The organism is Pseudomonas sp. P97.38, assembly GCF_001269745.1.
Taxonomy (GTDB): Bacteria; Pseudomonadota; Gammaproteobacteria; order Pseudomonadales; family Pseudomonadaceae; genus Aquipseudomonas; species Aquipseudomonas chlororaphis_E.
Genome location: NZ_LHVJ01000030.1, coordinates 112,255 through 159,705, shown reverse-complemented (window position 1 = coordinate 159,705; position 47,451 = coordinate 112,255). Strand labels below are relative to the sequence as shown.

59 protein-coding genes, 1 tRNA gene and 1 pseudogene (1 of these 61 only partly in view) are annotated in these 47,451 nt (G+C 59.6%); 33 read left to right on the top strand and 28 right to left on the bottom strand.

The features are described 5' to 3' along the window. Positions 1–539 precede the first annotated feature (539 nt). From AD664_RS25770 to AD664_RS25755, 4 genes are all read left to right on the top strand, one after another. The gene (locus AD664_RS25770) at positions 540–1,013 is read left to right on the top strand and encodes a MarR family winged helix-turn-helix transcriptional regulator (RefSeq protein ID WP_053151236.1); all 474 of its coding nucleotides are present in this window, start codon (positions 540–542) and stop codon (positions 1,011–1,013) included. Further along, positions 1,010–2,476, top strand: coding sequence for an efflux transporter outer membrane subunit (locus AD664_RS25765; RefSeq protein WP_053151233.1), 1,467 nt, complete (start codon positions 1,010–1,012; stop codon positions 2,474–2,476). Before AD664_RS25770 ends, AD664_RS25765 begins: the two co-directional genes overlap by 4 nt. Before the next feature lie 15 nt (positions 2,477–2,491). Further along, entirely contained in the window at positions 2,492–3,694 is a 1,203-nt protein-coding gene (locus AD664_RS25760) for an efflux RND transporter periplasmic adaptor subunit (protein WP_053151230.1), read from the top strand. Positions 3,695–3,908: 214 nt separating this feature from the next. After that, positions 3,909–5,438 (top strand): DHA2 family efflux MFS transporter permease subunit, encoded by a 1,530-nt coding sequence (locus AD664_RS25755; protein WP_042731773.1) that lies wholly within the window; start codon positions 3,909–3,911, stop codon positions 5,436–5,438. A gap of 149 nt (positions 5,439–5,587) precedes the next feature. On the opposite strand, the gene lpxH is transcribed toward AD664_RS25755, so the two are convergent. Further along, positions 5,588–6,343: a UDP-2,3-diacylglucosamine diphosphatase gene (gene lpxH / locus AD664_RS25750; RefSeq protein ID WP_053151228.1), complete on the bottom strand. Its 756-nt coding sequence runs from the start codon at positions 6,341–6,343 to the stop codon at positions 5,588–5,590. Then, positions 6,340–6,843: a peptidylprolyl isomerase gene (locus AD664_RS25745; RefSeq protein WP_042732373.1), complete on the bottom strand. Its 504-nt coding sequence runs from the start codon at positions 6,841–6,843 to the stop codon at positions 6,340–6,342. Before AD664_RS25745 ends, lpxH begins: the two co-directional genes overlap by 4 nt. Before the next feature lie 249 nt (positions 6,844–7,092). Between AD664_RS25745 and AD664_RS25740 the strand changes: the two genes are divergently transcribed. From AD664_RS25740 to AD664_RS25730, 3 genes are all read left to right on the top strand, one after another. Continuing rightward, entirely contained in the window at positions 7,093–8,790 is a 1,698-nt protein-coding gene (locus AD664_RS25740; RefSeq protein WP_042732374.1) for a glutamine--tRNA ligase/YqeY domain fusion protein, read from the top strand. A 21-nt stretch (positions 8,791–8,811) separates the two neighbouring features. Beyond that, positions 8,812–10,194: a cysteine--tRNA ligase gene (gene cysS, locus AD664_RS25735; protein ID WP_042732375.1), complete on the top strand. Its 1,383-nt coding sequence runs from the start codon at positions 8,812–8,814 to the stop codon at positions 10,192–10,194. A 202-nt stretch (positions 10,195–10,396) separates the two neighbouring features. Beyond that, entirely contained in the window at positions 10,397–10,852 is a 456-nt protein-coding gene (locus AD664_RS25730) for a DUF2214 family protein (protein ID WP_053151225.1), read from the top strand. A 197-nt stretch (positions 10,853–11,049) separates the two neighbouring features. On the opposite strand, the gene csrA is transcribed toward AD664_RS25730, so the two are convergent. Beyond that, entirely contained in the window at positions 11,050–11,244 is a 195-nt protein-coding gene (gene csrA, locus AD664_RS25725) for a carbon storage regulator CsrA (RefSeq protein ID WP_003179932.1), read from the bottom strand. Positions 11,245–11,504: 260 nt separating this feature from the next. Here csrA and AD664_RS25720 point away from each other — a divergent pair, with 260 nt between their 5' ends. Further along, complete coding sequence (locus AD664_RS25720; RefSeq protein ID WP_053151223.1) at positions 11,505–11,870, top strand: SPOR domain-containing protein; 366 nt, start codon at positions 11,505–11,507, stop codon at positions 11,868–11,870. 136 nt (positions 11,871–12,006) lie between these two features. Here the strand turns inward: AD664_RS25720 and AD664_RS25715 are convergent, their stop codons facing one another. Together AD664_RS25715 and AD664_RS25710 are read right to left on the bottom strand one after the other, a co-directional pair. Continuing rightward, positions 12,007–12,696: an endonuclease gene (locus tag AD664_RS25715; RefSeq protein ID WP_053151220.1), complete on the bottom strand. Its 690-nt coding sequence runs from the start codon at positions 12,694–12,696 to the stop codon at positions 12,007–12,009. 5 nt (positions 12,697–12,701) lie between these two features. Next, a complete protein-coding gene (locus tag AD664_RS25710) occupies positions 12,702–12,980 on the bottom strand; it encodes a DUF1654 domain-containing protein (RefSeq protein WP_042730074.1) in 279 nt (92 codons plus the stop codon). Positions 12,981–13,263: 283 nt separating this feature from the next. Here AD664_RS25710 and AD664_RS25705 point away from each other — a divergent pair, with 283 nt between their 5' ends. The 7 genes from AD664_RS25705 to AD664_RS25675 are packed head-to-tail and all read left to right on the top strand — an operon-like array spanning position 13,264 to position 20,239. After that, positions 13,264–14,220: a sugar ABC transporter substrate-binding protein gene (locus AD664_RS25705; RefSeq protein ID WP_053151216.1), complete on the top strand. Its 957-nt coding sequence runs from the start codon at positions 13,264–13,266 to the stop codon at positions 14,218–14,220. Positions 14,221–14,276: 56 nt separating this feature from the next. Next, complete coding sequence (locus tag AD664_RS25700) at positions 14,277–15,830, top strand: sugar ABC transporter ATP-binding protein (protein ID WP_053151212.1); 1,554 nt, start codon at positions 14,277–14,279, stop codon at positions 15,828–15,830. Continuing rightward, a complete protein-coding gene (locus AD664_RS25695) occupies positions 15,827–16,804 on the top strand; it encodes an ABC transporter permease (RefSeq protein WP_042730062.1) in 978 nt (325 codons plus the stop codon). Before AD664_RS25700 ends, AD664_RS25695 begins: the two co-directional genes overlap by 4 nt. 3 nt (positions 16,805–16,807) lie before the next feature. Beyond that, positions 16,808–17,827: a LacI family DNA-binding transcriptional regulator gene (locus tag AD664_RS25690; protein ID WP_053151209.1), complete on the top strand. Its 1,020-nt coding sequence runs from the start codon at positions 16,808–16,810 to the stop codon at positions 17,825–17,827. Positions 17,828–17,850: 23 nt separating this feature from the next. After that, positions 17,851–18,765 carry a ribokinase gene (rbsK, locus tag AD664_RS25685; protein ID WP_053151206.1) on the top strand — a complete coding sequence of 305 codons (915 nt, stop codon included), beginning with the start codon at positions 17,851–17,853 and terminating at the stop codon, positions 18,763–18,765. Next, entirely contained in the window at positions 18,762–19,166 is a 405-nt protein-coding gene (gene rbsD, locus AD664_RS25680; RefSeq protein ID WP_053151203.1) for a D-ribose pyranase, read from the top strand. Before rbsK ends, rbsD begins: the two co-directional genes overlap by 4 nt. A 44-nt stretch (positions 19,167–19,210) precedes the next feature. After that, positions 19,211–20,239: a nucleoside hydrolase gene (locus AD664_RS25675; RefSeq protein ID WP_053151200.1), complete on the top strand. Its 1,029-nt coding sequence runs from the start codon at positions 19,211–19,213 to the stop codon at positions 20,237–20,239. Between the two features lie 60 nt (positions 20,240–20,299). Here AD664_RS25675 and AD664_RS25670 read toward each other — a convergent pair whose 3' ends face one another. Further along, positions 20,300–20,497 (bottom strand): hypothetical protein, encoded by a 198-nt coding sequence (locus AD664_RS25670; protein ID WP_042730067.1) that lies wholly within the window; start codon positions 20,495–20,497, stop codon positions 20,300–20,302. Positions 20,498–20,626: 129 nt separating this feature from the next. Between AD664_RS25670 and AD664_RS25665 the strand changes: the two genes are divergently transcribed. Together AD664_RS25665 and AD664_RS25660 are read left to right on the top strand one after the other, a co-directional pair. Continuing rightward, positions 20,627–20,932: a hypothetical protein gene (locus tag AD664_RS25665; protein ID WP_047737251.1), complete on the top strand. Its 306-nt coding sequence runs from the start codon at positions 20,627–20,629 to the stop codon at positions 20,930–20,932. Between the two features lie 162 nt (positions 20,933–21,094). Next, positions 21,095–21,409 (top strand): I78 family peptidase inhibitor, encoded by a 315-nt coding sequence (locus AD664_RS25660; RefSeq protein ID WP_053151197.1) that lies wholly within the window; start codon positions 21,095–21,097, stop codon positions 21,407–21,409. A gap of 68 nt (positions 21,410–21,477) precedes the next feature. Here AD664_RS25660 and AD664_RS25655 read toward each other — a convergent pair whose 3' ends face one another. Both AD664_RS25655 and AD664_RS25650 read right to left on the bottom strand, forming a co-directional pair. Beyond that, complete coding sequence (locus AD664_RS25655) at positions 21,478–21,690, bottom strand: cold-shock protein (RefSeq protein WP_003192493.1); 213 nt, start codon at positions 21,688–21,690, stop codon at positions 21,478–21,480. Positions 21,691–21,979: 289 nt separating this feature from the next. After that, positions 21,980–22,282 carry a hypothetical protein gene (locus AD664_RS25650; RefSeq protein WP_053151193.1) on the bottom strand — a complete coding sequence of 101 codons (303 nt, stop codon included), beginning with the start codon at positions 22,280–22,282 and terminating at the stop codon, positions 21,980–21,982. 375 nt (positions 22,283–22,657) lie between these two features. On the opposite strand from AD664_RS25650, the gene thrS reads away from it, so the two are divergent. The 9 genes from thrS (at position 22,658) to AD664_RS25605 (ending at position 30,125) form a co-directional block, all read left to right on the top strand. After that, entirely contained in the window at positions 22,658–24,580 is a 1,923-nt protein-coding gene (gene thrS, locus AD664_RS25645) for a threonine--tRNA ligase (protein ID WP_053151191.1), read from the top strand. Then, positions 24,580–25,131, top strand: coding sequence for a translation initiation factor IF-3 (infC, locus tag AD664_RS25640; protein WP_172679675.1), 552 nt, complete (start codon positions 24,580–24,582; stop codon positions 25,129–25,131). Before thrS ends, infC begins: the two co-directional genes overlap by 1 nt. A 60-nt stretch (positions 25,132–25,191) precedes the next feature. Continuing rightward, on the top strand, positions 25,192–25,386 hold the full coding sequence (gene rpmI, locus AD664_RS25635) for a 50S ribosomal protein L35 (protein ID WP_002553160.1): 195 nt from the start codon (positions 25,192–25,194) through the stop codon (positions 25,384–25,386). 30 nt (positions 25,387–25,416) lie between these two features. Then, entirely contained in the window at positions 25,417–25,773 is a 357-nt protein-coding gene (gene rplT / locus AD664_RS25630) for a 50S ribosomal protein L20 (protein WP_024779372.1), read from the top strand. A 109-nt stretch (positions 25,774–25,882) separates the two neighbouring features. Continuing rightward, entirely contained in the window at positions 25,883–26,899 is a 1,017-nt protein-coding gene (gene pheS, locus AD664_RS25625; protein ID WP_042730072.1) for a phenylalanine--tRNA ligase subunit alpha, read from the top strand. Between the two features lie 36 nt (positions 26,900–26,935). Continuing rightward, entirely contained in the window at positions 26,936–29,314 is a 2,379-nt protein-coding gene (gene pheT / locus AD664_RS25620) for a phenylalanine--tRNA ligase subunit beta (protein WP_053151189.1), read from the top strand. 3 nt (positions 29,315–29,317) lie between these two features. Further along, positions 29,318–29,620: an integration host factor subunit alpha gene (gene ihfA, locus AD664_RS25615; RefSeq protein ID WP_002553164.1), complete on the top strand. Its 303-nt coding sequence runs from the start codon at positions 29,318–29,320 to the stop codon at positions 29,618–29,620. Next, positions 29,601–29,957, top strand: a complete 357-nt coding sequence (locus AD664_RS25610; protein WP_003179985.1) for a MerR family transcriptional regulator — start codon at positions 29,601–29,603, stop codon at positions 29,955–29,957. Before ihfA ends, AD664_RS25610 begins: the two co-directional genes overlap by 20 nt. A gap of 91 nt (positions 29,958–30,048) precedes the next feature. Then, positions 30,049–30,125 (top strand) — tRNA-Pro (locus AD664_RS25605). Between the two features lie 89 nt (positions 30,126–30,214). Here the strand turns inward: AD664_RS25605 and AD664_RS25600 are convergent. The 4 genes and pseudogenes from AD664_RS25600 to AD664_RS27390 form a co-directional block, all read right to left on the bottom strand. Then, complete coding sequence (locus tag AD664_RS25600) at positions 30,215–31,327, bottom strand: phage integrase Arm DNA-binding domain-containing protein (protein WP_053151187.1); 1,113 nt, start codon at positions 31,325–31,327, stop codon at positions 30,215–30,217. Continuing rightward, positions 31,327–31,539, bottom strand: a complete 213-nt coding sequence (locus AD664_RS25595) for a hypothetical protein (RefSeq protein ID WP_053151185.1) — start codon at positions 31,537–31,539, stop codon at positions 31,327–31,329. The genes AD664_RS25600 and AD664_RS25595 overlap by 1 nt, the downstream gene beginning before the upstream one ends. 40 nt (positions 31,540–31,579) lie before the next feature. Further along, complete coding sequence (locus AD664_RS25590; RefSeq protein WP_053151182.1) at positions 31,580–31,945, bottom strand: hypothetical protein; 366 nt, start codon at positions 31,943–31,945, stop codon at positions 31,580–31,582. A 49-nt stretch (positions 31,946–31,994) separates the two neighbouring features. Next, positions 31,995–32,392 (bottom strand): annotated as a pseudogene (locus tag AD664_RS27390) (hypothetical protein). Positions 32,393–32,479: 87 nt separating this feature from the next. Here AD664_RS27390 and AD664_RS27595 point away from each other — a divergent pair. Further along, complete coding sequence (locus tag AD664_RS27595) at positions 32,480–33,091, top strand: hypothetical protein (protein WP_157061606.1); 612 nt, start codon at positions 32,480–32,482, stop codon at positions 33,089–33,091. On the opposite strand, the gene AD664_RS25575 is transcribed toward AD664_RS27595, so the two are convergent. Further along, positions 33,088–33,399 (bottom strand): DUF4406 domain-containing protein, encoded by a 312-nt coding sequence (locus AD664_RS25575; protein ID WP_053151173.1) that lies wholly within the window; start codon positions 33,397–33,399, stop codon positions 33,088–33,090. The two genes, AD664_RS27595 and AD664_RS25575, sit on opposite strands and share 4 nt — an antisense overlap. Positions 33,400–33,599: 200 nt before the next feature. Next, positions 33,600–34,991, bottom strand: coding sequence for a DNA cytosine methyltransferase (locus AD664_RS25570; protein ID WP_053151170.1), 1,392 nt, complete (start codon positions 34,989–34,991; stop codon positions 33,600–33,602). Between the two features lie 52 nt (positions 34,992–35,043). Here AD664_RS25570 and AD664_RS25565 point away from each other — a divergent pair, with 52 nt between their 5' ends. Beyond that, positions 35,044–35,688 (top strand): hypothetical protein, encoded by a 645-nt coding sequence (locus AD664_RS25565; protein ID WP_053151167.1) that lies wholly within the window; start codon positions 35,044–35,046, stop codon positions 35,686–35,688. 6 nt (positions 35,689–35,694) lie between these two features. Here AD664_RS25565 and AD664_RS25560 read toward each other — a convergent pair whose 3' ends face one another. Continuing rightward, positions 35,695–36,552 (bottom strand): phosphoadenosine phosphosulfate reductase family protein, encoded by an 858-nt coding sequence (locus AD664_RS25560; protein ID WP_053151164.1) that lies wholly within the window; start codon positions 36,550–36,552, stop codon positions 35,695–35,697. Positions 36,553–36,637: 85 nt separating this feature from the next. Between AD664_RS25560 and AD664_RS25555 the strand changes: the two genes are divergently transcribed. Beyond that, on the top strand, positions 36,638–36,886 hold the full coding sequence (locus AD664_RS25555) for a hypothetical protein (RefSeq protein ID WP_157061605.1): 249 nt from the start codon (positions 36,638–36,640) through the stop codon (positions 36,884–36,886). On the opposite strand, the gene AD664_RS25550 is transcribed toward AD664_RS25555, so the two are convergent. Next, a complete protein-coding gene (locus tag AD664_RS25550) occupies positions 36,883–37,983 on the bottom strand; it encodes a site-specific DNA-methyltransferase (protein ID WP_053151157.1) in 1,101 nt (366 codons plus the stop codon). The genes AD664_RS25555 and AD664_RS25550 overlap by 4 nt on opposite strands. A 99-nt stretch (positions 37,984–38,082) precedes the next feature. Here AD664_RS25550 and AD664_RS25545 point away from each other — a divergent pair, with 99 nt between their 5' ends. Both AD664_RS25545 and AD664_RS25540 read left to right on the top strand, forming a co-directional pair. Then, on the top strand, positions 38,083–38,484 hold the full coding sequence (locus AD664_RS25545; RefSeq protein WP_053151155.1) for a hypothetical protein: 402 nt from the start codon (positions 38,083–38,085) through the stop codon (positions 38,482–38,484). 102 nt (positions 38,485–38,586) lie between these two features. Beyond that, positions 38,587–38,799 carry a hypothetical protein gene (locus AD664_RS25540; protein ID WP_053151152.1) on the top strand — a complete coding sequence of 71 codons (213 nt, stop codon included), beginning with the start codon at positions 38,587–38,589 and terminating at the stop codon, positions 38,797–38,799. A gap of 26 nt (positions 38,800–38,825) precedes the next feature. On the opposite strand, the gene AD664_RS25535 is transcribed toward AD664_RS25540, so the two are convergent. The 9 genes from AD664_RS25535 to AD664_RS25500 all read right to left on the bottom strand — a co-directional run bounded on the left by AD664_RS25535 (position 38,826) and on the right by AD664_RS25500 (position 44,227). After that, entirely contained in the window at positions 38,826–39,140 is a 315-nt protein-coding gene (locus tag AD664_RS25535; RefSeq protein WP_053151149.1) for a hypothetical protein, read from the bottom strand. A 75-nt stretch (positions 39,141–39,215) separates the two neighbouring features. Next, positions 39,216–39,677, bottom strand: coding sequence for a hypothetical protein (locus AD664_RS25530; RefSeq protein ID WP_053151144.1), 462 nt, complete (start codon positions 39,675–39,677; stop codon positions 39,216–39,218). Next, positions 39,674–39,916, bottom strand: coding sequence for a hypothetical protein (locus AD664_RS25525; protein WP_053151141.1), 243 nt, complete (start codon positions 39,914–39,916; stop codon positions 39,674–39,676). Before AD664_RS25525 ends, AD664_RS25530 begins: the two co-directional genes overlap by 4 nt. Next, entirely contained in the window at positions 39,913–40,530 is a 618-nt protein-coding gene (locus AD664_RS25520) for a lambda exonuclease family protein (RefSeq protein WP_053151140.1), read from the bottom strand. The genes AD664_RS25525 and AD664_RS25520 overlap by 4 nt, the downstream gene beginning before the upstream one ends. Next, the gene (locus tag AD664_RS25515; RefSeq protein ID WP_053151137.1) at positions 40,514–41,275 is read right to left on the bottom strand and encodes an ERF family protein; all 762 of its coding nucleotides are present in this window, start codon (positions 41,273–41,275) and stop codon (positions 40,514–40,516) included. The genes AD664_RS25520 and AD664_RS25515 overlap by 17 nt, the downstream gene beginning before the upstream one ends. Positions 41,276–41,285: 10 nt before the next feature. Further along, positions 41,286–42,386: a hypothetical protein gene (locus tag AD664_RS25510; RefSeq protein WP_053151133.1), complete on the bottom strand. Its 1,101-nt coding sequence runs from the start codon at positions 42,384–42,386 to the stop codon at positions 41,286–41,288. Positions 42,387–42,832: 446 nt separating this feature from the next. Continuing rightward, positions 42,833–43,003, bottom strand: coding sequence for a hypothetical protein (locus AD664_RS27730; protein WP_172679768.1), 171 nt, complete (start codon positions 43,001–43,003; stop codon positions 42,833–42,835). A gap of 183 nt (positions 43,004–43,186) precedes the next feature. Beyond that, the gene (locus AD664_RS25505) at positions 43,187–43,615 is read right to left on the bottom strand and encodes a hypothetical protein (RefSeq protein WP_053151130.1); all 429 of its coding nucleotides are present in this window, start codon (positions 43,613–43,615) and stop codon (positions 43,187–43,189) included. A gap of 24 nt (positions 43,616–43,639) precedes the next feature. Further along, positions 43,640–44,227 (bottom strand): hypothetical protein, encoded by a 588-nt coding sequence (locus AD664_RS25500; protein WP_053151127.1) that lies wholly within the window; start codon positions 44,225–44,227, stop codon positions 43,640–43,642. A 167-nt stretch (positions 44,228–44,394) separates the two neighbouring features. Here AD664_RS25500 and AD664_RS25495 point away from each other — a divergent pair, with 167 nt between their 5' ends. Beyond that, the gene (locus AD664_RS25495) at positions 44,395–44,736 is read left to right on the top strand and encodes a hypothetical protein (protein WP_157061604.1); all 342 of its coding nucleotides are present in this window, start codon (positions 44,395–44,397) and stop codon (positions 44,734–44,736) included. Positions 44,737–45,171: 435 nt separating this feature from the next. Next, positions 45,172–45,528, top strand: a complete 357-nt coding sequence (locus tag AD664_RS25490; protein WP_083454263.1) for a hypothetical protein — start codon at positions 45,172–45,174, stop codon at positions 45,526–45,528. 100 nt (positions 45,529–45,628) lie between these two features. Here AD664_RS25490 and AD664_RS25485 read toward each other — a convergent pair whose 3' ends face one another. The 3 genes from AD664_RS25485 to AD664_RS27375 all read right to left on the bottom strand — a co-directional run. Beyond that, positions 45,629–45,814, bottom strand: a complete 186-nt coding sequence (locus tag AD664_RS25485; protein WP_053151117.1) for a hypothetical protein — start codon at positions 45,812–45,814, stop codon at positions 45,629–45,631. Positions 45,815–46,559: 745 nt separating this feature from the next. After that, entirely contained in the window at positions 46,560–46,970 is a 411-nt protein-coding gene (locus AD664_RS27380; protein ID WP_256207167.1) for a superinfection immunity protein, read from the bottom strand. A gap of 292 nt (positions 46,971–47,262) precedes the next feature. After that, positions 47,263–47,451 carry the 3' end of an HIRAN domain-containing protein gene (locus AD664_RS27375; protein ID WP_083454262.1) on the bottom strand. 504 nt of this gene lie beyond the right edge of the window, so 189 of the gene's 693 nt are visible here — the last part of the coding sequence; its start codon lies beyond the right edge, outside the window; its stop codon occupies positions 47,263–47,265.

Here is a 47,451-nt window from a genome sequence, read left to right as displayed (position 1 = left end):
GTATTGGCTTAGCTGTTCGACCAGCTGTGCAAAACCCTCAGACGTATTGGGGACCTCATAGCCTTGGTTCTGTGGTCGAACCCAAACGACGAGATTTGATTTGGATATATCGATACCGACCCAGGAAATCATGGCAAAACCCTCTTACACTCAGAAATGAGAGTGCTCTGGCTTTGCCCACGCTTGTGATTCGAGTGCCGCTCGTACAACTGTTCGGGCTTATGGGCCAGAGTAGAAAGGTAGATGGCAGCTTTGCTCCCACTCGTGCTTCAAGCACCGCGGACTCACAGCTTGCCATCTACCCCTCTCACCCCAGAGTTTATTCCCTTACTCAGACACAAGCGGGCTTGCCCGCGAAGGCGTCAGGTCAGCCAACTATGCAGCGGCTGACACATCGTTTTCGCGAGCAAGCCCGCTCCCACATTTGTTTCTGCGGTTGCCTATCATAAATAGCAAGCTAACTATTTTATTTGACATTTGCTGCCTAAGCAGTAATATCTCGACATACATTAACTGCCTAGGCAGCAAACGGTGCTCAGATGAAGCATTTCACCCCAGACGAATTCCACAAGTGCCATCTCGGCATGCTGCTCGGACGCGCCGCGCTGCTCAAGGACCGGATCATCGATACCCACATGGAGCCCGTCGGCATCACGGCCGCGCAGTTCAAGGTGTTGATCATCATGGCCCAGCACGGCATCGACACACCTGCCGAGCTGTGCCGCTACCTGTCCCTGGACAGCGGTTCGATGACCCGCATGCTCGATCGCTTGCAACAGAAAGGTTTCCTCGCTCGTCAACGTTCGGTGGATGACCGCCGGCAAGTGCTGCTGGTGCTGACCGACGCCGGCCAGGCCCTGGCGGATCGACTGCCGGTGATCGGTGCCGACGCCATGAACCAGTTGGCCGGCGCCATCAGCCGCGAGGAGCTGCAAACCCTCGAACAGATTCTCAAGAAAATTCTGCTTGCCGCCGGTGATCCCATCACCGTGCTGCGGTTGGGGGACAAATGAAGCGTAAGACCTTGCGTACTCGCCTGAGCCTGGTATTGCTCGCCATGAGCCTGGCCGGTTGCGCCAACTACAGCGGCCTGAAGACCGAAGGCGTCAGCCTCGAGGCCCAGAGCCTCAAGGCCGGGCAATCGCTGAACGGTGTCAAGTTGTCACCGGCCGCATGGCCGAAAAGCGATTGGTGGAAAAGCCTGGGCGACCCGCAGCTCGACGGCTTGATCCGTGAAGCCCTGCGCGACAGTCCGGACATGCAGATCGCCAGCGCCCGGGTGCACCAGGCCAGTGCCGCCGCCTACGCTGCCAATGCGGCGCGCCTGCCCACCCTGGATGCCAGCGGCGGTGTCAGCCGTTCGCGCCTGTCTCGCGACGAGGACCCGGCGGGCGAGGGCGGTGCCTACAGCACCTTGCGCACGCTGGGGGTTAACTTCAATTACACCTTCGATCTCTGGGGTGGCCAACGGGCCGCCTGGGAAGCCGCGCTGGGCCAGGCCCGTGCCGCCGAGATCGACCGCCAGGCAGCGCAACTGACCCTGGCCGCCGATGTGGCCCGGGCCTACAGCGACCTGGGCCAAGCCCACATCATTCGTGACCTGGCGGCGGAAGACCTCAAGCGCACCCGGCAGATGCTCGACCTGAGCAAGCGCCGCCTCAGCGCGGGGATCGACAGCGAGTACCAGTTCCAGCAGACCGAAAGCCTGGAAGCCAGCGCCGATGCGACCCTGATCGACGCCGAGAAACGCCTGCAAAGCGCCAAGATCGCCTTGGCGGTGCTGCTGGGCAAGGGCCCGGACCGAGGCAGTGAAATCGCCCGGCCCAACGTGCTGCAATCGAGCGCGGTCGCCTTGCCGTCGAACCTGCCGGCCGAGTTGCTGGGTCGTCGCCCCGACCTGGTGGCCGCCCGTTGGCGGGTCGAAGCGGCGAGCAAGGACATCGAGGCCGGCAAGACCAACTTCTACCCCAACCTCAACCTGAGCGCGGCGGCGGGGGTGCGGTCACTGTTGGGCGATGCGATGTTCGGCTCGCCCAGCCGTTTCTTCAATGTGGCGCCGACGGTCTCGCTGCCGATCTTCGATGGCGGACGCCTGCGGGCTGACCTGGACGCCCGCGACGCCGACTACGACCTGGCGGTGGCGCAGTACAACAAAAGCCTGGTCCAGGCCCTGGGGGATGTCAGCGACACCATCAACCAGTTGCGTGACATCGCCCGCCAGATCGGTGCCCAGCAACATGCCACTGATATCGCCCAAAGCTCATACGACACCGTGGTCCAGCGTTACGGCTCGGGCATCGGCAATTACCTGGACGTGCTGAGCATCGAGCAGCAATTGCTCCAGGCCCAACGTCAATTGGCGAACCTGAATGCCGAGCAGATCGACCTGTCGATCCAGCTGATGCAGGCCCTGGGCGGTGGTTTCGAACCCCAGGCCCTGGCCGCCGCCACACCGGCCTCTGCGCCGAATAACTGATTCGAGGGACTTGTCATGGCCACTGCCGACACTACGCAACCTACCCAAAACCCGCAGGACAACGGCAACCCGCGCAAGCGCAAGGTCATGTTGCTGGCCCTGGCGGTCATCGTCATCCTCTGCGGCCTGGGCGTCTGGGCCTGGCACGAGCTGTACGGGCGCTGGAACGAAAGCACCGACGATGCCTACGTGAACGGCAACGTGGTGGAAATCACGCCGCAGGTCACCGGCACCGTGGTGAGCATCGGCGCCGACGACGGTGACCTGGTGCGCGAAGGCCAGATCCTGGTGCAATTCGACCCGAACGATGCCGAAGTCGGGCTGCAGAGTGCCCAGGCCAACCTGGCCCGCACCGTGCGCCAGGTGCGTGGCTTGTACAGCAACGTCGACGGCATGCGCGCACAGGTCAATGCCCAGGAAGCCGAGGTGCAGAAAGCCCAGGAGAACTACAACCGGCGCCGCAACCTGGCGGCCGGCGGGGCGATCTCCCAGGAAGAGCTCTCCCACGCCCGGGACGACCTGACCTCGGCGCAAAATGCCCTGGCCAATGCCCGGCAGCAACTCAAGACCACCAGCGCCCTGGTGGATGACACCGTGGTGTCGTCCCATCCCGACGTGCAGTCCGCCGCCGCGCAACTGCGCCAGGCCTTCCTCGCCAACGCCCGCAGCACCTTGATCGCACCGGTCACCGGCTACGTCGCCAAGCGTACCGTACAACTGGGCCAGCGGGTGCAGCCGGGGACGGCGTTGATGGCGGTGATCCCGCTGGACCAGTTGTGGATCGACGCCAACTTCAAGGAAACCCAACTGCGTGACATGCGCATTGGCCAACCCGTGGAAATCGAGACCGACCTTTATGGCAGCGATGTGAAATACAGCGGCACGATCGACAGCCTGGGTGCCGGCACTGGCAGCGCGTTTGCCCTGTTGCCGGCGCAGAACGCCACGGGTAACTGGATCAAGATCGTCCAGCGGGTGCCGGTGCGCATCCATGTCAATGCCCAGGAGCTGAGCGAGCATCCCTTGCGGATCGGCTTGTCGACCCTGGTCAACGTCAACCTGCACGATCAGAGCGGCCCGGTCCTGGCTCAACAGCCTCCGCAGAAGGCCACCTTCAGCACCCAGGTCTACGACCGCCAATTGGCCGATGCCGACGCGATGATTGCCCGGTTGATCCACGAGAACAGCGCCGCCGCCAGCAAGACGGTACAGCGCTAGTCTTTGATGGCGCGCTCCCACGGGCAATGGTGATGAACACCGATCCTGCGAGCGCCCAGGCCCAATGTGGGAGTGGGCTCGCTCGCGAATGCGCAGTGTCAGGCAGCAATTATTGAATGTGGAATCGCCTTCGCGGGCAAGCCCGCTCCCACAGGTTCTGTATCTGTGTCTTGAGTTGGACGATTCCGCCACCTTCGCTTCATAGGGTTTCGCAATGAGCAATAACGCGTCCTTCACACCGCCCAGCCTGTTGCTCAGTACCATCGGGCTGTCGCTGGCGACGTTCATGCAAGTGCTCGACACCACCATCGCCAACGTGGCCTTGCCGACCATTTCCGGCAACCTGGGGGTCAGCTCGGAGCAGGGCACCTGGGTGATCACCTCGTTCGCGGTGAGCAACGCCATCGCGCTGCCATTGACCGGTTGGTTGAGCCGCCGGTTTGGCGAGGTAAAGCTGTTCCTGTGGGCGACGATGCTGTTCGTGCTCGCTTCCTTTCTATGCGGTATCTCCACCTCGATGCCCGAGCTGATCGGCTTTCGCGTGCTCCAGGGCCTGGTGGCCGGGCCGCTGTACCCGATGACCCAGACCTTGCTGATTGCCGTGTACCCGCCGGCCAGGCGGGGCATGGCCTTGGCGTTGCTGGCGATGGTCACGGTGGTGGCGCCCATCGCCGGTCCGATCCTGGGTGGCTGGATCACCGACAGCTACAGCTGGCCGTGGATTTTCTTCATCAACGTCCCCATCGGTGTTTTCGCGGCGATGGTGGTGCAGCAGCAGCTCAAGGCACGTCCGGTGGTGACCAGTCGCCAGCCGATGGACTACGTCGGGTTGATCACGCTGATCATTGGGGTCGGCGCGCTCCAGGTGATCCTCGACAAGGGCAACGACCTGGACTGGTTCGAGTCGAACTTCATCATCATTGGCGCGTTGATTTCGGTGATCGCCCTGGCGGTGTTCGTGATCTGGGAAATGACCGACCGCCATCCGGTGGTCAACCTGCGGTTGTTCGCCTATCGCAACTTCCGTATCGGCACCATCGTGCTGGTGGGCGGCTACGCCGGGTTCTTCGGCATCAACCTGATCCTGCCGCAGTGGCTGCAGACCCAGATGGGCTACACCGCCACCTGGGCCGGGCTGGCGGTGGCGCCCATCGGTATCCTGCCGGTGCTGATGTCGCCCTTCGTCGGCAAGTACGCCCACAAGTTCGACCTGCGCCTGTTGGCCGGGTTGGCGTTCCTGGCCATCGGCCTGAGTTGCTTCATGCGGGCCGGCTTCAACAACGAAGTGGACTTCCAGCACATCGCCCTGGTGCAGTTGTTCATGGGCATCGGCGTGGCGCTGTTCTTCATGCCGACGCTGAGCATCCTGATGTCGGACCTGCCGCCGCACCAGATTGCCGATGGCGCCGGGTTGGCGACGTTCCTGCGGACCCTGGGCGGCAGCTTCGCGGCGTCGCTCACCACCTGGATCTGGATCCGCCGGGCCGACATGCATCATGCCTACCTGAGCGAGAACATCAGCACGTTCGAACCCAGTACCCGCGAGGCCCTCAACCAGCTCGGCGGCGCGAGCGCGCCGGCGTATGCCCAGCTCGATCAGATTCTTACCAGTCAGGCGTACATGCTTTCCACCGTGGATTACTTCACGTTGTTGGGGTGGGCGTTCATGGGGTTGATTGTGTTGGTGTGGTTGGCGAAGCCGCCGTTTGCGGCGAAGGCGGGGCCGGCTTCGGCGGGGCATTGATTCGCAAGTGAAACGCGATCTCAAGTGTGTAGATGCTATTCACTCGAAATCATCGTGGCGAGGGAGCTTGCTCCCGCTGGGCTGCGCAGCAGCCCCTTTGTGAGTGCTTCGCACTCAAGCGGGAGCAAGCTCCCTCGCCACAGGGGAATTCAGGTTGGGTCAGGTGCTGGTAGTTGCGGCGGCGGGGCAAACCCGAACGGCGCCAACGCAAACCCTTGTTCATCCACCTGCAGCGCCCAGCCTTGCTTGTCCCAATCCCCCAGCACGATGCGTCTCGCTGCATGTTCGCCGAGTTGCAGCTTGTGGATGGCGGGGCGGTGGGTGTGGCCGTGGATCAGGGTCCGTACGCCGTACTGCTGCATGATCCGCGGGATTTCCTCAGGCGTGACGTCGACGATGTCATTGGCCTTCATCCGCGTCTGTGCCCGGCTTTCGCTGCGCAGTTTACGCGCCAGTTTCTGCCGGCTGCCCAAGGGCAGGTGGCGCAGAATGAACAGCGTGACCGGGTTGCGCAGCCAGCGCCGCAGCTTCATGTAGCCTTCATCGCGGGTGCACAGGCTGTCGCCATGCATCAGCAGCACCGGTTCGCCGTTGAACTGCACGACACTCGGGTCCTTGACCAGGGTGCAACCAGCGGCCTTGCAGAAGGCCTGCCCCAGCATGAAGTCGCGATTGCCGTGCATCAGGAAGATGGCCGTGCCGCTGTCGCTCAACGCGCGCAGGGCCTGGCAGATGGAGCGCTGGAACGGGGTCATGGCATCGTCGCCGATCCAGGCTTCGAAAAAATCGCCCAGGATGTACAACGCTTGCGCCGAACGGGCGCGGGTGGCGAGTAAATCCAGAAACGCCCGGGTGATGTCCGGGCGCTCCTCTTCCAGATGCAAATCTGAAATCAGCAGTATCACTCAATGATCTCGGCTTTCTCGATGATCACGTCTTCTGCCGGGACGTCCTGGTGGCCAGCCTTGGACGTGGTGGAAACGCCCTTGATGCTGTCGACCACGTCGGTGCCTTCGATCACTTCACCGAACACGGCATAGCCCCAGCCCTGTACGGTCTTGGCGCTGTGGTTGAGGAAGCTGTTGTCAGCCACGTTGATGAAGAACTGCGCGGAGGCCGAATGCGGCTCCATGGTGCGGGCCATGGCAATGCTGTACTTCTTGTTCGGCAGGCCGTTGTCGGCTTCGTTCTGGATGCTTGGGCGCTTGTCTTTCTTTTCCTTCATGCCCGGCTCGAAACCGCCGCCCTGGATCATGAAGTTGCCGATGACGCGGTGGAAGACGGTGTTGGTGTAGTGACCGGCCTGGACATACTCGATGAAGTTGGCGACGGTCAGCGGCGCCTTTTCTTTGTTCAGTTGCAGAACGATGTCACCGTGGTTGGTGGTCAGTTTGACTTTGCTCATGATCGCTACTCTTTCTAGGAATTCTTGGGTTTTGGGGCCGTGAGGCCCGCAACCGGTCTGGCTATGATCGGCCAGGCTGGGCAGTTTAGCCTGCCAGGCACGAATTTCGAGGCTGTTTTTCATCGGGTCGTCGATTAAATTCAATCGTTTGCCGGCCTGGCCTGTCAGGTGCTTGACAGCATCGGCTATGATACGGGCTTTGATTTATCAGGCCGCACCCGGCCGCGCACTTGTCTGTTCAAGGATCCTATGAGCAAGCCCACTGTCGACCCTACCTCGAATTCCAAGACCGGCCCGGCCGTGCCGGTCAATTTCCTGCGCCCGATCATCCAGGCGGACCTGGATTCGGGTAAGCACACACAGATCGTCACCCGTTTCCCGCCGGAACCCAACGGCTACCTGCACATCGGCCATGCCAAGTCGATCTGCGTGAACTTTGGCCTGGCCGAGGAGTTCGGTGGCGTCACGCACCTGCGTTTCGACGACACCAACCCGGCCAAGGAAGACCAGGAATACATCGACGCGATCGAAAGCGACGTCAAGTGGCTGGGCTTCCAATGGTCCGGTGAAGTGCGCTATGCCTCGCAGTATTTCGACCAACTGCATGACTGGGCGGTGGAGCTGATCAAGGCCGGCAACGCCTATGTCTGCGACCTGACCCCCGAGCAGGCCAAGGAATACCGTGGCAGCCTGACCGAGCCGGGCAAGAACAGCCCGTTCCGTGACCGCAGCGTGGAAGAGAACCTCGACCTGTTCGCCCGCATGCGCGCCGGTGAGTTCCCGGACGGTGCGCGGGTGCTGCGCGCCAAGATCGACATGGCCTCGCCGAACATGAACCTGCGCGACCCGATCATGTATCGCATCCGCCACGCCCATCACCACCAGACCGGCGACAAGTGGTGCATCTACCCCAACTATGACTTCACCCACGGTCAGTCGGACGCCATCGAAGGCATCACCCACTCGATCTGCACCCTGGAATTCGAAAGCCATCGTCCGCTGTACGAGTGGTTCCTCGAGCACCTGCCCGTGCCGGCCAACCCGCGCCAGTACGAGTTCAGCCGCCTGAACCTGAACTACACCATCACCAGCAAGCGCAAGCTCAAGCAACTGGTGGACGAGAAGCACGTCAACGGCTGGGACGACCCGCGCATGTCGACGCTGTCGGGCTTCCGGCGTCGTGGCTACACGCCCAAATCGATCCGCAATTTCTGCGAGATGGTCGGCACCAACCGTTCCGACGGCGTGGTGGACTTCGGCATGCTGGAGTTCAGCATCCGTGACGACCTCGACCACAGCGCCCCGCGCGCCATGTGCGTGCTGCGTCCGCTGAAGGTGGTGATCACCAATTACCCGGAAGGCCAGGTCGAAAACCTCGAGCTGCCGTGCCACCCGAAAGAGGACATGGGCGTGCGCGTCCTGCCGTTCGCCCGGGAGATCTACATCGACCGCGACGACTTCATGGAAGAGCCGCCAAAGGGCTACAAGCGCCTGGAACCGGCCGGTGAAGTGCGCCTGCGCGGCAGCTACGTGATCCGCGCCGACGAAGCCATCAAGGACGCCGACGGCAACATCGTCGAGCTGCGCTGCTCCTACGACCCGGACACCCTGGGCAAGAACCCGGAAGGGCGCAAGGTCAAGGGCGTGATCCACTGGGTGCCGGCTGCCGCCAGCGTCGAGTGCGAAGTGCGCCTGTACGATCGCCTGTTCCGCTCGCCGAACCCGGAGAAGGCCGAAGACAGCGCCAGCTTCCTGGACAACATCAACCCTGACTCCCTGCAAGTACTCACCGGTTGTCGTGCCGAGCCATCGCTGGGCAACGCACAGCCGGAAGACCGTTTCCAGTTCGAGCGCGAAGGTTACTTCTGCGCGGATATCAAGGACTCAAAACCCGGTCGTCCGGTCTTCAACCGTACCGTGACCTTGCGTGATTCCTGGGGTCAGTGATCAAGTCTTAAGGGAAACCCTGTGCTAACGATCTACAACACGCTCACCAAGAGCAAAGAAGTCTTCAAGCCGCTGGATGGCAACAAGGTGCGCATGTACGTCTGCGGGATGACCGTGTACGACTACTGCCACCTTGGGCATGGCCGCAGCATGGTCGCCTTCGACCTGGTAACCCGCTGGCTGCGCTACAGCGGTTATGACCTGACCTATGTGCGCAACATCACCGACATCGAAGACAAGATCATCAACCGGGCCCGCGAGAACGGCGAGCCCTACGATGCGCTGACCGCCCGCATGATCGAGGCCATGCACGAGGACGAGGCGCGCCTCAATATCCTCAAGCCGGACCTGGAGCCTCGCGCCACGGATCACATTCCCGGCATGCTGGCGATGATCCAGACCCTGATCGACAAGGGCTACGCCTACGCAGCGGGCAATGGCGACGTGTATTACCGCGTCGCCAAGTTCATGGGCTACGGCAAGTTGTCGCGCAAGAAAATCGAAGACCTGCGCATCGGCGCACGCATCGAGGTCGGCGAGTCGAAAGAAGACCCGCTGGATTTCGTGCTGTGGAAAGCCGCCAAGCCGGGTGAGCCGAGCTGGGAATCGCCGTGGGGCGCCGGGCGTCCGGGCTGGCACATCGAGTGCTCGGTGATGTCCACCTGCTGCCTGGGCGAGACCTTCGATATCCATGGCGGCGGCAGCGACCTGGAGTTTCCGCACCACGAGAACGAGATCGCCCAGAGCGAAGCGGCTTCCGGCAAGACCTACGCCAACGCGTGGATGCATTGCGGCATGATCCGGATCAACGGCGAGAAGATGTCCAAGTCCTTGAACAACTTCTTCACCATCCGCGACGTGCTCGACAAGTACCACCCCGAGGTCGTGCGTTACCTGCTGGTGTCCAGTCACTACCGCAGCGCCATCAACTATTCGGAAGACAACCTCAAGGACGCCAAGGGTGCCCTGGAGCGTTTCTACCATGCGTTGAAGGGCCTGCCGAGCGTGCCTGCCGCCGGTGGCGAAGCCTACGTGGCGCGGTTTACCGAAGTGATGAACGACGACTTTGGCACGCCGGAAGCCTGCGCGGTGCTGTTTGAAATGGTGCGTGAGATCAACCGCCTGCGCGAGAGCGATCTCAATGCGGCGGCGGGCCTGGCGGCACGCCTGAAGGAACTGGCCAATGTGCTGGGTGTGTTGCAGCTCGAGGCGGATGACTTCCTCCAGGCCGGTGCCGAAGGCCGCGTGGACGCCGCCGAGGTCGAGGCATTGATCCAGGCGCGCCTGACCGCGCGGGCCAACAAGGACTGGGCCGAATCCGACCGTATCCGTGATCAGCTAACCGCCATGGGCGTGGTGCTGGAAGACGGGAAGGGCGGTACGACCTGGCGTCTGGCCGACTAGAATCTTTTAGCGTTCGCAATACCCCTGTGGGAGCGGGCTTGCTCGCGAATGCAGTGTATCAGTGAGTGATTTGTTGACTGATACTCCGCATTCGCGAGCAAGCCCGCTCCCACAGTTTTTTTGCATGCCAACCCTGGCAATCATTGTTTGATGAGCTAGTACTGTCAGGTCGACCCGACGTTCACTGACAGGCGCCTCTCTCATGTTGGCTCATTGGTCTCTCGCGGCAATTCATCTCCTGGCGTTCGCCCTTGGCTTCTGGGCGGTGCTGACGCGCGGCACGGCACTGCGGCGCGTGGCGGGTGGCGCGGACGCGGTTCGCAACGTGCTGGTGGCGGATAACGTGTGGGGCGTGTCGGCGCTGGCGCTGTTGGTGACCGGGGGGATGCGGGCGTTCGCGGGGTTCGAAAAAGGTTCGGACTACTACCTGCATCAACCGCTGTTTCATCTGAAGATGACGCTGTTGCTGCTGATCCTGTTGCTGGAAATCGCGCCAATGATCGCCCTGGTCAAATGGCGTATAGCCTTGGGCAAGGGCGTGGCTGTCGAGCCGTCACGGGCCGGCCGGTTTGCCCGGATCAGCCACCTCGAAGCCTTGTTGCTGGTCTTGATGGTGGTGGCGGCCACCGGCATGGCGCGGGGTGTGAGCCTGGGCTGAGCGGCCACGCGCGCTTGCTTCACCGCCATTAAAACGAAACGTCTGACAGCCAGGCTACGAGCCATGCCATTAGTATCGGTTCACGGGTTGGACGACAATCAAGAGGCGGGGTGGATCGGGGTAATGCTCGGTCGGCCGGAATCTTTAGCCAGCCATTGCGGTGATGCAAACGGGCTGGCTACGGACTGCTGCAAGCCTCAGGGCGTTTGCGGCTTGTCGGGTGCGGTGAGGCCTGCCTGAATGCGTTGGTAGATCTCTTCGCGGTGTACCGCAACGTTTTTCGGGGCATTGATGCCGATCCGGACTTGTTGGCCGCTAACGCCCAGAATGGTGATCGTGATGTCGTCACCAATGTTTATGCTTTCACCGACTTTGCGGGTGAGTATCAGCATGGTGTTCTCCTTGATTACTTTGTAGGGCACCTGATTCAGACAGTGCAGATGTCGGTACTGCTTATAGATTAGTGCTAAGTGTCACAACGTGGGTGCCTCTTTCTGACGTGCAGACGCAGCATTAATTCCCAGAGTGAATTCCCAGGGTGCGACTATACAGAGACGTCGGGCAGGATTCTCGTGTTTTGAGCGTTGTTCGCGGGGTTCTTGCTGGATGTGAGTGTTAAAATCCGTGCCTCATGTCTTCCAGGGGAAACGTTGTGCGCAAATTGGCTTGGGTTATCGCGGTATTGATGCTGGCTGGGTGTGGTGAGGGGCGTGACGCCGAGGCACCGAAGCCCAAACCCGCCGCGACCTCCGCGCCGGCTGTCGCTGCCGCGCCGCAATGGGCGGTCGAGGTTCGAGGCGAGACCCCGCAAGCGATCAGCGACCTGACCGGGTGGCTCATCGAGCACAGCTTCATGTCGACCGTGGTGCGGGAAAATGGCAAGGAGCGGGTGCTGGTCGGCCCATTCAACTCCAAGGCCGACGCTGAAGCAGGTCAGGAGAAAATCACCGCAGCCCTGGTCCGGGCGAAAAAGCGCAACATCGAGACCCTGGTGGTGGATTACCCGGCGGCCCAATAATCGGGCAGCCCCCCATCAACGGTGGGAGCGAGCTTGCTCGCGAAAGCGTCGGATCAGTCAACATTGATAGTGGCTGAAACACCGCCATCGCCAGCAAGCTCGCTTCCACAGCCGATTGTGTTGTCACTCGGGTGAGTCAGCCGCAGGCCTTGAGGTCCACCGGCCCGACGAACTCGTTACCGTGCCCCATGACGCACGCCACACTCTGGTTGCGCTGGCGTTCCCAGCTTTCGACCGGGTAGGTCTTGTCCCAGGCTTCGTACAGGCGTCGGTCCTGCTTCGACAGGCGCAGGCCATACTGCTTGCTCATGTAGAAGTAGGTGCGGGCGATCATGCCGCGAATGGACGGGCGGGGCATGACCTTCTTGGCCTTGAAATCGACCTGGGTCAGGCATGAACCGTACTGGCCCTTCTGCACCGGCAGCCAGCCGAAACTGAAATTGTTCCGGTCGCCATTCACTTCGCCAATGCTCGGCACCAGGTTGTGCAGGTCGGCCTCGGCCTTTTGATAGACCGGGTCGTAGCGGGTGCATTGCTTGCGGCCGCCTTCCTGCCAGCATTGGCGCTGATGGCCGATCTGCCACGCCGGGACAATATGCTCCCACTCGATGCGCGCGGCGCGGCTGGCGTTCTTGCGCGGCACGTAGCCGCAAGCTGCCAGGTTCACGCGATTGCCGGTGTACTTGCAGCCGCAGTAGAACTCGGTGGATTGAGGTGCGTAGAGTTTCCAGGCGATTTTCTTGGCTTCGTTGAAGGTGCGCGGCGCAGCGGCCTGCGCGCCCATCGCGGCGAAGGCCAGCAATAAAGCAAAACAGCGAACACTCATCACGCTCAATCTTCCTTCGGCACAACCCAGAAAACCTGCACACCACCATCGTCGCGATAGGCGAGGGTCACGTTGTCGTTCTCGTCGATTTCTTCCAGCAGGCGTTCCCACTCATCCACCGGCTCATCGGGAAGACGGAAGATCAGGGCGGCCTTGGCTTTTTGTGCGGTGGGACCGTTGATGATTTTCGAGACGCGAAGGGCGAGTCGTGCGTAGGCGTCCAAAGGGGAAGTTGCAGCGGAGGGCGGGGCCACAGGATTATCCTTATTAAGCTGTACGTGCATACAGTATTTAACCGTAGGCATTTACGCAACTACTTAAAATTCAAGAAAATCGTCTGACAGCGTTTTTGGCGTTTTGATGTAGGAGGAGATTTTTTATTTGCAGCCGCGACAGATAAAGCCGACCGCTGTACCTTCAACCGATGGCCTCAGCCGGGCACTCGATCACGCCTCTCGCGACGTTGACAAATCTGCAAACCCTTACCATAGTTCACTTCACGCAAACGTTTGCGCGGCGTTCCGTGCGATGATTTGCCCACAATAATCATAAGATCGGAGTGAACCCATGAAGTTGCCATTCGCCGGACGTCTCCTCGCTGTCGCCATGCTCGCGGCTGCATCCGCTACGCTGCCTCTCTCCTCGGCATTTGCCCAGACCGCTGAAAAACCCAAGGTCGCTTTGGTCATGAAATCCCTGGCCAACGAGTTCTTCCTCACCATGGAAGACGGCGCCAAGGCCTATCAGAAGGAACACTCCGCCGATTTCGAGTTGATCTCCAACGGGATCAAGGATGAAACCGACACAGCCAACCAGATCCGTATCGTCGAGCAGATGATCGTGTCCAAGGTCGATGCACTGGTCATCGCACCCGCCGACTCCAAGGCGATGGTGCCGGTGATTAAGAAAGCCGTCGACGCCGGTATCACGGTCATCAACATCGATAACCAACTCGACCCCGCCGTGGTCAAGAGCAAGAACATCAACGTGCCGTTCGTAGGCCCCGACAACCGCAAGGGCGCCCGCCTGGTCGGTGAATACCTGGCCAAGCAGCTCAAGGCCGGTGACGAAGTCGGCATCATCGAAGGTGTTTCCACCACCACCAACGCCCAGGCGCGCACCGCAGGCTTCAAGGACGCGATGGAAGCGGCGCAGATCAAGGTCGTGTCCCTGCAATCGGGCGACTGGGAAATCAACAAGGGCAACCAGGTGGCCGCCTCGATGCTCAGCGAATACCCGGACATCAAGGCGCTGCTGGCCGGCAACGACAGCATGGCGGTCGGCGCCGTCTCGGCCGTGCGCGCGGCGGGCAAGGCGGGCAAGGTCCAAGTGGTCGGGTACGACAACATCAATGCCATCAAGCCGATGCTCAAGGACGGTCGCGTCCTGGCCACGGCCGACCAGTTCGCTGCCAAGCAGGCGGTGTTCGGCATCGAGACGGCCCTGAAGATGCTCAAGGGCGAGAAAGTCGACAGCGGTGCCAACGGCGTGATCGAAACGCCGGTCGAGCTGGTTACGAAGTAATCATCCTGGCGATGTAGCGGTGCTCGCCCATCCGGGCGAGCGCATGGAGAGTCTTTATGTCCGTTTTTGACCCGAACGCTGTCCTGTCTGTCAGCGGCATCGGTAAAACCTATGCCCAGCCGGTACTGACCGGCATCGACCTGACGTTGATGCGCGGGGAAGTGTTGGCGCTGACCGGTGAAAATGGCGCCGGCAAAAGCACCTTGTCCAAGATCATCGGCGGGCTGGTGACGCCGACGACCGGGCAGATGCAATTTCTGGGGCAGGACTATCGTCCCGGCAGCCGTACCCAGGCGGAAGAGTTGGGCGTACGCATGGTGATGCAGGAGCTCAACCTGCTGCCGACCCTTTCCGTGGCGGAGAACCTGTTTCTCGACAATTTGCCCAGTTGCGGTGGCTGGATCAGCCGCAAGCAATTGCGCAAGGCAGCCATCGAGGCCATGGCCCAAGTGGGGCTTGATGCGATCGATCCGGACACGCCGGTGGGTGAGTTGGGCATCGGCCACCAGCAGATGGTCGAGATCGCCCGCAACCTGATCGGCGATTGCCGTGTGCTGATTCTCGACGAGCCGACCGCCATGCTGACAGCGCGGGAAGTCGAGATGCTGTTCGAACAGATCACCCGCCTGCAGGCTCGGGGCGTGTCGATCATCTACATTTCCCATCGCCTCGAAGAACTGGCACGGGTGGCCCAGCGCATCGCGGTGTTGCGTGACGGCAACCTGGTCTGCGTCGAGCCGATGGCCAACTACAACAGTGAGCAACTGGTGACCTTGATGGTCGGCCGGGAGCTGGGCGAGCATATCGACATGGGCCCCCGCCAGATCGGTGCGCCGGCGCTGACGGTCAAGGGCCTGACCCGTTCCGACAAAGTTCGCGATGTGTCCTTCGAAGTGCGCAGCGGCGAGATCTTCGGCATCTCCGGCCTGATCGGGGCCGGGCGTACCGAGCTGTTGCGGTTGATCTTCGGTGCCGATACCGCCGACAGCGGCAGCGTGGCACTGGGTTCGCCAGCCAAGGTGGTGAGCATTCGCTCCCCGGCCGATGCCGTGGCCCAGGGCATTGCGCTGATCACCGAAGACCGCAAGGGCGAAGGCCTGTTGCTGACTCAGTCCATCGCCGCCAACATTGCCCTGGGCAACATGCCGGAAATTTCCAGTGCCGGCCTCGTCAATGGCCATCAGGAACTGGGCCTGGCGCAACGGCAGATCGACGCCATGCGCATCCGCAGTTCCAGCCCGACGCAGTTGGTGTCCGAGCTGTCGGGCGGCAATCAACAAAAGGTGGTGATCGGTCGCTGGCTCGAACGCGACTGTTCGGTGCTGCTGTTCGACGAGCCTACCCGTGGCATCGATGTCGGTGCCAAGTTCGACATTTATGCGTTGCTCGGTGAACTGACTCGCCAGGGCAAGGCGCTGGTCGTGGTGTCCAGTGACCTGCGCGAGCTGATGCTGATCTGCGACCGGATCGGCGTGCTTTCCGCCGGGCGCCTGATCGACACCTTCGAGCGCGACAGCTGGACCCAGGATGACTTGCTGGCGGCCGCGTTCGCCGGCTACCAGAAACGTGATGCGTTGCTCAACGAAGCAGCGCCTAGGGAACTCTCATGAAAACCGTATCCGCCGTCGGTAAATCGAGTGGCAACTTCTATGGCCTGGGCACTTACCTGGGCCTGGCCGGCGCGTTGCTGGCGATGGTCGCGCTGTTCTCGACCCTGAGCAGCCATTTCCTGTCGTACGACACCTTCAGTACCCTGGCCAACCAGATTCCCGACCTCATGGTGCTGGCGGTCGGCATGACGTTCATTTTGATCATCGGCGGCATCGACCTGTCGGTGGGGTCGGTGCTGGCGCTGGCGGCCTCGACCGTCAGCGTGGCTGTCCTCGGCTGGGGCTGGAGCGTCTGGCCGTCGGCCTTGCTCGGCATGGCCGTGGCGGCGCTGGCGGGCACGGTCACCGGCTCGATTACCGTGGCATGGCGGATCCCGTCGTTCATCGTCTCCCTCGGCGTGCTGGAAATGGCCCGGGGCCTGGCGTACCAGATGACCGGCTCGCGAACCGCCTACATCGGCGATTCCTTCGCCTGGCTGTCCAATCCGATCGCCTTCGGCATTTCCCCTTCGTTCATCATCGCCTTGCTGGTGATCTTCATTGCCCAGGCCGTGTTGACCCGCACGGTGTTCGGTCGCTACCTGATCGGCATCGGCACCAACGAAGAGGCTGTGCGCCTGGCGGGCATCAATCCAAAGCCCTACAAGATCCTGGTGTTCAGCCTCATGGGCCTGCTTGCGGGTGTTGCGGCGCTGTTCCAGATTTCGCGCCTGGAAGCCGCAGACCCGAACGCCGGTTCCGGGCTCGAATTGCAGGTGATCGCGGCGGTGGTGATCGGCGGCACCAGCCTGATGGGCGGGCGTGGCTCGGTCATCAGCACCTTCTTCGGCGTGCTGATCATCTCGGTGCTCGCGGCGGGCCTGGCGCAGATCGGCGCCACCGAGCCGACCAAGCGCATCATCACCGGTGCGGTAATCGTCGTGGCGGTCGTGCTCGATACCTACCGCAGCCATCGCGCCAGTCGGCGAGGCTGAACCATGGCAACGATCAAGGATGTGGCGGCGCTCGCGGGGATCTCCTACACGACCGTGTCCCACGTGGTGAACAAGACGCGGCCGGTCAGTGAGGAGGTGCGGCGCAAGGTCGAGGCGGCCATCGAGCGCCTGGACTATGTGCCCAGCGCGGTGGCCCGTTCGCTCAAGGCCAAGACCACCGCGACCATCGGCCTGCTGGTGCCCAACAGCCTCAACCCTTACTTCGCCGAACTGGCCCGGGGCATCGAGGACTACTGTGAGCGCAACGGTTACTGCGTGATCCTGTGCAATTCCGACGACAACCCGGACAAGCAGCGTAGCTACCTGCGGGTGCTGCTGGAAAAACGCATCGACGGCCTGATCGTCGCCTCGGCCGGCGGCGATGTCGGCCTGGTGGAAGGCTTGACCGGGGTGCGCACACCCATGGTGATCGTCGACCGTGGGCTCGACGGCATCGACGCCGACCTGGTGCGCATCGATCATGAGTTCGGCGCGTACCTGGCGACCCGCCACCTGCTGGAACTCGGCCACCGGGACATCGCCTTCATCGGCGGGCCGGGCGACACCAGCGTGGCCCAGATGCGCCTGGCGGGTTACTGCCGGGCGCTGGAAGAGGCGGGGATCGAACGGCCGGTCGAACACATGCTTGAAAGCGATTTCACCAGCACCGGTGGCTACCGTGCCGCCGCCGAACTGCTTGACCGGCAGCCGCCCAGCGCGATCTTCGCGGCCAACGACATGATCGGCATCGGCGTGCTTCGCGCCGCCGCTGAGCGCAATGTGCGCGTGCCCAGCGAACTGTCGGTGATCGGTTTCGATGACATCCAGATGAGCCGCTACGTCTACCCGGCGTTGACCACGGTCGGGCAGTCGATCCTGCAACTGGGCGAAATGGCCGCCGAGGTGCTGCTGCGCCGCATCGCGACGCCGGGCCTCGCCACTGACCAGCGGATCGTGACGCCCAGCATTGTCTTGCGGGAGTCGACTGCGCCGCTGTCCGGCACATTCGCCCAACACCGCTGAACCGAATTGATGAGTACTGATGTATGCCAGCAAAAGTAGTGGTAATAGGCAGCCTGAACATGGACCTGGTCACCCGGGCACCGCGCCTGCCTCGTGGCGGTGAAACGCTGATCGGCCAGTCGTTCTCCACCATCCCCGGCGGCAAGGGCGCCAACCAGGCGGTGGCGGCCGCGCGCCTGGGCGCGCAGGTGGCCATGGTCGGGTGCGTGGGCAGCGATGCCTATGGCCAGCAACTGCGTGGGGCGCTGTTGGACGAGGGGATCGATTGCCAGGCGGTCGGTGTCGTGGAAGGCTCCAGTGGCGTGGCCCTGATCGTGGTCGATGACAACAGCCAGAATGCGATCGTGATCGTGGCGGGTGCCAACGGTGCGCTGACTCCCGCCGTGCTGGACAGCGTCGATGAGGTGCTGCAAGGCGCCGATGTGATCATCTGCCAGCTCGAAGTGCCGGACGCCACCGTGGGGCACGCCCTCAAGCGTGGCCGCGAACTGGGCAAGATCGTCATTCTCAACCCTGCACCGGCGTCCCATGCGTTGCCGGCGCACTGGTACGCCTATGTCGATTACCTGATCCCCAATGAAAGCGAAGCCGCGATCCTCAGCGGGTTGGCGGTGGACTCCCTGGACACCGCCGAAGCCGCCGCGACGCAGTTGATGAGCGCGGGCGCCGGCAAGGTGATCGTGACCCTGGGGGCCCAGGGCCTGATGTTCGCCAACGGCAGCAGCTTCGAGCATTTCCCGGCTCCGCGGGTCAAGGCAGTGGACACCACGGCGGCGGGAGACACCTTTGTCGGCGGGTTCGCGGCCGCCCTGGCAAATGGCAAAAGCGAGGTCGAGGCGATTCGTTTCGGCCAGGTTGCCGCAGCCCTGTCGGTCACCCGCGCGGGCGCGCAGCCCTCTATCCCCACCTTGCAGGAAGTACAGGCGTTCAAGGCATGAAAAAGACTCCGTTGTTGAATGTGGCACTGTCGCGACTGATCGCCTCGCTGGGTCATGGCGACAAAGTGGTCATCGGCGATGCCGGCCTGCCGGTGCCGCCAGGCGTCGAGTTGATCGACCTGGCCCTGACCCATGGCATTCCTGATTTTGTCAGCACCCTGAAAGTGGTGCTCAGTGAGATGCAGGTGGAAAGCCATGTCCTGGCCGAGGAAATCCTCGAGAAGCAACCCGCGGCCCTGACGACACTGGATGTTCTGCAGGCCGAGGGGGCGCTGGGCGCGCGAGCGCTGGTCAACCACGAACAGTTCAAGATTCTTAGCCGACAGGCTCGGGCGATCATTCGCACAGGAGAATGTTCTCCGTACTGCAACATCGTGCTGATCGCCGGGGTCACGTTCTAACCCGTCGTTGTCGAGTTCTTTCAACCCTGCACAAGGAGTGCGCCATGCACCGCTATGCTCAGAAAATGCATCATCTGTTCCGGAGCCTGCTGCTTTTGTCCCTGATCACCGCTACGAGCGCCCACGCGGCGGAAAAAATCGACTTGATCATCGACACCGATCCCGGCGCCGATGACGTGGTGGCGTTGTTGTTCGCCCTGGCTTCGCCGGAGGAACTGAACATCCGCGCCCTGACCACCGTCGCCGGCAACGTGCGCCTGGACAAGACCTCGCGCAACGCTCGCCTGGCGCGGGAATGGGCAGGGCGCGAAGAGGTGCCGGTCTATGCCGGGGCGCCAAAACCGCTGATGCGCACGCCGATCTACGCCGAGAACATCCATGGCAAGGAAGGCCTGTCGGGCGTCGCGGTGCACGAGCCGAAGAAAGGCCTGGCCAAGGGCAACGCCGTCAACTACCTGATCGACACCCTCAAGGCCGCCAAACCCCATAGCATCACCATTGCCATGCTCGGTCCGCAGACCAACCTGGCGTTGGCGCTGGTCCAGGAGCCCGACATCGTCCAGGGCATCAAGGAAGTGGTGATCATGGGCGGCGCGCACTTCAACGGTGGCAACATCACGCCGGTGGCTGAATTCAACCTGTTCGCCGATCCCCAGGCGGCCGAAGTGGTGGCCAAGAGCGGGGTGAAACTGACGTACCTGCCGCTGGACGTGACCCACAAGATGCTCACCAGCGAAGCGCGCCTGAAGCAGATCGCGGCGGTCAACAACAATGCCAGCAAACTGGTCGGCGATATTCTCAACGAGTACATCAAGGGCGACATGGAGCACTACGGCCTGACAGGCGGCCCGGTGCATGATGCGACGGTGATTGCCTACCTGCTCAAGCCACAACTGTTCACCGGTCGTTCGGTCAATGTCGTGGTCGACAGTCGCGAAGGCCCGACGTTCGGCCAGACCATCGTCGATTGGTACGATGGCCTGAAAGCGCCGAAGAACGCCTTCTGGGTCGAGAACGGTGATGCCCAGGGCTTTTTCGACCTGCTGACCGAGCGCCTGGCGCGGCTCAAGTAAGCGGTCTCAAGCAACAGACCTGTGGGGCCCGTTCGGCTCCCACGGGTTTTTCATGGCGCCTCAATCCACCGCATCGATCAGGCTCGGGTAGCGCTCGAATGCTTGTTGGATAAAGCCGCGGGCGACTTCTGTCCCCAACTCCTTCACCAACAGTTCTATGCCGATGATCGCCAGCTCTTCCGGGCTGCTCGGGCTATAGGAACTGTGGCCCTCCGACCATTTGGCCTTGATGGTGGCTTCGATGCTGAGGGTGCTCATGGTGATGCTCGCGCGTTGGAGGGCTGTGGGCTGAGTTAAACATTTTTGCCCGGGGTTTGGCACTGCGACTTAGGCATCAGGGGAGGGCTGTGCGACACTTGGCCTTTGATTCTTTCAGGGAGAGCTGCAGTGCAGATCGATTTGAACGCGCCAGGCGGCCTGACCTTGGAGGCGGTTCGCCAATTGCTTGCCTCAGCCAGCGATGATGAGCATACCCAACTGCGTGTGACCCGGGAGGGCATCGCCTACCTGTCGTCAGGTGTGGTCGGTGGCACCGATATCGGTGGCTTGCTGTTCCGCCTCGAGACCTGGGCGAAAGGTTCCGGCTACGTGGGGCGGGTCGCCGCCAGCGATGAGGTCTGGGTGATGCAGATCTATAACGCGCTGAAAGACAACTGGCCGAATCCACCCTTCGATTACATCGACGTTTACTGAGCGGCGTTCATATTCAGTCACGATTGAGCGCTGAACGGGGCGATGGCCTCAGGCAAACTGCCAGTTTTTCGCAGGTGGCAGGCTGATAGGGCCGGTGTTGAAACCAAAGCGCCGTTTAGGCTGTCGCACATTCTCTGTTTATTTATCAAGAAAGGAGGCTTCATGCCTTGGAAGCTTGCGTCATTGAGTACTGTGCTGGTCGTTGCGCTCTTGAGCGGTTGCAGCAGCACATCCGAGTCGACCCCCGATCCAGTGGCCACCGAAGCCGGTAACGGCCGCTGCGACGCAAAAGGCGCCGAATTCGCCATTGGCAAGCAGGCCTCGCCGCAATTGCTGGAGCAGGCCCGTACGCGCGCCGGGGCGCAGAACGCTCGCATCCTCAAGCCCAATGACATGGTGACGCTCGAGTACCGTTCCGATCGGCTGAACCTCACGACCGATGCCAAGCTGGTGGTCAATCGAGTCAACTGCGGCTAAGCGTAAGGTTTACCGCCGCCCATAAAAAACCCCGTCACATGGACGGGGTTTTTTAGCGCGCCGAGAAATTACTCTCCGCGAACCTGTGCAGCTTGCATACCCTTTTGGCCTTTCTCAGCCACGAAGGAAACGGTTTGGCCTTCTTTCAGGCTCTTGAAACCGTCGCTTTCGATAGCTTTGAAGTGTACGAACAGGTCGTCACCGCCACCTGTAGGAGTGATGAAGCCGAAGCCTTTTTCATCGTTGAACCATTTAACGGTGCCGGTTTGGCGATTAGACATGGTGTATCTCCAAGAAACATATATTTTCAGTGTACTGTGCTGCTCAGGCCAACTGGGCACACCTGGGTATCATAGTCGAAATGTTCGATTTGGGAGCCCCCCGCAGGCGCTGTTTGCCAATCAGTCGTGTTTTCTTTACCGTCTGAACACACTGGAGGCCCCGGTTTTAAAGGCTTTCAGCGGAAAGTAAAGGCGATAAAAAAAGCTGTAAAACCTGCGTAAATCGTCGGAAAGGAGACTGATTCGGCAGGTTTTATCGATTAAGAGTCACCTCCAGAGCCTGCCTGACTCACTTTTTCGCCGGAGCCTGGGCCTTGCATTTGGCGATTTCACCGAGGGCTTTGCGTTGCAGGGCCTCGGGTGCTTTGTTGTCCATCAGGGCCTGGATATCGGCGGCCGGGTAGGACTTGATCGCATCGGCGCCGCACGCGCAATGGGATTTGGCCGCCGCTTCTCCGATCTGTGGTGTAGCCGCTTGGGTGCACTGGGCCATGTATTTGTCGCGCTCGCCCTTGGGCCAGTCGGCATGGGCGGACAGCGGAAGCAGCAGGGCAAGGGGGGCGACGGCTGCGAGCAAGGTATTCAGACGCATGCGAAGATGCTCCTTTTGGGTCAATGTCTTGTTATCTGAGGCGTTGCGCTCGGTTCAGTTCAGCACTGTTGCATAAAAACCGTGGATTTACGCCCGCGGCGATTCGAGCGCGGCGATGACCGTTCATCTGTGCTAGCATGCCGGGCTCGGGTATTTTCAACGCCCCGGATGACCACGGGTCCCGGTGGCGGCAAATGTTCGATTTAACCCTGATTTGAATCCCAGTCACTCTGGTTCGGTTTCCACGGTTGGCCGCAAGGCTCCTGCCGCTGTAAGGCAGGCGTTCGTCATTGAATGGCCTGGACTGGATCTTGTACTGGCTCATCCCAACCCACGTGACCTTTGGTAGGGGTCACCACTAGGAGAGGAGGCGCCATGCCAACTATTACTCTTCCCGACGGCAGTCAACGTTCATTCGACCACCCGGTTTCCGTAGCCGAGGTCGCCGCATCCATCGGCGCGGGCCTGGCCAAGGCCACCCTGGCCGGCAAGGTCAACGGCAAGCTGGTCGACGCCAGTGACGTCATCGACAGCGACGCTACGCTGCAAATCATCACGCCCAAGGATGAAGAGGGGCTGGAGATCATTCGCCACTCTTGCGCGCACCTGGTCGGCCATGCGGTCAAGCAACTGTACCCGAGCGCGAAGATGGTCATCGGGCCGGTCATCGACGAAGGCTTCTATTACGACATCGCCTTCGAGCGTCCTTTTACGCCGGAAGACATGGCCGCCATCGAACAGCGCATGCAGCAGCTGATCGAGAAAGATTACGACGTCATCAAGAAAGTCACGCCGCGCGCCGAGGTCATCGAGGTGTTCAAGGCTCGTGGCGAGGACTACAAGCTGCGTCTGGTGGAAGACATGCCGGACGAGCAGGCCATGGGCCTGTACTACCACGAAGAATACGTCGACATGTGCCGTGGCCCGCACGTGCCCAATACCCGTTTCCTGAAATCCTTCAAGCTGACCAAGCTGTCCGGCGCCTACTGGCGTGGCGATGCCAAGAACGAGCAACTGCAGCGCGTCTATGGCACGGCCTGGGCCGACAAGAAGCAACTGGCGGCCTACATCCAGCGCATCGAGGAAGCCGAGAAACGCGACCACCGCAAGATCGGAAAGCGCCTGGGCCTGTTCCACACCCAGGAAGAATCCCCAGGCATGGTGTTCTGGCACCCGAACGGCTGGACGATGTACCAGGTGCTCGAGCAGTACATGCGCCAGGTCCAGCGTGAAAACGGCTACCTGGAGATCAAGACGCCGCAAGTGGTGGACCGCAGCCTGTGGGAGAAATCCGGGCACTGGGCCAACTACGCCGACAACATGTTCACAACCCAGTCGGAAAACCGCGACTACGCGATCAAGCCGATGAACTGCCCTTGCCACGTGCAGGTGTTCAACCAGGGGCTCAAAAGCTACCGCGAGCTGCCGATGCGCCTGGCCGAGTTCGGTGCCTGCCACCGCAACGAGCCATCGGGTGCCTTGCACGGCATCATGCGCGTGCGCGCCTTCACCCAGGACGACGCGCACATCTTCTGCACCGAAGAGCAGATGCAGGCCGAATCCGCCGCGTTCATCAAGCTGACGATGGACGTCTACCGTGACTTCGGCTTCACCGAAGTCGAGATGAAGCTGTCCACTCGTCCGGAAAAACGCGTCGGCTCCGACGAATTGTGGGATCGCGCCGAGGCGGCACTGGCCGCAGCCCTCGACAGCGCGGGCCTTGCGTACGAGCTTCAGCCGGGCGAGGGGGCCTTCTACGGTCCGAAGATCGAATTCTCGCTGAAAGATTGCCTCGGTCGCGTATGGCAATGTGGTACCTTGCAGCTCGATTTCAACCTGCCGATCCGTCTGGGCGCCGAATACGTGTCCGAAGACAACAGTCGCAAGCACCCGGTCATGCTTCACCGCGCGATCCTCGGTTCCTTCGAGCGTTTCGTCGGGATTCTGATCGAGCACTACGAGGGCGCATTCCCCGCGTGGCTGGCGCCGACCCAGGCAGTGATCATGAATATCACTGATAAACAGGCAGATTTTGCCGCCGAGGTCGAAAAAACTCTCAACCAAAGCGGATTTCGTGCCAAGTCTGACTTGAGAAATGAAAAGATCGGCTTTAAAATCCGCGAGCATACTTTGCTCAAGGTTCCCTTTCTCTTGGTTATCGGAGATCGGGAGGTCGAGATGCAGACTGTCGCTGTGCGTACTCGTGAAGGTGCTGACCTGGGCTCGATGCCCGTCGCCCAATTCGCCGAGTTTCTCGCGCAAGCGGCTTCCCGGCGTGGTCGCCCAGATTCGGAGTAATTATTATTAAGCGTGATATGAGACAAGATAAACGAGCTGCACCGAAAGCCCCGATCAACGAGAATATCTCGGCACGCGAGGTTCGGTTAATTGGCGCTGACGGCGAGCAGATTGGCATCGTCTCGATTGATGAAGCGCTTCGAATTGCTGAAGAAGCCAAGCTTGATCTGGTAGAAATTTCCGCAGACGCAGTCCCACCGGTATGCCGGGTGATGGACTACGGCAAGTCGATCTTCGAGAAGAAGAAGCAGATTGCCGCGGCGAAGAAGAACCAGAAGCAGATTCAGGTAAAAGAAATCAAGTTTCGTCCAGGGACGGAGGAAGGGGATTACCAGGTAAAACTGCGCAACCTGGTACGTTTCCTGAGTGACGGGGACAGGGCCAAGGTATCCTTGCGATTCCGCGGCCGTGAGATGGCCCACCAGGAGCTGGGGATGGAACTCCTCAAGCGGGTTGAACAAGACCTGCTCGAGTACGGTTCGGTCGAACAGCATCCTAAGATGGAAGGACGCCAGCTGATCATGGTCATCGCCCCGAAAAAGAAGAAGTAATCACCAGGGCACGGCAGGCCTTGCGATTATGTTTATCAACTGAATGCGGAGTATCCGAACATGCCAAAGATGAAAACCAAGAGTGGTGCTGCTAAGCGGTTTCTGAAAACTGCTAACGGTATCAAGCACAAGCACGCTTTCAAGAGCCACATCCTGACCAAAATGTCGACCAAGCGTAAGCGTCAACTGCGCGGTAGCAGCTTGCTGCATCCGTCTGACGTGGCAAAAGTCGAGCGCATGCTGCGCCTTCGTTAATTTTTGGATCAAGAATAGAGGAAGTAACTCATGGCTCGTGTAAAGCGTGGCGTCATTGCCCGTAAGCGTCACAAGAAAATTATGAAACTTGCTAAAGGCTACTACGGTGCGCGTTCCCGCGTATTCCGTGTTGCCAAGCAAGCCGTAATCAAGGCAGGCCAATACGCCTACCGTGACCGTCGTCAGAAAAAACGTCAGTTCCGCGCTCTGTGGATCGCTCGTATCAATGCTGGTGCTCGTACCAACGGTCTGTCCTACAGCCGTTTGATCGCTGGCCTGAAAAAGGCGTCCATCGAGATCGACCGTAAGGTTCTGGCTGATCTGGCAGTGAACGAAAAAGCGGCGTTTGCTGCGATTGTCGAGAAAGCTAAAGCCACCTTGGCTTAAGTACCCCCGGCAGTCACCGGGGTCCACCTCTGTGGGCCTGGGTGTTAAACGTCATAAATAGGGGAAGAGCCTTAAAGCTCTTCCCCTATTTTGTATCTGGAGTCTGTACATGGAAAACCTGGATGCGCTGGTCTCTCAAGCACTAGAGGCTGTGCAAAGCGCTGAAGATATCAATGCCCTGGAGCAAATCCGGGTTCACTACCTTGGCAAGAAGGGCGAGTTGACTCAGGTGATGAAGACCCTGGGGAACCTGCCGGCCGAAGAGCGTCCGCAAGTCGGTGCGCTGATCAACGTCGCCAAGGAACGTGTCACAGAAGTCCTCAATGCGCGCAAGGCGTTGTTCGAGGAGGCCGACCTGGCTGCCAAGCTCGCCGCCGAGTCCATCGACGTGACCCTGCCCGGCCGTGGCCAGACCTCCGGCGGCCTGCATCCGGTAACCCGGACCCTGGAACGCATCGAGCAGTTCTTCACCCACATCGGCTACGGCATTGCCGAAGGCCCCGAGGTCGAAGACGACTACCACAACTTCGAAGCGCTCAACATCCCAGGCCACCACCCGGCCCGGTCGATGCATGACACCTTCTATTTCAATGCGAACATGCTGTTGCGCACCCATACCTCGCCGGTACAGGTCCGCACCATGGAGTCGCAACGTCCGCCGATCCGCATCGTCTGCCCGGGCCGTGTGTATCGCAGTGACTCCGATATCACCCACTCGCCGATGTTCCACCAGGTCGAAGGCCTGCTGGTGGATCGCGACATCAATTTCGCCGACCTCAAAGGCACTATCGAAGAGTTCCTGCGGGTGTTCTTCGAGAAAGAGCTGGCGGTACGTTTCCGCCCTTCGTACTTCCCGTTCACCGAGCCATCCGCCGAAGTCGATATGGAATGCGTGATGTGCAGCGGCAAAGGCTGCCGTGTCTGCAAGCAGACGGGCTGGCTGGAAGTCATGGGCTGCGGCATGGTTCATCCGAACGTGCTGCGCATGTCCGGGATCGATCCGGAAGAATTCTCGGGTTTTGCTTTCGGCATGGGCGTCGAGCGTCTGGCCATGCTGCGTTACGGTGTGAATGACTTGCGCCTGTTCTTCGACAACGACTTGCGGTTCCTTGCGCAATTTCGCTAGGTCGCGGGCCCGTAACGAATCTATTAGGAGAGCAGGATGAAATTCAGTGAACAATGGCTGCGCGGCTGGGTAAGCCCGCAGGTTAGTCGGGACGAGCTGGTTGCTCGCCTGTCGATGGCCGGCCTCGAGGTCGATAGCGTAGCGCCGGTTGCCGGCGCATTCAGCGGCGTGGTGGTGGGCGAGGTGCTGAGCACCGAGCAGCATCCGGACGCTGACAAGCTGCGGGTGTGCCAGGTCAGCAATGGCGCGCAGACCTTCCAGGTTGTCTGCGGCGCGCCGAACGTGCGCCCGGGCCTGAAGATCCCGTTCGCCATGATCGGTGCCGAGCTGCCGGGCGACTTCAAGATCAAGAAAGCCAAGCTGCGCGGCGTCGAGTCCAACGGTATGTTGTGCTCCCAGGCCGAGCTGCAGATCGGCGAAGGCAACGATGGCCTGATGGAACTGGCAGCCGATGCGCCAGTCGGCCAGGACATCCGTGAATACCTGAGCCTGGACGATGCGAGCATCGAGGTCGACCTGACGCCGAACCGTGGGGACTGCCTGTCCCTGGCCGGCCTGGCCCGTGAAGTCGGCGCGCTGTACGCCACGGCGGTGACACGTCCGGTGGTCGCGCCCGTGCCGGCTGTGCACGATGAAGTGCGTTCGGTCGAAGTGCTGGCTCCCTCGGCATGCCCGCGTTACCTGGGTCGTGTGATCCGTAACGTCGATCTGTCCAAGCCGACGCCGCTGTGGATGGTCGAGCGCCTGCGCCGCGCCGACGTGCGCAGCATCGACGCCGCCGTCGACATCACCAACTACGTGATGCTGGAACTGGGTCAACCGCTGCATGCATTCGATCTCGCCGAAATCAATGGCGGCATTCGTGTCCGCATGGCTGAAGAGGGCGAGAAGCTGGTATTGCTGGATGGCCAGGAAGTGTCCCTGCGCAGCGATACCCTGGTGATTGCCGACCATTCCCGCGCCCTGGCGATTGCCGGTGTGATGGGTGGCGAGCACAGCGGTGTCTCTACGACGACCCGTGATGTGTTCCTTGAGAGTGCGTTCTTCGACCAGATCGCGGTCGCTGGCAAGGCGCGTTCCTACGGCCTGCACACCGATGCCTCGCACCGTTACGAGCGTGGCGTGGACTGGCAACTGGCCCGTGAAGCCATGGAGCGCGCCACTGGCCTGCTGCTCGAGATCACGGGCGGCGAAGCCGGCCCGATCATTGAAACCGTCAGCGAACAGCACCTGCCCAAGATCGCTCCGGTCACCCTGCGTGCCCAGCGCATTTCCCAGATGCTGGGCATGGAGATGGATGCCAGCGAAGTCGAGCGCCTGCTCAGTGGCCTCGGCCTGGGCATCAGCGCCGACGGAGCAGGGCAGTGGCGTGTGGAGGTGCCAAGCCATCGCTTCGATATCAGCCTGGAAGTCGACCTGATCGAAGAGCTGGCCCGCCTGTACGGCTACAACCGTCTGCCGGTTCGCTACCCGCAAGCCCGCCTGGCCCCGCAGGCCAAGGCTGAAGCCCGCAGCGGCCTGCCGGAACTGCGGCGCCTGCTGGTGGCCCGTGGGTATCAGGAAGCGATCACCTACAGCTTCATCGATCCGCGCCAATTCGAGCTGTTCAACCCTGGCGTCGAGCCGCTGTTGCTGGCCAATCCGATCTCCAACGACATGGCGGCCATGCGCTCGTCCTTGTGGCCGGGCCTGGTCAAGTCGCTGCAGCACAACCTGAACCGCCAACAGGATCGCGTGCGCCTGTTCGAAAGCGGCCTGCGCTTTGTCGGTCAGTTGGACGGCTTGAAGCAGGAGCCGATGCTGGCCGGTGTCGTCTGTGGTAGCCGCCTGCCGGAAGGTTGGGCACAAGGTCGCGACGGCGTCGACTTCTTCGACGTCAAGGCTGACGTGGAAGCGGTCCTCGGTTTCGCCGGTGCGCTCGACGCGTTCACTTTCGTGCCGGGCAAGCATCCGGCCCTGCACCCGGGGCAGACTGCGCGCATCGAGCGGGATGGGCGTGAAGTCGGTTATGTCGGCGCCATTCACCCTGAACTGTCGAAAACCCTGGGCCTCGATCGGCCGGTGTTCGTCTTCGAGCTGATCCTGGCCGAAGTCGCACTGGGGAAAATGCCGAAATTCCAGGAGTTATCGCGCTTTCCTGAAGTACGTCGTGACCTGGCCTTGCTGGCTGATCGCGAAGTGGCGGCCAGTGCTGTATTGGACGTAATTCGTGAAAATGCAGGCGAGTGGCTGACGGACCTCAGGCTATTTGACGTGTATCAGGGTAAAGGCATTGATCCGCATAGAAAAAGCCTTGCAGTCGGCTTGACCTGGCAGCATCCATCGCGCACTCTTAACGACGATGAGGTGAATACCGCAACGCAAAACATCCTCACCTCGCTCGAAACCAGGTTGAACGCCACGTTAAGGAAGTGACGTATGGGGGCTCTGACGAAAGCTGAGATGGCGGAACGTCTGTATGAGGAGCTGGGCCTGAATAAACGGGAAGCCAAAGAACTGGTCGAACTGTTTTTCGAAGAAATCAGGCACGCTCTGGAAGACAACGAACAGGTCAAGTTGTCCGGTTTCGGCAATTTTGACCTGCGGGACAAACGCCAGCGGCCTGGCCGCAATCCAAAAACGGGAGAAGAAATCCCGATCACGGCTCGCCGTGTGGTCACCTTTCGTCCAGGGCAGAAGTTGAAGGCCCGAGTTGAGGCTTATGCTGGAACCAAGTCATAACGACGAGCTACCCGTCATCCCAGGCAAACGCTACTTCACCATCGGTGAAGTCAGCGAGCTGTGTGCGGTAAAACCGCACGTGCTGCGCTATTGGGAGCAGGAGTTTCCTCAGCTCAACCCGGTCAAGCGCCGCGGAAACCGCCGGTACTATCAGCGACAGGACGTGCTGATGATCCGGCAGATCCGCGCGCTGCTCTATGACCAGGGCTTCACCATCGGCGGCGCACGCCTGCGCTTGTCGGGTGACGAGGCCAAAGACGACACTACCCAGTACAAACAAATGATCCGCCAGATGATCGCCGAGCTTGAAGATGTGCTGGTGGTGCTCAAGAAATAAAATTTCTGCTTTTAAATACTTCCAGTTTTCAAAAGCTTGCGATATATTCCTGAGCGTTCCGCTGAGAAGCGAAACAAGATTCACGCCTAGTCGGGGCGTAGCGCAGTCCGGTAGCGCACTAGCATGGGGTGCTAGGGGTCGAGTGTTCGAATCACTCCGTCCCGACCATATTTCCTGAGTAAAATCAGACACTTAAGCCGATCAGATGGATCGGTTTTTTTGTGCCTGCGCAAAACCCGCGCAAAACTTGCGCAAAACTACCCGGTGATTTCGCTGATATTCAGGTCAGGGATTGCCTCTGACCAGACGATTTCTGCGTGGTCTTTCTGGTAGTTCTTCGTCATGGTCTCGCTCGCGTGACCGGCGATCTTCTGCCCCTCCTTTCCGGCTTTCTGATACAGGTGCAACGACAATGCTCGCACTTCGTGGAAGCCCGGCATTTCCTCTTCCTTCCATCCCGCATAGCAGTTCGCCGCCTCCCTGGCTTCCTTGAACGCACGCGTCAAATATCGCTCCTCGACCTGGGTCCAGTGATCTTTCGTCTGCGCCTGCTTCTGTTTCTTGCGATCAGGCCGTCGGTGAACCAGGTAAGGGGAAACGATGTCATCCCGGCATCGGCTGATCACGGCCTGAAGCTCATCGGTGACCTTGAACCGGATCCAGGCCGCGTCGCTGGCCTTGGCCGTTTTCTGCTGCACCACATACAGAAAGCCCTCCCGAACCCCATCGAATCGCATGTTAAGGATGTCTGTGCGGCGCTGCGCCGTGATCAGGGCCAGGTCGATTGCGTTCTGCAGCCAGGCCGGCGACTTCTCACGGATGGCTTTCAGGCCCTCTACGGTGTGCCGTTTACGCTGCTTCTTCTCGATCCGGTTGATGGTGCTGGCCGCTGGGTTGTCCGGGCACAGGCCTTTGGCTGCCGCATGGTTGAAGATGTCGATCAGCAGGGCCCTGCACTGGTTGGCCGTGCGCGGGGTGAGAGCGTCCAACATTTCCGCAATCATGCGAATCGTAATCTGGTCGACGGCCTTGCCTTCAAAATGTTTCCGAAACCGCCGGAAGTGGACGGCGTACAGGCCAAGGGTACCTTTTGCCAGCTCGCGAGGCGGCAGGAGGTCGCGCTCGTAGATGTCGAGGAAGGCCGCGAAAGTCTCTGATGACTTGCCCAGGACGGCGCCGACCAGATCCGCCCCGCGCATGAATTCCAAGTTCAGCTGCTTCGCTGCATCTATCGCCTTGATGCGATCGGTACCAAACTGGAACCACTTACCGTCGGTGGGCCGCCGGTAGCGATAGCTGGAACGCCGCGAGTCGAAGTACAGGTTCTGCGGAAGATTCTTGTTCGCCTTGTTGCGCGGCCGTGGGACCATCATGCAGCTCCTTTCAACACCATTGCCACCAGGTCATTACCTTCCGCACGGCTGTATGCCGTCCAATCAACGTACCAGAGTTTGCCGATCTGCTCGCCGGGCACCTGGCCGTTGCGGATGTAGTTGCGGATCGCCTGGGGGCACGGAGGGGTGCCGTTCTCGCCCCAGCGCCGGCGCTGGAACTCACTGATCTTGATCAGCTCTTTTTTCATTGGGATGCTCCATGCCGCGCTTGGCGGCAGAAGGTGGTGGTCAGTTGGTCGGTGTGGTGGTGAAGTCCATGCCGAGCTTCCAGGCGATGTAACAGCGGGTCAGCGCCTCGGAAGGCGAACCGGAAAACCCGACATGCCCAAACTCTTTCGTCTCGAACTGCGCGCCATGGGCAAATAGGGTCAAGATTCCTGCTTCAGCCATTTCCTGGATTAGGATCCCTGCCTCACCGAGGTGCGAGTCGGGGCGAAACGGGAATGGCTTGCCGCCCGGGCCAGTGTCCCGGTACAGGCAAGGTCCAGAGGCGTAGAGCTTGATTTGCCGTCTTTCTTCAATTCCTTGGGCGCGGGCTGCCCACAGCGCCAGATCGGCGCCCCGCAGATCCTGGATAGATGATTTCTCACGCATAGTGATTCCTCGCCCGCCGTTCACCGGCAGGCATGTAGGGGGAGTGGGGTTAGGGTTTCGCTTTAGAGGCGAGCTCGCATTGAGCGGCCAACTTCAGCAAATTGCGCGTGGTCGGGATGAAGCCTTCCGTGTTTGGGTAGTCTTCGGATGGATGGCCTGCCGGGTGCGGTTCGAACGGCCCATGCCAGCACCAGTTCAGTTTCCAATCAGCCCACACGGTGTAAGCATCCATACCCTCGCCCCAGTAGTCGAGTCCGCCACCAACGCATAGGCAGTGCCGACGTTCGATCCCTGGTCGTAAGCCAGCTCAGACGGTTCCTCGTCGCGCCATGCCTTGCACTTATCACCGTCGCCCTCGTCGAAGTCGGGCATATCGGGGTGAGGGAACATGCTGTATTCATCGCGCACGACCGGGGCTGGCTGGATCAATTTGATTTCTTCAGGCATGACTTCGTCCTTGCCGCTATAGTGGCTAATTGGAATGCTGATGTTTAGATAATGTCATATAAATGACGGAAATAAGGATTAGTCAAAATGGACAAAAACGTAATAGAGATATATCTGTCTGAAATCGAATCTCAATCTTTAATGGCCTTAAATGCAGCTGGAGTGCTAAATAAAATTGGACAAAAGATGGATTTAGGTGATTATCCTGGAACAAATCATGAGAGCTTTCGAACTATTCACAGCCTCTTAACTCATCTCAGTAATATTTCAAGATTGATTTGGCCGCCAGCTCTAACATCCAAAAAAAAATGTAGTTGCCATAAACCTAGTTCGAATGGTCTTCTATGCGATGTCTGCATGGCTAAGGCGCGTTCAGCCACATTGCTAGCTGTATTGGATATACAGGATGAAGCACACGTCATAAGAAATAGGACGCTACGCGATCACTTGGAGCACTTCGATGAGCGCCTAGATTACTGGGCCCAAACAAGTGAACATAAGAACTTCATTCAAGACTACATTGGCCCAAAGGAAGGTATAGTTGGATTCGCGGAGACAGATAGGATGAGGCAGTACGACTTCTGCAGCGGTGAGTTTACTTTTCGTGGAGAGAATTATAACTTGGTCGTGCTGTTTTCCGGGTTGAAAGATATACTTTCTCGTACTGTGAAAGCCTTGTCAGAGTATCGCAGGTTTTAGCTTTTTTGCGGTTCTATTAGATCCTGAACATTCACAACTTTCATGCCGAGGGCTTTGCCTATATGGACCTCAAGGCTGGCTCCGCGAGAATCCTGCCAGCCGAGTAGGGTAGCCACGGTGTCGGATTCCATCAGCGCGGCGATGTCGCGGCGCAAGCATTCGCTCCAGGTCCCGGGCTCCGGATTCAGCTCAGAAGGGGTAATCACGGTGTGGCCGGCGGCGCGAAGGCTGGCGGCAGTGGCGTGGAACAGTGGGAAGTTCAGGTCCAGCATGTTGGTCATGGGACCGCTGAGGTAGATCCGTTTCACGGGGGAGTCCTTGCCGGGCCAGGCCCGGGCGGTGGAGTTAGTGTTGGAAACAGCCCAATAGGAAATGGATTGATGGCGCCGGGAAAATAGAAGCGACATTCACCGGACGTAACGTTGCAACCAATTCCGGAGCTATTGCATGAGAAAACTAACTTTTTGGATCAAGCTGATTTCCGAATTTATTTGCCTGGCCGACATCATCAGCCGTACGGGCTGGGTGTGATCTGCTTGAGGATGCGCTGGCCGATCCAGCGAACTACCGGCACGGCCTTGGAGTTGCCAATTGCCTTGTAGCGTGGCCCGTCCGGGCAATCTTTGGCTGGCTTGCCGCGCCAAGGGATCAGCGTGTAGTCGTCGGGGAAGCCCTGGAGGCGCTCGCACTCGCGCGGAGTCAGTCGGCGAACTGCACTGACTTCTGATACAACGTTGGGGCCCAGAGAGGAGTTCGTGTTGTCGATCTGCTTTCCATAGTTGCTGGTCAGGGTCTGAGCGACCTCACGGCAAGCAACGATCGGCTGGCCACGGCCCGTTCCATCCTCGCTTGCATCACGCCCTTCAGCTTTCAGTGTGTGGGTGATATCGCCGGTCACACATACTGCGTTTTCCTGGCCGTTGTTTCGGCCTAGGGCGAAGGCGAGCTTGTCGCTGACACACGGGTCTTGCGTACCGTGTACCACCAGGAGACTCTCCCGGCTCTCATGGTCGCCGTACTGGTTTGTTGTGAGCGGCGCAGTTACGACAAACGTTTCGGTTTCCGCATCCATGCGTGTGCCGCCTGGGTGTGCGCTGAGAGCTGTTGCAACCTCGGTCTGTTCACAGTTGGCGCCGCCGCCCAAAGCTAATGGCTGAAGATGACCTGCTATTGCGTTACCGGCAACGCTGCCGCCATCAGTGCTTCGCAGAGTGCCGGCGGGAGAGTCCTGCCCCTCGCCTCGGCGCGGCGTAGTATCCCGGCGCACGCCTTCTCGCTCAAAAAGTACCTCGGTGGGATCGGACCTTGCTCGAGCACTTGCGACAACGAACACACGACGGCGTCGTTGGGCCAGGCCGAAATATTGGGCGTCCAGGATCCGCCATGCGATTGTTCTTTTGGGTCCATACACACAACCAGCGTCCGCCCACCTTTTCCCTGGAGCGAACAACTCGCTGTCTTCCCCAGCAAGCGCCCCAAGAAAGCATCCGAAGGCGTTGCCTTTGTCGGAGAGGACGCCAGGGACATTTTCCCAGACGTCGATGGCGGGGGGCTGTCGATCGATGGCGCGAACATGGTCAATTGCATCTGCGAGCTCCACGTATTTGATGGTGAGGGCGCCACGGGGGTCGGCAAGGCCTTCGCGCATGCCGGCCACGCTGAACGCCTGGCAGGGTGTGCCGCCGACCAGGATGTCCGGCGCCGGGATCTTTCGGGCCAGCACCAGGGCGGCCAGCTTGGTCATGTCGCCGTGGTTAGGCACGTCGGGGTAGTGATGGGTCAGGACCGCCGATGGGAAGGGCTCAATCTCGGCGAGCCAGGCGGCGTTCATGCCCAGCGGGTGCCAGGCCTGCGTCGCGGCTTCTATGCCGCTGCACGCGCTTCCGTAAGTGATGGGCATAATTAAACCTCACTGGTATATTTCGCCGATTCTGAAAAACATGGTGACTGGCATGGAACGCTTGACAAGAACAATATTTAGCTTTTGGTTTTTGTTGATTTGCATTGTATTCGTGAGCGCTATCTTTGCGTCCTATTACTATTGGACCATGTTTGGTAGTCAGCTATCTCCTAACTCCTCCGATTGGTCCGCATTCGGAAGTTACTTCGGCGGTGTGTTTGGTCCTTTGATATCGTTTTGCACTCTTCTCGCTGTTCTTAAAACTGTTTATTTGCAAAGAGAGCTATTAGATGTACAGGCCGGCGAGTTTCTTAAAATGGAAAAACATCAGAAACTGGCCTTGTCCAGGCAAGAAGAGCAGATAGGTATAGCGAAGTCAGAGCTAGAGATTTCAAAGGCTCAAGCTTATTTATCAACTCAGCTCGAGTTGCTTGAGACTCTCAGGGACCATTTCCGAAGGGAGGCGGATAGCATGGGAAATGCTGCAATAAAAATTTTAGAACATGAAGGCTTCAGTGCTCAGCATCAGAAGTTAGCCGAAGAACCAATTCGAAGAAAGGAAATTGCAGAGCAAAAAATTGCTGATCTTATAGCTCTGTCATTAGAATTATCTGTGCTGCGATATACTACGGTGGACGACATCAGTAAGGTGAGCGGCCCTAAGATGCTAAATATTATCTATAGAGAGGCAGATTGATCTAATTTATTCTCCACAAAAACAAGAAATAGCCTCGTCGTGGTCGGCGAACATATCGAATTGGGTATCGGAGTAGTCGAGCATCTGCTGGTAGCTGGGGCGGTCGCTGCGAAAGCGGGCGCCGTCGCCGGTGAACTTGCCGCCCGACACAACGGAGCTTTCCATGCGTGCCCACCACTCGGCCTTGGGCCGGTCGCTGGCGATGATCGAATAGACCTGTTTGGCACCCTTTAGAAAGCAAAGGTCGCAGTTGCCTTCCAGCGTTCTGCCGTTGATCGTCGGCAGCATCAGATCGAATGGTTGCTCGGACCAGAAGTCGGTCACGTCCTGCACGCCGACACCGGCGTCAGCCAACGGCATCACCATGGTTGCCCACTTGCTTTCGCCGGTGCTTTTGCGGTGCCGGATCTTCACGATACGCCGCGGCTCATCGGCGCGGATTCCGGTCATCATGTCCACCGGTACCTCCTCGGTCGACAGGCCCAGGCTGCGCAGGTATTTGTGGATGATGCGGATCTTCAGGTCGATGGTGCAGAACCTGGTCACCGGATTGGGCAGGTACTTCCGTTTTCTGATCAGGGCTTCGAACGGCTCGCCCTGGCGGCTGGCGCTGGCGTAATCCACTACCGTAAACCCAGCGTCATCGTCGCGAAATTCCAGCCAGACAATCGGCACCGCCCAGCGCTCGGCGCATTCCCGAACAAATTCCAGGGTGGCTGGGTGCTCCTTCCCGGTGTTGGCGAAGGTGACGACCAGATCGCTCAGGTCCTCGTTGTTGTCCAGCACCTGGCGCAGCATGTAGGCGCTGGTGCGGCCGCCGGAAAAACTCAGCACAGTCTTGCCACGCAGGCGGTAGGGAGACATAGCAGATCCTCGCCAGGGTGGCGTGAAGTGGGTTTGTGGGCTATTGGTTGATGGCCCGGCATGGGGCCGGATCAGGGAGAAGGAAATGTCACTACTTGTCGATAGGCCACGCCCGGTTGAATATCTGACCAAAAAAGGAATAACAGTCTTGATTGATTTCAAGTGGCGTATTGAGGGCGGTGTGCCAGTTGGGGCAATGCTGAGCATCCCCGGCCAAGAGGCCGCCCAGACGCCAGTTGACGCCGTAGAGGGTGCGCATTGGACAAGCGACGATCAGGCTCTCCACGAATCGCAGCAAGCAGCAGAGCGATGGATCGACTACTCACTGCGTTAAATTCGTCTGGCGGCCGGCGCGGAATCATGAAAAACGTCCATCTGCGCCGCGCCATCGAGCCAGGCCGCGTCGATACGACGCCGGGCCATTTCCGCATACTCGGGATTCAGCTCGCAGATGATCGACCGGCGACCCTCCTGCATTGAAACCAGCGACGTGGTACCTGCACCGCCGAATGGATCAAGCACCACCCCACCGCGCGGGGCGCCGGCCAGGATGCAAGGGCGGATCAGTTCGGGCGGGAAGGTGGCGAAGTGGGCGCCCTTAAAGCCTTGCGTCGGCACAGTCCATACGCTGCGTTTGTTTCGGGTGTCGATTGCATAGTCGCTCTCCTTGCGATCTGGCCGATGGGTGCCAATGGATTGCCCAGGTATCGCCTGCTCGCGCTTTGAGTTCTCACGCTTGAAGCTGTCCCTCCTCCTGCGAACGGCGTTCATCGGCCCATTCGCTTTGCCCGGCACACGATCGCTGCCACGTTGTTGCTCGAGATCCTGAGCCATCCGCAAGACCGAGCTGGGTGCAACTGGCTCCCTGATAGCGTCTTGGTCGTAGAAATACCGGGGCGACTTGCTCAGCAGAAACAGATATTCGTGCGATTTCGTGCATCGATCCCGGGTGGACTCAGGCATGGGGTTCGGCTTGTGCCAGATGATGTCCTGACGCAAATACCAGCCATCATCCTGGAGCGCGAAGGCGAGCCGCCAGGGGATACCCATCAAATCCTTCTGCTTGAGCCCATTGGGCGGGGTCCGTCGCTTGCCGCGCAGCACCGCGCCGCGGGTAGCGATCGAGACAATATCGTGCTTTCCGGCTGAGCCATCTGGTGCGTAACCGCCGGCGATTGAAGCGTATGTGTCGCCCATGTTTACCCAGATCGTTCCATCATCGCGCAGCACCCGGCGAACCTCCCGGAACACCAGCACCAGGCGTGCAATGAATTCAGCGGGTGTCTGTTCCAGGCCGATCTGGTCAGCCATGCCGTAATCCCGCAACCCGAAGTAGGGCGGCGACGTCACGCAGGTGTTTACCGACTTGTCCGGCAGTGTTCGCATCATGTCGATGCAGTCGCCGACCAATATCTGGTGCTGCTGGGACATGGTTTTCTCCAATGCAGGCGCCGCCCTCCGCAGGCTAGGGTGGCAATTTGATAGTTGATGGGATTGAATAGAGAAATTTGCGAAGGGAAGAGGCAGGCTATGCAGTTTGCTCGAGGACTACGGATTCTCGGTGTCGCGACGCTGTTGGTGGCAGCTGGGTGCAAGTCGTACACAGAAAAGGCGGCAGAAGGGCTGCCAAACTCTCAAACCGCCGGCATTCGGGCGATTGAGAAAACGCTCACGATCGCTAGCGTGGACGGGGCAGATACTCTCTATGCGGTGTATACGCAGCGGACGGAATATCGATTGACGGCGGGGCGCCACCGCTTAGAAGTAAAAAAGTGGACCGGGACCCGGGCGACACGACCGATTTTTCGAGACGTTAACCTGATCGCTGGTCGGGAGTACGGCCTCAAGTCTGTGCCAAGTGAAGGCTGGTGGGACTTCAAGCTTGAGGATTTGGAAACAGGTCAACGTGTAGACACGCCAGTCAACCCTTAAAACAACGACGCGCCTTTCCCCTCCGTGACCGGTGGTGGCAATTTGGTTTGGGTTGGAGTATTACGGGGTGACCGGCATGGAGCCGGATCAAAGGAGCAAGACATGCAACGAGGCGCTGCGGTTTACACAAAAGGGAAATTCACCGTTTACGAGAGGGTGATGGTTCACCTCGATAACACGAGAGAGGTTGTGGGCTATCAATTGATCGGCCCTGGTGCAGACTCAACTTGGATTTATGATCTTGATTCAGCCATCGCTGCAGCTGATCAGCTCGACTCGAAAAGCAAACCAAGTTCGATGCCCGGCCCGCGGTAATACAGTTGATTGGCACTGAATGGATTTCACTGATAATTCTCGGTGCCTGTTTTCGCAAAGTATTCAAGCTGCCGCGACCACTTCTCCTTAATTACCAATTCCGGTCGCGACATGCTCGCGAAGCGTTCCGATTCCTCGGCCGGCGCTGCAGCCAGATTGATGATGAAGCTCGACACCGTCTCCTGCCATTCCTCGAAGCCGTGGCGCTCGCCGAGGATCAGCAGAGCATCATCAAGCGCTTTCGAAACAATCAACGATCGCTTCTCCGCGCCGATTCGTTCCAGCAAGGCCTTCTCCTTGGCGCGCTTGTTCTTCTGCAATTGCGCATTGCTCTTGGCCATGGCCTACCTCCTCAATTCCACTGGCCGGCAGTGCCAGCCATGTCTGTCGTTTGCGTTGTTGGGTGCGGAAACGTCTCACGCTGCTACCTTCACCTGGTTCCAGGCGCCGACGGCAGCCAGAAGTGCAGACAATCGCGCCTCGGGTACCGGCGTATCGCCGGGCACGGCCAGCCAGCCCATGCCGATCCGGTGGTTCGGGTTACAGTCGGCCTTCACCTCTTCGTAGAAATGCTCAACGACATCCGAGAGCCTTTCCGCCATGTGCACGCCGTCCGGCCTGATGTCGATTGACTTGATGTACTGGGCGCCGTCTTGGCGGACGCAAATGCCTGCGATGTAGATTGTCCAGCGGTGAGCGACATCACAGAGCGCGTCAGCCACTGGCTTTGAAAGGATCTGCTTGCCGTTCTTCCAGTTGATCATCACCTGCAAGCCGCTGGGGTCGATATTGATCACTGCGGCGTGGTTGGTGTTGACCAGGGCGCGCATGCTGCGCTCGATCTGTGCTCGCCGATTGCACGGTTTGCGCTTGCTCATAGCGAGTCCGCCATTTTGCGCAGCGCCCGGCGTTCAGCCAGGGTCAGCTTTCGGGGTTTGCGCTTGAGGATCGTTTCAGGGTCTATCCGGGTTGAGCGGGCCGGCGGGATTGGATTGCTCGGAGGGCTTCGCAGTTCATCGATCCGCCCGCCTGCCGCCAGGAACTGGGCGATCTGGTCGGAAAGGGCGTTTGCCTGTGGCCGGTTGTGCTCGACCAGGCTGAGGTGGTTGCTGATCATGCTGCTATCCCCAATACCTTGTTCATGCGCTCGTCGAGGATTTCGTAAAAGGTTTTCACCCGCTCGGCGAGTTTGCGAATCATCACTTCGTCCCGAAAGGCGCGCTTGATGAACAGAGGCATGCCAGGCCAGTAGCAGACGAAGTCGATCCACTCGCGCTCTGAAACCCAGAGGCCGCCTTGGCACTGCGCTACGTGTTCCTTTGGAACCTCGCCGGAGAGGATGACCTCCACCTGGAACTTCGGTAGCTTTGTTTTGATTTCGCAGAGGCCGTCAGTCCCGATCAACGAGTCAGGCGAGTAGCCAATTCCGTGATTGAGGATGATGCCAACCTGATGCGTGGTCACGTCCGCCTGTGCCTGGTACAGGCCGCGGGCAGTGCCTTCGTACTCATGACCGCGCTCTGTGTGGCGATTGCCCTGGAAGGGGTCAGCGGCTTCGCCGGTGATGCGTTCGCCGATCAGGGTGTTCATGTAGGTGAACGCTCCAGCGCCGAACCCGGCTTCGCCTTTGCCGTTGACCAGCAGGCAATCCAGCTCCGAGCAGGTAACGATGCCCAGGCGCAGATCTAGCCATTCCTGAGTGCCTTGCTCGACATCACTGATTATTTGCATTCTCTGCCTCCGCTTTTGCTGCCGACTTGGTGAGCTGCCCCAATACCCTATCGAACTCGCCCTTGCTTACGCCTGACGTGGTGCCATGTAGGTTGGCGAACGCCTCTTTCGCCTTGTCACTGCATTTGTCCAGCAGCGCTTGGAGCTGGCGGGCTTGCACCGGTGTCACCGTGACGCTTGGAACGGCGGCATGGCCGTCGTCGTCTTCGCCGCGAGTGGTGATGTTCAACAGAGCCGACATGACGTAGCGCTTGCCATAGCTAGTGGACGAGCCGACAGCCTGGACCGCGTTCTTGCTGCCGCTGGTGTCGAGCGGGAGCAACATAGTCGTGCTTTCCCGGTGCCCGGCGCGGTGCATCAGAATTCCGGTGACGCTCAAGCCTGCTGGCACGTTCTCAACCTTGAAGGTAATGGCGAATCCGTGGGCCTGCATGATCGGCTTGATCACGTCGTTGATGTCTTCGAACGTGGCGTAATCGCTGCGCTTCTGGCCGTTAACGACGATGGCGCCGCGCTCGGCGATGCTTGGGATGTCGCTCTGCATGGCAGCCATGGCAGCGTTGAACTCTGCTTCGGCGTCCCGCGCCTGCATCCGCTCATGCATGACCAGAAGTCGTTCCATCTTCTCGATGTCGCAGGTAGGGTCGGCGGCGGCCCGGCTGATAACAGCCAGTATGCTGCTGTCCGACTTGATCGGCGCCACGGCTTGGCGGCGTTGTTCCGGCAGAATGATTTCCTGTGCCATGGTGGGCTTCTCAGTACTGAATGGAAATGGCTGGGATCTTGCGCTGGGCGATCAGAGTGATCGCCTGCTTCGCGCATTCCTCGGTCATGCCGCCGGCGATGAAGGCTTCCAGCGCGGCGCGGTTGATCTTGGCTTTGTGCGCCTTGTCAGCCTCGCGCAGCCGCTCCTGGCGCAGGATTTCGTCAGCTGCAGCTCTCTGGCGGGCAATCTCATCAAGGCGTGCTTTTTCAACGGCCTGCTTCTGATCTTCGATTGCTTGCAGTCGGTCGCGCTCGGCCCTCTGGTCCGCCTCGATCTTCTCCCGCTTGGCCTGCTCGGCTTTGCGCTCGGCTTCGGCGGCGGCCAGCTTCAGGTCGTTTTCACGCTTTTCCGCCGCTGCTTTTTCATCACGGGCTTGCTGTTCTTCTGCTTCGCGCTCCCGCATGGCTTTCTCTTCGGCTTCGCGTGTGGCGCGCTCGGCGGCTTCCCTGGCGATGCGGTCCTCGCGCTCTTTCTTCTCACGCGCTTCATCTTCGGCGCGGCGCCGAGCCAGTTCGGCCTGGTCCGCTTCGAAGGCCTCACGCTTGGCGAGCCCGACGCGCAGCTTACCCAGGACCCTGTCCTTCACCCGGGCCGCTTCGGCCTCGAATTCCTCCAAATGGGCGCCAATCTCAACGGCTTCAGCTTCAGCAATGCGCTGCTTGATCTGCTCCGACGTCAACTCCGCGAGCATGTCGTCACGATTCTTCAGCCAGTCGATGCCGTCGTTGTGCTTGTCGACCCTAGCGTCTTCGGCTGCCTGCCACTCGTTCAGCGGCCGGCGAACCTCTTCCTGCCAGGCTTCCAGGGTGTCCCGCACGCGCTTGCGCTCGGCGTCGATTTTCTTCGGCACCTCTTTCAGCTCGGCGACGAGCTTTTTGCCGACGTCGTCCAGGGCAGTCTTGGACCTGGCAACCTTGTAGGCCATCGATGCGATGGCATCGCGGCCCTTGCGGGTGGTGATGTCAGGTGTGAAGCCGTCGATCTCGGTGCGGATCTGCTGAAGCCATGGCTCCAGGCCGTTCGGCGCGCTGTAGACGGCCAGGGCGGTTTCTGCGGGCGGCACTACAGCCAGTTCGGTTTTTGCGGACACGAGCGAATCCTTGCCGCGACGTGCGCAGCGCTTGAAGGTGTGAGTTAGGAGGTGATGCGATCGGCGTAGGCGCTTGCGAGCATCCAGGCCGTGCAGAGAAGAAGGACGATTGCTGATCCGCGCCAGGTGTAGATCCTGCGCAGGCGTTGGATTTTTGTCATCGCGATGTCTCCAGGCTGAGAAACCTTTCGCCCAGCGTTATGCGGGCGGCAACTTTGTCACGGTCAACGCCTGTGATACTGGCGATGCCGCCGAGACTGAGCCCCTGGCGTCGAAGTCTTGCGCAGCGTTTGGCGAGGGCCTGCTGGCGTTTCTTGGCACCTTCGCCGCTCATCGCAGCACCTGGGAGAGCTGAGGCACCTGACAAGCAACATGGTGATCCCTGACCACTGTGTAGGCCAGCATGGTCATGAGGAGGCCGGCGGTGATGATCCATATGAGGGCTTTCATGGCCGAGCCCTCACTTCAACCCGGCCAGCTTTGATAGCTGCTACCAGCTTCGGCGGCAGTGCTGCCACAGGAAGTTCGCGCGGCAAGCCAGCACCGAGGATGGTCAGGCTCCGCTCGATCTCGGCGATCTGCTCATCGATCAGCGACTTATGGATTGGCGTGGTCATGACAACTCCTTGCGCTGCCGACTGATCTTCAGCAGGCGGGCGCTGTAGTGTTTGAACTCTTCGGGGGTGATATCGCCAGCGGTGAAGTGGCGGATGATCAGTCCTTCAGCCAGCGAGTCGCCAAGTCCTCGGCACTTGTGTGTTCAAGGGTTTCCAGGGCCTGGTCGATGTCGATGTGAGCGCTCACAGCTCGTTGTCCTCTGCCTGGGCTATCAGGGCGTCATCAGCCAAGGGCTCAATAAGGGCCTGGGCGATTTCGCCGAGCTTGCCGAGCGGGTGGTGGCTGTGGCCGAGAAGCTCGGCGGCGGCAGCCTTGTCGTATCGCCCGCTCATGGCCGCGATCACCAAGTAACCAAGGGATGCGGTGACGATTTCGCAATCCTCAAGCCTGCCGTTGACGTACTCATCGACAGCCATGGCGAATTGGTGCGAGGTAACTGTTTTGGCGGGATGCTCCCGCCCTTGAAAGGCTACATTTGCACCGAACTGAACAAGCTGCTCGACCGCGTTGTAGATCCATTCCGCCCGGGCTTCTTCCCGAGTGCTCTCGCTCACCGGCGGAGGCAACTGAGCGTCGAAACGCTCCTGGCTGAGTTTCAAAGCTGCGTTCATGGTTGCCTCCAGAGTGGCGATAGATCAGGAGTCTGCTGCGATATCAGCGAGGATTTGCGCCTTGCGCTTCTCGAGGCGAGCGCTCCAGGTTGGCCTGCCATCTACGCGCCAGATGGTCGCGCCACGCTTGCGGAGCTTCCGGGCCCGAGCCGGTGAAATTCGACTCCCCCATTTCTCGGTGCGGTAAATGGCTTCCCAGTACTGGACCGTCTCGCGCTTGTCGTACTTGTAGTACCGGCTGCTCGGCTTGTTTTTCGAGAGCCATTCGTTCAGCAGCGATACGTCGACTGTGGCCGAGCTGAAGACGTAGCAGCGCGCAAGAGACTCGAGGGTGCCGACGCCGATCTGCGCGGTTGGCACGCCAACATCGGCGCCGCACGACCAGACCTGACCCTTGCATTCCAGCGTTGACCCATCTGTAAGCTGGATAGTGAATTCCCGCCCGGCGAAGGCGTCGCGCGACCCCGGCACAATTTGGAGGAAGTCGTAGAAGCCGCCGTCGTTCGATACCAGAAGGTTTCCGGTGCGCTCGTAAACGCAGCGGGGCAGCTCGTCGAGGAGCAGAAACGTCTGCCCCTGTTTCGTCCTGATCACATCAATGATCTTCGGCATTACGGAAACCTCTGTGGTTGATCCAACAAAGCTCGGATGCACTCATCCGCTCCGCTGGTTGCCGGTGGGCGCGGAGGGATGCATTCGATCTGTGTCGATAGGTATGAGGGATTGACGCACGTGTTTATGCTGCTATAACGCCATCGTCTTTTTTGGATGATTTCGATATGCGATTTATTTCAAAAAGCGGTTATCTGCTGGCTTTTGTTGCGCTAAGTAGCGTTGGACAGGTTTCGTTTCCGACCAATGAAAACGCATCTACTGCTGTGAATGCCGTTGCGATCGGCCGCATGTGTGCGGAGTTGAAGCCCGAGATGAACTACTCGGTGCAGAACTTGCTCAGCGTGCCCGATCGCGGGGTGAGCCCAGAGCTAAAGGAAGAAATCGCCAAGATCGATGCCGACCCGTCCCGTCAGGATGAAATCATGACGACAAAAATGCACATCGCTGGGGACCCGTTAGCAATGAAGTACCTCTGTCCAAGCTACGCACCGAAAGACGGTCAGTAACGGTGTAATCAAGGTGTATGGAGCTTCTGGTCTGGATTTTCCGCATCGGAGTGTGATCTGCGCTTGTCATCGCAAGGACGCCCATTCAGTACCGGCTCAAGGCCTCAGCGCGCTGACAACACGCCCGGTATGGAGTCGCCTTTTCAGATCACACTCCGATGCGGCCTGGTGCTGGGGAGGACCAGGGGATCGGGCAGTTAACGACAGGCTGTCGTGGCGCTGGTTGTTCAGAATGGTTCAAGGACCGTATGATCTGAACGGTGTCTTGGTTTCACGCTGAGACTCACCTCCTTTGAAGGACATGAGCATGGGACAGTATTTCGGTAATTCAGGCCTATTCAAGGCTGCTTCGTATTTCAGCAACGAGCTTCTGGTCAGCTGCATCACCAGCTGGGAGCTGAAAAATATTGCTCTAAATACGAAGGAGTTTTTGATATGTCCAAAGAACTACTCGGAGTTTCTGCTCTAGGCTTGATGGTGGTCGGTGAGTTCTGTGCAATCTACAGTGAGGTGGTAGTCGCCAAACTTGCGCAGACAGGAAGTGCCTCGTGGGGAGCAGTCAGTTTCCCTTTGGCACTGATGTGTTTTGCAGGGATTTGTCTACTGGCGGCATATTGGCTTGGATACGTTGCAGCCGGTGATATCTGGATCGTCACTGTGGTATCAGTCACCTCCTTGTTGCTTCTTGAGCCCGTAGTTGTGTGGTCTCTGTTCCATGAGACACCTGGGCGGGGAGCACTTATTGGCTTCGTTCTGGGGGCCTTGGGTATGCTGTCCACTGCATTGCTTTAACTCACCTTTTTGGCCCAGCATCTAGTTGCTGGGCCAATTCGTTACGACCCACATTGATTTTCCCGTCTGGCCCTGTCGCCAAGGCCAGCCAGTGAAATCGTCATGCAGCAGCCTTGCAATCAGCCGCCGTCATACGCTGCCCGTCTTCCAGCTCAACCACGCAAACGCCGTTGGTGTAGCCGCGCTCGGTGTTGATGCGATTTGCCTCGCGAATGCAGGCAGCCAGGTCGCTGTCGGCGAACACCTCGCGCTCGCCGGCAAGCGTGATGCGAAGGACTTTGTTCATGCGGTGTTACTCCCGTTGATTTCCAATGCCGCCTCATAGAAGCGGCATCAGTAAATCTTTGGAGCCCAGGCCCGCTACTGGCGACAGCCTGGGTTTGTTGCGTCAGCGGTGTTGGTCAGTTACCCGCTGCTGATTGCAGGGCTGGCCGGTCGTCTTCGTGGGTTGGCGGTGAGCTTCCTCCCCAGGGCGTCAATCAGCATCTGTTCGCCTTGGATCACAGGTCCCTACAACATGCACGCTGCAGCTCGTTTGCCCGGTTATGTGGGCAGGGTGCATGAGGTCCGGCGGTCCCAGCCGAGGCTATCGGGACCGCTAATTTTGAATCTCTGTTTGCTCGCGCCTCCTACCGGGTCATTCGCCAGTTCGGTCAACACCTCGTCCGCCGTCGCAGTTCTGCGCGTTGGTAGCCTTTCGGGGCTATCGGATCGCCGGTCGCCAGTAGTGGCAGCGCGATTTTGTTCACCTGACTTCTTCTCGCCCCACAGGTGTGGCCGGGGCTGACCTCCCAGCGTGAGCCGGGTAATCGTTTATGGCGCGAGTTGTTAAAGAGCGTCGGGTCTGTTGAGGCCCTGGCGCCTTGTTGTTTGGCGTTGAGGTAAATTTACCATTTGGAAATTACCTGTCAATGCATATAGGTAAATAAAATGGTAAACAATCCGCTGGGCCTGGTAAATAACCAAAGCGCTTCCATTTTTTGTGGGCGAAAAAAAGCCCGCTCTTGGCGGGCTGGGAGTGGTGCGTTTCTTCAGGCGGGCTGTTGATCAAGGTCGGAGCCGCAGTATCTACATTTCTTGGCCGCAGCTTTGATTGTTTCCGCGCAATAAGGGCAATCTTTGGTCTTGGCGGTGACAGCAATGTCCTCGACGTGCGTGGCTGATTCCGGCTGACCCAAAGCTCCGGGTGATGGTTTGTTTAAAGCCCAGATAAAGGCTGCTACCCAGCCGACGAATGTCCATCCCGCTAGCAGGTTGAGGGCAAAAATGGGTGTGGCTTTGGGGTGTTCACCTATCGCGCAGATCGTCGGGTAAAAATACAGCGCAATGGCGCAAGGAAAGAAAACGATACTCGCGATCAACGCGATGCCGTTATTACCGCTGCCAATCAAAAAACTGATCAGGCAAACCGCGGCCATGATGACAAGACCAAAAATTTTCACCGTTAAACTCCCTGTATTGGAGCGCGGATTTTAGCATTCATGGCGCCAGGCCACCATCGATCGAGCGGTCAGTCGCGATGGCTGAACATTAGGACCTAATCCGTCTCTACCTATTCACAAGCTGCTGATGCTGGACGTCATGACCGACGATCGAAGAGACAAGGCCTTAGTCGTCTGCGCTAGACATGGGGGAGAATCAGACGATCGACGACTTCAAAGCAAGGGTTATCTAGACAAGGCAGGGGCGGGTTACAGGAGGGGCTTTAGCCCCTGCGGAACGAATCAATACTGTTCATTTAAATTTGGCAAGCACAAGTATTTTTATTTTGTCGTTTATCGGGTTGACGCTCAGAATTGATCCCTCTACTGCAGAAGAGTCTAGCAGTTTCGAGAAGCCTTTGTTGAGCGCTCTGCTAACGTAACCGATTCTGCCGAATTCAGTCATAATCGCTATCGCATTTTCGTCGTGGGCATTGTTTGG

Excerpts from the sequence above, each read along its gene's own strand:
- AD664_RS25505 (WP_053151130.1), bottom strand. The coding sequence starts at position 43,615 with ATGAACGCAGCTTTGAAACTCAGCCAGGAGCGTTTCGACGCTCAGTTG.
- AD664_RS25500 (WP_053151127.1), bottom strand. The coding sequence starts at position 44,227 with ATGCCGAAGATCATTGATGTGATCAGGACGAAACAGGGGCAGACGTTT.
- rpmI (WP_002553160.1), top strand. The coding sequence starts at position 25,192 with ATGCCAAAGATGAAAACCAAGAGTGGTGCTGCTAAGCGGTTTCTGAAA.
- AD664_RS25565 (WP_053151167.1), top strand. The coding sequence starts at position 35,044 with ATGGAACGCTTGACAAGAACAATATTTAGCTTTTGGTTTTTGTTGATT.
- AD664_RS25700 (WP_053151212.1), top strand. The coding sequence starts at position 14,277 with ATGTCCGTTTTTGACCCGAACGCTGTCCTGTCTGTCAGCGGCATCGGT.
- AD664_RS25650 (WP_053151193.1), bottom strand. The coding sequence starts at position 22,282 with ATGCGTCTGAATACCTTGCTCGCAGCCGTCGCCCCCCTTGCCCTGCTG.
- AD664_RS25745 (WP_042732373.1), bottom strand. The coding sequence starts at position 6,843 with ATGAGCAAAGTCAAACTGACCACCAACCACGGTGACATCGTTCTGCAA.
- AD664_RS25595 (WP_053151185.1), bottom strand. The coding sequence starts at position 31,539 with ATGAAAAAAGAGCTGATCAAGATCAGTGAGTTCCAGCGCCGGCGCTGG.
- AD664_RS25705 (WP_053151216.1), top strand. The coding sequence starts at position 13,264 with ATGAAGTTGCCATTCGCCGGACGTCTCCTCGCTGTCGCCATGCTCGCG.
- AD664_RS25715 (WP_053151220.1), bottom strand. The coding sequence starts at position 12,696 with ATGAGTGTTCGCTGTTTTGCTTTATTGCTGGCCTTCGCCGCGATGGGC.
- AD664_RS25545 (WP_053151155.1), top strand. The coding sequence starts at position 38,083 with ATGCAGTTTGCTCGAGGACTACGGATTCTCGGTGTCGCGACGCTGTTG.
- AD664_RS25670 (WP_042730067.1), bottom strand. The coding sequence starts at position 20,497 with ATGAGCACCCTCAGCATCGAAGCCACCATCAAGGCCAAATGGTCGGAG.
- rbsD (WP_053151203.1), top strand. The coding sequence starts at position 18,762 with ATGAAAAAGACTCCGTTGTTGAATGTGGCACTGTCGCGACTGATCGCC.
- AD664_RS25655 (WP_003192493.1), bottom strand. The coding sequence starts at position 21,690 with ATGTCTAATCGCCAAACCGGCACCGTTAAATGGTTCAACGATGAAAAA.
- AD664_RS25555 (WP_157061605.1), top strand. The coding sequence starts at position 36,638 with ATGTCACTACTTGTCGATAGGCCACGCCCGGTTGAATATCTGACCAAA.
- AD664_RS25590 (WP_053151182.1), bottom strand. The coding sequence starts at position 31,945 with ATGCGTGAGAAATCATCTATCCAGGATCTGCGGGGCGCCGATCTGGCG.
- AD664_RS27595 (WP_157061606.1), top strand. The coding sequence starts at position 32,480 with ATGGACAAAAACGTAATAGAGATATATCTGTCTGAAATCGAATCTCAA.
- AD664_RS25570 (WP_053151170.1), bottom strand. The coding sequence starts at position 34,991 with ATGCCCATCACTTACGGAAGCGCGTGCAGCGGCATAGAAGCCGCGACG.
- AD664_RS25675 (WP_053151200.1), top strand. The coding sequence starts at position 19,211 with ATGCACCGCTATGCTCAGAAAATGCATCATCTGTTCCGGAGCCTGCTG.
- AD664_RS25755 (WP_042731773.1), top strand. The coding sequence starts at position 3,909 with ATGAGCAATAACGCGTCCTTCACACCGCCCAGCCTGTTGCTCAGTACC.
- thrS (WP_053151191.1), top strand. The coding sequence starts at position 22,658 with ATGCCAACTATTACTCTTCCCGACGGCAGTCAACGTTCATTCGACCAC.
- AD664_RS25770 (WP_053151236.1), top strand. The coding sequence starts at position 540 with ATGAAGCATTTCACCCCAGACGAATTCCACAAGTGCCATCTCGGCATG.
- AD664_RS25520 (WP_053151140.1), bottom strand. The coding sequence starts at position 40,530 with ATGCAAATAATCAGTGATGTCGAGCAAGGCACTCAGGAATGGCTAGAT.
- AD664_RS25740 (WP_042732374.1), top strand. The coding sequence starts at position 7,093 with ATGAGCAAGCCCACTGTCGACCCTACCTCGAATTCCAAGACCGGCCCG.
- pheT (WP_053151189.1), top strand. The coding sequence starts at position 26,936 with ATGAAATTCAGTGAACAATGGCTGCGCGGCTGGGTAAGCCCGCAGGTT.
- AD664_RS25560 (WP_053151164.1), bottom strand. The coding sequence starts at position 36,552 with ATGTCTCCCTACCGCCTGCGTGGCAAGACTGTGCTGAGTTTTTCCGGC.
- AD664_RS25540 (WP_053151152.1), top strand. The coding sequence starts at position 38,587 with ATGCAACGAGGCGCTGCGGTTTACACAAAAGGGAAATTCACCGTTTAC.
- AD664_RS25485 (WP_053151117.1), bottom strand. The coding sequence starts at position 45,814 with ATGAACAAAGTCCTTCGCATCACGCTTGCCGGCGAGCGCGAGGTGTTC.
- rbsK (WP_053151206.1), top strand. The coding sequence starts at position 17,851 with ATGCCAGCAAAAGTAGTGGTAATAGGCAGCCTGAACATGGACCTGGTC.
- AD664_RS25660 (WP_053151197.1), top strand. The coding sequence starts at position 21,095 with ATGCCTTGGAAGCTTGCGTCATTGAGTACTGTGCTGGTCGTTGCGCTC.
- AD664_RS25495 (WP_157061604.1), top strand. The coding sequence starts at position 44,395 with ATGCGATTTATTTCAAAAAGCGGTTATCTGCTGGCTTTTGTTGCGCTA.
- AD664_RS25530 (WP_053151144.1), bottom strand. The coding sequence starts at position 39,677 with ATGAGCAAGCGCAAACCGTGCAATCGGCGAGCACAGATCGAGCGCAGC.
- AD664_RS25730 (WP_053151225.1), top strand. The coding sequence starts at position 10,397 with ATGTTGGCTCATTGGTCTCTCGCGGCAATTCATCTCCTGGCGTTCGCC.
- AD664_RS25515 (WP_053151137.1), bottom strand. The coding sequence starts at position 41,275 with ATGGCACAGGAAATCATTCTGCCGGAACAACGCCGCCAAGCCGTGGCG.
- AD664_RS25765 (WP_053151233.1), top strand. The coding sequence starts at position 1,010 with ATGAAGCGTAAGACCTTGCGTACTCGCCTGAGCCTGGTATTGCTCGCC.
- csrA (WP_003179932.1), bottom strand. The coding sequence starts at position 11,244 with ATGCTGATACTCACCCGCAAAGTCGGTGAAAGCATAAACATTGGTGAC.
- ihfA (WP_002553164.1), top strand. The coding sequence starts at position 29,318 with ATGGGGGCTCTGACGAAAGCTGAGATGGCGGAACGTCTGTATGAGGAG.
- AD664_RS25710 (WP_042730074.1), bottom strand. The coding sequence starts at position 12,980 with ATGCACGTACAGCTTAATAAGGATAATCCTGTGGCCCCGCCCTCCGCT.
- AD664_RS25600 (WP_053151187.1), bottom strand. The coding sequence starts at position 31,327 with ATGGTCCCACGGCCGCGCAACAAGGCGAACAAGAATCTTCCGCAGAAC.
- AD664_RS25760 (WP_053151230.1), top strand. The coding sequence starts at position 2,492 with ATGGCCACTGCCGACACTACGCAACCTACCCAAAACCCGCAGGACAAC.
- AD664_RS25535 (WP_053151149.1), bottom strand. The coding sequence starts at position 39,140 with ATGGCCAAGAGCAATGCGCAATTGCAGAAGAACAAGCGCGCCAAGGAG.
- pheS (WP_042730072.1), top strand. The coding sequence starts at position 25,883 with ATGGAAAACCTGGATGCGCTGGTCTCTCAAGCACTAGAGGCTGTGCAA.
- AD664_RS25525 (WP_053151141.1), bottom strand. The coding sequence starts at position 39,916 with ATGATCAGCAACCACCTCAGCCTGGTCGAGCACAACCGGCCACAGGCA.
- rplT (WP_024779372.1), top strand. The coding sequence starts at position 25,417 with ATGGCTCGTGTAAAGCGTGGCGTCATTGCCCGTAAGCGTCACAAGAAA.
- AD664_RS25490 (WP_083454263.1), top strand. The coding sequence starts at position 45,172 with ATGTCCAAAGAACTACTCGGAGTTTCTGCTCTAGGCTTGATGGTGGTC.
- AD664_RS27730 (WP_172679768.1), bottom strand. The coding sequence starts at position 43,003 with ATGACCACGCCAATCCATAAGTCGCTGATCGATGAGCAGATCGCCGAG.
- AD664_RS25550 (WP_053151157.1), bottom strand. The coding sequence starts at position 37,983 with ATGTCCCAGCAGCACCAGATATTGGTCGGCGACTGCATCGACATGATG.
- AD664_RS25690 (WP_053151209.1), top strand. The coding sequence starts at position 16,808 with ATGGCAACGATCAAGGATGTGGCGGCGCTCGCGGGGATCTCCTACACG.
- AD664_RS25695 (WP_042730062.1), top strand. The coding sequence starts at position 15,827 with ATGAAAACCGTATCCGCCGTCGGTAAATCGAGTGGCAACTTCTATGGC.
- AD664_RS25610 (WP_003179985.1), top strand. The coding sequence starts at position 29,601 with ATGCTGGAACCAAGTCATAACGACGAGCTACCCGTCATCCCAGGCAAA.